This is a genomic window from Desulfobulbus oligotrophicus (assembly GCF_016446285.1).
Lineage (GTDB): Bacteria > Desulfobacterota > Desulfobulbia > Desulfobulbales > Desulfobulbaceae > Desulfobulbus > Desulfobulbus oligotrophicus.
In genome coordinates, this window is sequence record NZ_CP054140.1 from 2700535 (window position 1) to 2758205 (window position 57671).

Annotated in this window: 43 protein-coding genes and 1 tRNA gene (2 of these 44 only partly in view); 15 read left to right on the forward strand and 29 right to left on the reverse strand. The window is 52.2% G+C overall.

Going from position 1 to position 57671, the window contains the following annotated elements; genetic code table 11:
* Together HP555_RS12400 and HP555_RS12405 are read right to left on the reverse strand one after the other, a co-directional pair.
* Positions 1–384, reverse strand: the 5' end (the start) of a protein-coding gene (locus HP555_RS12400) for a cation-translocating P-type ATPase (protein WP_199262893.1). The gene continues 2376 nt to the left of window position 1, outside the view; only the first 384 of its 2760 coding nucleotides appear in the window; it begins with the start codon at positions 382–384; its stop codon lies beyond the left edge, outside the window.
* A 164-nt stretch (positions 385–548) separates the two neighbouring features.
* Positions 549–1373 carry a nitroreductase family protein gene (locus HP555_RS12405; protein WP_199262894.1) on the reverse strand — a complete coding sequence of 275 codons (825 nt, stop codon included), beginning with the start codon at positions 1371–1373 and terminating at the stop codon, positions 549–551.
* A 339-nt stretch (positions 1374–1712) separates the two neighbouring features.
* Between HP555_RS12405 and HP555_RS12410 the strand changes: the two genes are divergently transcribed.
* On the forward strand, positions 1713–2888 hold the full coding sequence (locus HP555_RS12410; RefSeq protein WP_199262895.1) for an MFS transporter: 1176 nt from the start codon (positions 1713–1715) through the stop codon (positions 2886–2888).
* A gap of 181 nt (positions 2889–3069) precedes the next feature.
* Here the strand turns inward: HP555_RS12410 and sugE are convergent, their stop codons facing one another.
* From sugE to HP555_RS12425, 3 genes are all read right to left on the reverse strand, one after another.
* Positions 3070–3390 carry a quaternary ammonium compound efflux SMR transporter SugE gene (sugE, locus tag HP555_RS12415; RefSeq protein WP_199262896.1) on the reverse strand — a complete coding sequence of 107 codons (321 nt, stop codon included), beginning with the start codon at positions 3388–3390 and terminating at the stop codon, positions 3070–3072.
* Between the two features lie 185 nt (positions 3391–3575).
* A complete protein-coding gene (locus tag HP555_RS12420) occupies positions 3576–4283 on the reverse strand; it encodes a GDSL-type esterase/lipase family protein (RefSeq protein ID WP_199262897.1) in 708 nt (235 codons plus the stop codon).
* Between the two features lie 180 nt (positions 4284–4463).
* Positions 4464–5909 (reverse strand): saccharopine dehydrogenase NADP-binding domain-containing protein, encoded by a 1446-nt coding sequence (locus tag HP555_RS12425; protein WP_199262898.1) that lies wholly within the window; start codon positions 5907–5909, stop codon positions 4464–4466.
* 570 nt (positions 5910–6479) lie between these two features.
* Between HP555_RS12425 and fdnG the strand changes: the two genes are divergently transcribed.
* From fdnG to fdhE, 4 genes are all read left to right on the forward strand, one after another.
* On the forward strand, positions 6480–9551 hold the full coding sequence (gene fdnG, locus HP555_RS12435) for a formate dehydrogenase-N subunit alpha (protein ID WP_269846847.1): 3072 nt from the start codon (positions 6480–6482) through the stop codon (positions 9549–9551).
* 11 nt (positions 9552–9562) lie between these two features.
* Entirely contained in the window at positions 9563–10435 is an 873-nt protein-coding gene (gene fdxH, locus HP555_RS12440) for a formate dehydrogenase subunit beta (protein ID WP_199262901.1), read from the forward strand.
* Positions 10432–11079, forward strand: a complete 648-nt coding sequence (locus tag HP555_RS12445; RefSeq protein WP_199262902.1) for a formate dehydrogenase subunit gamma — start codon at positions 10432–10434, stop codon at positions 11077–11079. The genes fdxH and HP555_RS12445 overlap by 4 nt, the downstream gene beginning before the upstream one ends.
* Before the next feature lie 88 nt (positions 11080–11167).
* The gene (gene fdhE, locus HP555_RS12450; RefSeq protein WP_199262903.1) at positions 11168–12079 is read left to right on the forward strand and encodes a formate dehydrogenase accessory protein FdhE; all 912 of its coding nucleotides are present in this window, start codon (positions 11168–11170) and stop codon (positions 12077–12079) included.
* Positions 12080–12152: 73 nt separating this feature from the next.
* On the opposite strand, the gene HP555_RS12455 is transcribed toward fdhE, so the two are convergent.
* The 4 genes from HP555_RS12455 to HP555_RS12470 form a co-directional block, all read right to left on the reverse strand.
* Positions 12153–12485 (reverse strand): hypothetical protein, encoded by a 333-nt coding sequence (locus HP555_RS12455; protein WP_199262904.1) that lies wholly within the window; start codon positions 12483–12485, stop codon positions 12153–12155.
* Positions 12486–12746: 261 nt separating this feature from the next.
* Positions 12747–14180 (reverse strand): META domain-containing protein, encoded by a 1434-nt coding sequence (locus tag HP555_RS12460; protein WP_199262905.1) that lies wholly within the window; start codon positions 14178–14180, stop codon positions 12747–12749.
* A 140-nt stretch (positions 14181–14320) separates the two neighbouring features.
* On the reverse strand, positions 14321–15010 hold the full coding sequence (gene aqpZ, locus HP555_RS12465; RefSeq protein WP_199262906.1) for an aquaporin Z: 690 nt from the start codon (positions 15008–15010) through the stop codon (positions 14321–14323).
* Between the two features lie 73 nt (positions 15011–15083).
* The gene (locus HP555_RS12470) at positions 15084–15482 is read right to left on the reverse strand and encodes an MliC family protein (protein WP_199262907.1); all 399 of its coding nucleotides are present in this window, start codon (positions 15480–15482) and stop codon (positions 15084–15086) included.
* 372 nt (positions 15483–15854) lie between these two features.
* Here HP555_RS12470 and HP555_RS12475 point away from each other — a divergent pair, with 372 nt between their 5' ends.
* Positions 15855–17069: an MFS transporter gene (locus tag HP555_RS12475; RefSeq protein WP_199262908.1), complete on the forward strand. Its 1215-nt coding sequence runs from the start codon at positions 15855–15857 to the stop codon at positions 17067–17069.
* Positions 17070–17103: 34 nt separating this feature from the next.
* On the opposite strand, the gene HP555_RS12480 is transcribed toward HP555_RS12475, so the two are convergent.
* The 9 genes from HP555_RS12480 to HP555_RS12520 all read right to left on the reverse strand — a co-directional run bounded on the left by HP555_RS12480 (position 17104) and on the right by HP555_RS12520 (position 28411).
* Entirely contained in the window at positions 17104–17616 is a 513-nt protein-coding gene (locus HP555_RS12480; protein ID WP_199262909.1) for a GNAT family N-acetyltransferase, read from the reverse strand.
* A 197-nt stretch (positions 17617–17813) separates the two neighbouring features.
* A complete protein-coding gene (locus HP555_RS12485; RefSeq protein WP_199262910.1) occupies positions 17814–18800 on the reverse strand; it encodes an alpha-ketoacid dehydrogenase subunit beta in 987 nt (328 codons plus the stop codon).
* A 3-nt stretch (positions 18801–18803) separates the two neighbouring features.
* Positions 18804–19787 (reverse strand): thiamine pyrophosphate-dependent dehydrogenase E1 component subunit alpha, encoded by a 984-nt coding sequence (locus HP555_RS12490; RefSeq protein ID WP_199262911.1) that lies wholly within the window; start codon positions 19785–19787, stop codon positions 18804–18806.
* 335 nt (positions 19788–20122) lie between these two features.
* Positions 20123–22528 carry a Lon protease family protein gene (locus HP555_RS12495; RefSeq protein WP_199262912.1) on the reverse strand — a complete coding sequence of 802 codons (2406 nt, stop codon included), beginning with the start codon at positions 22526–22528 and terminating at the stop codon, positions 20123–20125.
* 112 nt (positions 22529–22640) lie between these two features.
* Positions 22641–24473 (reverse strand): SLC13 family permease, encoded by a 1833-nt coding sequence (locus HP555_RS12500; protein ID WP_199262913.1) that lies wholly within the window; start codon positions 24471–24473, stop codon positions 22641–22643.
* A gap of 108 nt (positions 24474–24581) precedes the next feature.
* A tRNA-Gln gene (locus HP555_RS12505) sits at positions 24582–24655 on the reverse strand.
* A 100-nt stretch (positions 24656–24755) separates the two neighbouring features.
* A complete protein-coding gene (amrB, locus tag HP555_RS12510) occupies positions 24756–25562 on the reverse strand; it encodes an AmmeMemoRadiSam system protein B (protein WP_199262914.1) in 807 nt (268 codons plus the stop codon).
* A gap of 46 nt (positions 25563–25608) precedes the next feature.
* Positions 25609–27072 (reverse strand): cysteine--tRNA ligase, encoded by a 1464-nt coding sequence (cysS, locus tag HP555_RS12515; RefSeq protein WP_199262915.1) that lies wholly within the window; start codon positions 27070–27072, stop codon positions 25609–25611.
* Between the two features lie 109 nt (positions 27073–27181).
* Positions 27182–28411: an AmpG family muropeptide MFS transporter gene (locus HP555_RS12520; protein WP_199262916.1), complete on the reverse strand. Its 1230-nt coding sequence runs from the start codon at positions 28409–28411 to the stop codon at positions 27182–27184.
* A gap of 345 nt (positions 28412–28756) precedes the next feature.
* On the opposite strand from HP555_RS12520, the gene mutY reads away from it, so the two are divergent.
* The 4 genes from mutY (at position 28757) to HP555_RS12540 (ending at position 34967) form a co-directional block, all read left to right on the forward strand.
* Positions 28757–29851 carry an A/G-specific adenine glycosylase gene (gene mutY, locus HP555_RS12525; RefSeq protein ID WP_233249181.1) on the forward strand — a complete coding sequence of 365 codons (1095 nt, stop codon included), beginning with the start codon at positions 28757–28759 and terminating at the stop codon, positions 29849–29851.
* A gap of 162 nt (positions 29852–30013) precedes the next feature.
* The gene (locus HP555_RS12530; RefSeq protein ID WP_199262917.1) at positions 30014–31531 is read left to right on the forward strand and encodes a sigma-54 interaction domain-containing protein; all 1518 of its coding nucleotides are present in this window, start codon (positions 30014–30016) and stop codon (positions 31529–31531) included.
* Positions 31532–31810: 279 nt separating this feature from the next.
* On the forward strand, positions 31811–33139 hold the full coding sequence (locus tag HP555_RS12535) for a M18 family aminopeptidase (protein WP_199262918.1): 1329 nt from the start codon (positions 31811–31813) through the stop codon (positions 33137–33139).
* Between the two features lie 187 nt (positions 33140–33326).
* Positions 33327–34967, forward strand: a complete 1641-nt coding sequence (locus HP555_RS12540) for a fatty acid--CoA ligase (RefSeq protein ID WP_199262919.1) — start codon at positions 33327–33329, stop codon at positions 34965–34967.
* Between the two features lie 104 nt (positions 34968–35071).
* On the opposite strand, the gene HP555_RS12545 is transcribed toward HP555_RS12540, so the two are convergent.
* The 6 genes from HP555_RS12545 to HP555_RS12570 form a co-directional block, all read right to left on the reverse strand.
* A complete protein-coding gene (locus HP555_RS12545) occupies positions 35072–37183 on the reverse strand; it encodes a SulP family inorganic anion transporter (protein WP_199262920.1) in 2112 nt (703 codons plus the stop codon).
* Positions 37184–37228: 45 nt separating this feature from the next.
* The gene (locus HP555_RS12550) at positions 37229–38080 is read right to left on the reverse strand and encodes a universal stress protein (RefSeq protein ID WP_199262921.1); all 852 of its coding nucleotides are present in this window, start codon (positions 38078–38080) and stop codon (positions 37229–37231) included.
* A gap of 944 nt (positions 38081–39024) precedes the next feature.
* Positions 39025–39210: a hypothetical protein gene (locus HP555_RS12555; protein ID WP_199262922.1), complete on the reverse strand. Its 186-nt coding sequence runs from the start codon at positions 39208–39210 to the stop codon at positions 39025–39027.
* 2 nt (positions 39211–39212) lie between these two features.
* Positions 39213–40910 carry a 2-isopropylmalate synthase gene (gene leuA / locus HP555_RS12560; RefSeq protein WP_199262923.1) on the reverse strand — a complete coding sequence of 566 codons (1698 nt, stop codon included), beginning with the start codon at positions 40908–40910 and terminating at the stop codon, positions 39213–39215.
* Positions 40911–41159: 249 nt separating this feature from the next.
* On the reverse strand, positions 41160–42176 hold the full coding sequence (fbp, locus tag HP555_RS12565; protein WP_199262924.1) for a class 1 fructose-bisphosphatase: 1017 nt from the start codon (positions 42174–42176) through the stop codon (positions 41160–41162).
* A gap of 50 nt (positions 42177–42226) precedes the next feature.
* A complete protein-coding gene (locus HP555_RS12570; protein ID WP_199262925.1) occupies positions 42227–43789 on the reverse strand; it encodes a leucyl aminopeptidase in 1563 nt (520 codons plus the stop codon).
* Positions 43790–43946: 157 nt separating this feature from the next.
* Between HP555_RS12570 and HP555_RS12575 the strand changes: the two genes are divergently transcribed.
* On the forward strand, positions 43947–44981 hold the full coding sequence (locus HP555_RS12575) for a CNNM domain-containing protein (protein ID WP_199262926.1): 1035 nt from the start codon (positions 43947–43949) through the stop codon (positions 44979–44981).
* Between the two features lie 224 nt (positions 44982–45205).
* Positions 45206–45880: an SH3 domain-containing protein gene (locus HP555_RS12580; RefSeq protein WP_199262927.1), complete on the forward strand. Its 675-nt coding sequence runs from the start codon at positions 45206–45208 to the stop codon at positions 45878–45880.
* A gap of 14 nt (positions 45881–45894) precedes the next feature.
* Here HP555_RS12580 and HP555_RS12585 read toward each other — a convergent pair whose 3' ends face one another.
* Positions 45895–46980 (reverse strand): S1C family serine protease, encoded by a 1086-nt coding sequence (locus tag HP555_RS12585; RefSeq protein WP_199262928.1) that lies wholly within the window; start codon positions 46978–46980, stop codon positions 45895–45897.
* Between the two features lie 106 nt (positions 46981–47086).
* Entirely contained in the window at positions 47087–47287 is a 201-nt protein-coding gene (locus tag HP555_RS12590; protein ID WP_199262929.1) for a DUF2065 domain-containing protein, read from the reverse strand.
* 175 nt (positions 47288–47462) lie between these two features.
* Here HP555_RS12590 and purM point away from each other — a divergent pair, with 175 nt between their 5' ends.
* Together purM and HP555_RS12600 are read left to right on the forward strand one after the other, a co-directional pair.
* Positions 47463–48521: a phosphoribosylformylglycinamidine cyclo-ligase gene (purM, locus tag HP555_RS12595; protein ID WP_199262930.1), complete on the forward strand. Its 1059-nt coding sequence runs from the start codon at positions 47463–47465 to the stop codon at positions 48519–48521.
* Between the two features lie 198 nt (positions 48522–48719).
* Positions 48720–50075, forward strand: a complete 1356-nt coding sequence (locus tag HP555_RS12600; RefSeq protein ID WP_199262931.1) for an IS5 family transposase — start codon at positions 48720–48722, stop codon at positions 50073–50075.
* A gap of 62 nt (positions 50076–50137) precedes the next feature.
* Here HP555_RS12600 and HP555_RS12605 read toward each other — a convergent pair whose 3' ends face one another.
* Positions 50138–51250 (reverse strand): hypothetical protein, encoded by a 1113-nt coding sequence (locus HP555_RS12605; protein ID WP_199262932.1) that lies wholly within the window; start codon positions 51248–51250, stop codon positions 50138–50140.
* 237 nt (positions 51251–51487) lie between these two features.
* Entirely contained in the window at positions 51488–53377 is a 1890-nt protein-coding gene (locus tag HP555_RS12610; protein ID WP_199262933.1) for a response regulator, read from the reverse strand.
* 1424 nt (positions 53378–54801) lie between these two features.
* On the opposite strand from HP555_RS12610, the gene HP555_RS12615 reads away from it, so the two are divergent.
* Positions 54802–57126: a PAS domain S-box protein gene (locus tag HP555_RS12615; RefSeq protein ID WP_199262934.1), complete on the forward strand. Its 2325-nt coding sequence runs from the start codon at positions 54802–54804 to the stop codon at positions 57124–57126.
* Positions 57127–57341: 215 nt separating this feature from the next.
* Here the strand turns inward: HP555_RS12615 and HP555_RS12620 are convergent, their stop codons facing one another.
* A protein-coding gene (locus HP555_RS12620; protein WP_199261908.1) for an IS5 family transposase crosses the window boundary here: on the reverse strand, positions 57342–57671 show its end. Its footprint extends 753 nt past the window's final position; 330 of the gene's 1083 nt are visible here — the last part of the coding sequence; its start codon lies off the right edge, out of view; it ends in the stop codon at positions 57342–57344.

Sequence of the window (57671 nt, forward strand, 5' to 3'; positions counted from 1 at the left end):
TACTGTCGCGTTTTGAGGGACCATGCCCGACAGTGCTTCAATCGCCCGGCCTGCCTTGAACTCCTGAATAAATCCGATGACGGCATTGATCAGAACCACGGCAAGGACCACCATCCCATCGGTTGCCTTGCCAAGCAGCATGGCGACAACCGCTGCCCACAACAACACCCAGATTAAAGGATTGTTGATCTGTCGCCAGAGCAGCTGCCACACGCTGTCTTTCGATTTTCTGAGAATCCGGTTAGGGCCGTGCATCCGTCCACGTTCACGGGCCTGCTCCGTACTTAACCCGGCCTGACAGCTGTCAAGCTGCTGAAAAACAGCCGCAGCATCCATGGAGTGCCAGGCCGCCTGACCGGAAGTCACCGTTGATTTAGTCGTCATTTTCTTCTCACGAACCAGTCCAGGGGAATACAATCAGGAACGGTGTCTGTATAAGCATCGCCCCGGACTGTGCGCAAGCGGTAAAATAAACCACATGACGATTCCTGATAACAGCGAAGAACAACTCCCCGGATAACTATGCAGGCAGTACCGGACAAACCGCTTTACAGTCGCCATTCAACAGCCGGTGTTTTTCGTGTCGGTAAACGTTTGTACATAAATCTGGGGTAACCGATCATCATTGCACCGTAACACTGAAAACCTTCCGGCAGCTGCAGGGCAGTGACCAGCGGTGGAAAGGCCGCCGCCGCAGCGTTCAAATATCCGGCCCAGCAGCAGCCGAGCCCGAGAGTGCCGGCAGCCAGCTCCAGATAGCTCAACGCCAGGGTGCAGGTCGCAGGAGCACTCCGGCTGCCTTCCTTTGCATAGGTGACGATCAGGGCCGGTGCTCCACGTAAAATAACATCCTGCCCGGCCTGCCATCTTTGTATAAGCCCGACAGCATTATATCTCTGTGCAGTTTCCGGCTGATTGGCCTGCAACCACTGCATCCAGTCAATGACCGTGGCACTGAGCCGTCGCAGTTCCGTGCGATCGCCAATGACCAGCCAGCGCGCTTCCTGTGCGTTAAGACCGGAAGGGGCATAACGGGCGATATCGATCAGCTGGGCCAGTTTCTCCTTTTCAACGGCTGTATCACGGTACACCCGGATGGAGCGCCGGGCCCGGAGGAAGTATTCACACTGGACCACATCCATGGGCAGATCCGGCCGTGCCGGCGAACAGGCCGTCATGGGCATGTTCCGGTGGTCAAAACTGCCGGTGGGACAGACGGCTACACAGTGCCCGCAACGAATACACAGTCTGGATGCATCCTCAGTCGGCACCGGCATCGTCCCTTCACTCCAGGCAATGATGCCGAGCGGACAGACCTTGGCACAGATACCGTCACGATTACAGGTTGCCGGATTAATGGTAAAAAGTTGCATAGATTCTCTCCATTGAGCACAAAAAAACGATGACGGACTGTGCAGACAGCTGCCCGACAGATAAAAAGTACTTGCCGCACGTACCTCAACAAAACTATACCGGGCGAACAGGTATCTATGGTAAAAAAAAACAGGTGCGTTTCTGCAGTTTGCCGCACGCATTGACTCGCTGTTTCTCAAACAGACACGCTCTGTCTCACCGGCGAAAATACCGCCAAAAGACAGACAACGGTTGTACACCGTCCAGACAAAATCCGCTGTGCAGTCTCGTTTCGATGATTCCGGTTTCTGTGCAAAACGGTTTTTACTGATCAGCCTCCTCTTTAACCCGATCCGACCATGACCCGCAACATCCTCAAGCTGAACATCTTTGCCGCACTTAAGATGATGCTCTTTCCCATGGCGATCATCACCCTGTTCTGGAAGGATCAGATCGGTCTGTCGCTGACGGAAATCCTGCTGATCAACGTCTTTTTTTCAGGCGCCAGCCTGATCATGGAGTACCCCTCCGGCTATATCAGCGACCACCTCGGCTATCGCCGCTCGCTTCTCATTGCCTGTGGTTTTGGTCTGATCGGCTGGGGTGCCTACCTCTTTGCCCAAAACTTCTGGCATGTGGTCGGCGCTGAACTGCTGCTCGGCGTCAGTCACGCCTTTATAAGCGGTTCCGACAATGCTCTGCTGTATGAGACCCTGCGAGCAGACGGGCAAACCGAACTGTACACCCGCTGCGACGGCCGAATGGCAGGATGGGCGCAGATTGGCGAGGCAGGCGGGGCCCTCTGTGCCGGGCTTCTGTATGTAGCCAACCCTCTTTTGCCCTTTATGATCCAGATCGGCGTATGGGTGGTTGCCCTGGCCGTGGTCCTGACTCTTCAGGAACCTGAGGGGGAAAAAAGACCGCACATCAGTTCACATGTTAAAGAGGCGTTTCGTATCAGCCGTTACTGCTTTGTTGAACAAAAACGGGTTCGGGCAACCATGGTTTTCGGCGTACTGCTCAGCCTGGCCTCTTTCTATCCGGTCTGGCTGGTGCAACCGTTCATGCAGCAGTGCGCCGTACCACTGGCCTGGTTTGGACCGATCTGGGCCGGTGCCAACCTCACCGTTGCCTTCTGTGCCTATCACAGCCACTGGGTGCTTGCCAGGGTCGGGATCAAACGAATCTACCTGCTGTTCATCGGCCTGATTGTGCTGGCCTTTCTGGGTCTGGGGCTGACGACGATGCTCGGCAGTTTTCTGTTCTACTATCTCCTGACAGCGATGCGCGGCCTGCAGGGACCGATTATCCGCAGTTTTCTCCAGCAGGAGGCCTCCCGGTACATGCGAGCCAGTCTTCTCAGCCTGCACAGCCTGCTGTTTCGGGTAGGCTATGTGGCCACTGGCCCGGCCATCGGCTGGATCAGTGACACCAGCGGCCTGCAGACAGCCTTTGTCGTCCTGGCCGGCGGCTTTGCCCTGACCCTGCCCCTGGCCTTCCGCAGTTTTCTTCATCACCACAGGGAGATCAGCTGACGGTCATACCTGTCTATTGACACGACAAGAAGCAACAAGAGCGCACGCTCTCCTGTCCACTGCCCAGGATCCTATTCCGACCACCGGTCATACGACTCAGGATTCATCTCTCTCTTTCTGCAGCACATCGCCACGGTGAAGGCGAAGAACCCGACCATCCCGGACCCGATCGACTGTCTACTTACGACGGTGTGGCAAACTTCAAACCAATGATTCCGGCAACAATAAGGCCGACACTGAAGAGGCGCGCAAAGTTGGTCGGCTCTTCAAAAAGGACAATACCCAACACCACAGTGCCTACAGCGCCGATACCCACCCAGACCGCGTAGGCGGTTCCCAATGGCAAGGACTTCATGGCAATGCCCAGCAGCCACAGACTGATAAGCATGGACACCATGGTCCAGACAGTGGGCCATAACCGGGAAAAACCCTCTGTGTACTTCAATCCGACTGCCCAGCCGGTTTCAAAGAACCCTGCAACAGTAAGAATAAGCCAAGACATATCTTTTCCTTTCACAGATGTCGAGGTCGTCCCCGATAGAGATTGGAGCGGTGAGGTCGTCCCCACTTCCGTTATCTGACCTGGTCGGTTTTCTGTCGCTCAGAACCGTCCCCCCAGGAGGCGATCAGCTCTTTGTCCGGTACCGCCTGCATGCTCTGACAAAATGAACACCTTTTTCTTTGCTCTTAAAGAAACAGAACTGTTTGCTGCAAAAGATGCGGAAGCAGTACTTTTGTTATCCGCATATATCCCATCCTGCTCAGGTGCAACCCGTCGGTTGTGTACTCTTCTTTCAAGAGTCCGTCTGCATCAACAAGATGGGAGTACAGATCAACATACCCGGCATTGTACTTCTGCGAGAGCACCTGCAACTGATCGTTGACTTGCTGTATCCGTTCCAGAGGACGGCTGTCCAGGTAGCCGTCCCGAACCGGCAGCACACTGCATACAAGAACCGGGATATTTTGTTCCGATGCTCTGCCCAGCATGTCATCCATACTCGCTGTGATCCTCTCAACCGACCGGCCGTTACCGATATCATTTGTACCGATGAGCATGACCAGTAACTTCGGCTGTAGACTGAGCACATCCTGATCAAACCGATGCACAGCCCTTTCAGCCCAATCCCCCCCCACACCCCGGTTGAGAATGGGCAGTGCTCCAAAGGACGGGGCCATCCACCAGAGAGTAATCTGCGAGTCGCCGAAAAACACGATCACATTATCGTCATATACCTCATTCCTGGTCAGGGTCTGCTCATGGCGGATATTGTTGATAATCCCGTGATGCCGATCCCGAAATTCAAACATCTTCCAGGTGGTCAGTGAAAACCCAACCGAGAGAAGAACAAAAGCAACAACAACCAGAAGGTGAACAACCTTTATTCGTTTCATGAGATCTCTCTCCTGATGTCCCTTAGAGATACCCCCTCTTGTTTCGATTATGGATGCCGGCGGTGATACTACCTTACATGCTCTATACAGCAGTGCTCATTTTTTACAGAACTGTGCACACAACCAGTCTGGACGCTTACTCCGGTCGGGGATGGTTCAACAGGGCACACTCCTGAACCGTCACTCGCCATACCACTGCCTGCTGCGGATATTCTGCAGCTGCCAGGGGTTCTGAACATCAAGTTTTTCCGGAAAATACTTGCCCCGACCATCAAGCGGTGTCCATTCGGTGTACTCCCCGACCATGGGACCCAAGTAGGGTATTGCCATGGCCAGACAGTCTTCAAAATCCAGATCTTCCGGTTCAACCACGCCTCGGCAGGGATGACGGACAGCCCAGACAATGGCGGCAATCGCACCGGCCACCACCTGCATGGTGGTGGCATTGGCATAGGCTACATGTTGTCGTGCCTGGGTGATGGTCAGTTGCGAGCCGTACCAGTAGGCGTTTCGTTCATGTCCGGCCAGCAAAACACCCAGCTCATCCATGCCCTCAACAATATCCACCCCAAGGAGCCGGGAAAAGGGCTGCCGTACCCAGCCGCTGCCCTCCAGCTCCAGGGCGGAAAGCATACCATCATCACAGGGATGGTAAACAAACATCACACTCGGCCGATATAAAAACGTCTCCCCAGCACGAATTGACAGATAATCGGCAATAGCCAGCACTTCGTCATGGGTGACAATCATTCCCTGAAAGCCACCGATCGAGGGAACCCAGCTGCGGGCAAAGGTACTGGCACCCGGGCGTTGCAGATAAAAGGTGCCGGAACCCGGGCGGTGTTCACGTGCGCCTCGGGGCCGCCGTTTCTCAAAAGTGCCGATGGACAGCTCAGCCGGTTGCATCAGCTCGTCCACAAATCCGTCTATAGACCAGGTATTGATAAATTCACCCTGCCGCTTTGGCCGTTGACTGGCCTGCGTGTCACGTTCTGAAATCTGAATCGTGCATACCCCGAGAGCCTGAGCAAGACGGGCCCACTCTTCACGTGTAGAGGGTGTTGGTGTGTTGTTGCCGACCATTGCCCTGACATCTAAGAGTGCACGCTTGACAAAATGGGAGACCAGCCCGGGATTGGCACCGTGATCAACCACTGCGGTCGGGGAATCAGGACCTAACTCCTTGGCAAGCTCTAAAACCTGGGTACGGATAACGTAGTTGGTTCGTTCCTCCAGTTCCAGCATGGGATTGTCAAACACATCCGGCCATGGTTCTATGGAGGTGTCAACGTACAGTGCCCCGACCTCAGCACAGTACCGAATCAGATCAATACTGGAGACACCCACTGAAACGTTCAACAGAAGATCACCCCGGCGGATATGATTTTTCAGTATCTTCCGATAATTGCCTGGAGTCAGATTGCAGTGAATAAACTGTACACCGCTTTGCCGGGCAAGGCGCCGGCCGGCTTCATCAGCGGCAAGAACAGTCATCCGACTGTAAATATCCTCAAGATGTCGACCAAGAACCGGCAGCACAGCCTGACCGATACTCCCGCAACCGATCATTACAAGACGGCCTGCAAAAACTGAAGATGATAGTAGTTCAGGTGGTGGTGTCGTCATCTTTTCTTCACGCTCTCCTATGTTGTCCCTGAAATCGTCAAACCTTTGCTATAGGATACCCTTTGCAGCCGGTTCCGGCGGGTGGTGGGCAGACAGCCGCAGAGCAGACCGTAACCCTGGACTTTTAGCAGAAGATAGGACCATAAATGTCCATCAAAGGCAAGGACAGCCTCAAAAGAGACCGACCCGGTCAGGCCCCTCACCCAGGGCCGGCGTGCAGCCGTATTAACGGGTGTCTGGTGCATTGGGAGAGTGAGGGTTGTCTGACGGGCATGATATCCATGAACCTGGCTGAGCATCTAAACCGGAGCACCTGGTTTGCATCACCCCTTTATACTTTCTTTTGCACAGTCCTGGAAAAACAACCCTCAATCGGCATTCTGTGGTAGGTAGGGAGTGTACACTTCTTTGATCTGACATGTTATTTTTTCTTGACAAAGAGGAGCCATATCGATCAGTTTAAAAAACATCACCTTTTATTTATCACTATCTTATCCGGAGGATCCCGACCCAAAGCATTCCCAGTCATAAACAAAAAACTCTATATGCCACAAACAAAAGGAGGACGTGATGCGCACCAATAGACGGCAATTTCTAAAAATCTGTGCAGCGGCGGCCGGTGGCTCCAGTATGGCGACCCTGGGTTTTACCCCTGACCACGCCAAAGCCGAAGTCCGTGCATTCAAACTCACCCGCGCCACCGAAACCCGTAACACCTGTCCGTACTGCTCTGTAGGATGTGGCCTGCTTGTCTACAGCTTGGGCGACACCTCACACAACGCTCCTCCAGAAATCATCCACATTGAAGGTGATCCGGATCATCCGGTCAACCGCGGGACCCTGTGTCCGAAAGGTGCAGGTCTCCTCGACTTCATTCACAGCCCCAACCGCCTGAAGTATCCGGAGTACCGTGCTCCCGGCAGCAAACAGTGGCAGCGCATCAGCTGGGAGGAAGCCTTCAGTCGCATCGCAGCTCTGATGAAACAGGACCGGGATGCCAACTTTCTTGCCACCAACGAACAGGGACAAACAGTCAACCGCTGGACCTCGACCGGTTTTCTTGCCGCCTCTGCCTCCAGTAATGAAACCGGTTACCTGACCCATAAAATTGCCCGGAGCTTAGGCCTGCTGGCCTTTGACAATCAAGCCCGGGTCTGACACGGTCCAACGGTGGCAAGTCTTGCCCCCACGTTCGGCCGCGGCGCCATGACCAACCACTGGGTCGACATCAAGAACGCCGACCTTGTTCTCATAATGGGCGGTAATGCCGCCGAAGCACACCCCTGCGGCTTTAAATGGGTTACTGAAGCCAAGGCCCATCGCAAGGCCAAACTGATTGTTGTTGATCCACGGTTCACCCGCTCTGCTGCTGTGGCGGATATGTATGCACCACTTCGGGCGGGTACCGATATTGCTTTTCTCGGCGGCGTCATCAACTATCTGCTCAGCACCAACACCATTCAGCACGAGTACGTCAGAAATTACACAGACTTCTCCTTCCTGGTAAAAGAAGACTTCACCTTTAAAGACGGACTGTTCAGTGGCTATAACCCGGAAAAGCGTTCCTACACCAGGACAAGCTGGGGATACCAGCTCGGTGACGACGGCTATGTCCGGACAGACCCGACCCTGCAGCACCCGCGCTGTGTCTATCAGTTGCTGAAAAAACACTACAGCCGCTACACGCCGGAGATGGTGTCCACTATCTGCGGCACACCAAAAGAGGATTTTCTCACCGTATGCGAGGCTATTGCCAAAACCGCTGCCCCTGACAAGACCATGACCATCATGTATGCCCTGGGCTGGACCCAGCACTCCCAGGGATCACAGATGATCCGCACCGGAGCCATGGTCCAGCTGCTGCTCGGCAACATCGGTGTTCCCGGTGGCGGTATGAATGCACTTCGCGGCCACTCCAATATTCAGGGACTTACCGATCTTGGGTTGCTGTCAAATCTGCTGCCCGGTTACCTGACGCTGGCACGTGATAACGAACAGAGTTATCAAACCTATCTGCAGGCAAGGGCCTTCAAACCGCTCCGGCCGGGACAGATGAGCTACTGGCAGAATTACGGTAAATTCTTTGTCAGCCTCATGAAATCCTGGTATGGCTCGGCCGCAACCACAGAGAACAACTGGTGTTTTGACTGGCTGCCGAAACTCGACAAAGAGTACGATATCCTGCAGGTCTTCGAGAACATGCACAACGGCACGGTCAACGGATATATCTGCCAGGGGTTCAACCCGCTGGCCTCAGCTCCCTGCAAGGTCAAAGTGGCCGGTGCCATGGCCAAGCTTAAATTCATGGTGGTGATCGATCCGCTGGCAACCGAGACCTCGGAATTCTGGCAGAACCATGGTGAGTACAATGATGTTGATCCCGCCACCATCCAGACCGAGGTGTTCCGCCTGCCCTCCACCTGTTTTGCCGAAGAAGACGGTTCTCTGGTCAACTCAGGACGCTGGCTGCAGTGGCACTGGAAGGCCGCGGCACCACCGGGTGAGGCCAAAAGTGATCAGGCCATCATGGCCGGTATCTTCCTCAGACTGCGCGCACTCTACCAGCAAAACGGCGGCGTTTTTCCCGAACCGATCCTCAATCTGACCTGGAATTATCGACAACCGGAAAGTCCATCTCCAGAGGAGCTGGCCCGGGAGTTCTCCGGAACGGCAGTGACGGATATGGCCGATCCCAAGGAACCGGATAAGCACCTGTTTAAAGCCGGCCAACAGCTCAACGGCTTCGCCGAACTGCGGGATGACGGCTCCACTGCCTGCGGCTGCTGGCTTTTTTCAGGCAGCTGGTCGGAAAAGGGTAATCTGATGGCCCGTCGTGACAATGCCGATCCATACGGCATCGGCCAGACTCTGAACTGGGCCTTTTCGTGGCCCGCCAACCGACGGATCCTGTACAACCGTGCCTCCTGCGATCTCACCGGTAAACCCTTTGATCCAAAACGGACGTTGATCGCCTGGGATCCGGTCAGGGCAGCATGGTCTGGTGCTGATATCCCGGATTTCAATGCCCTGTCAGCCCCGGAAAACGGTATGGGCCCATTCATCATGAACCCGGAAGGCGTTGCCCGCTTCTTTGCGGTTGACAAGATGGCCGAAGGCCCGTTTCCGGAACACTACGAACCCTTTGAATCACCTCTGGATGTCAATCCACTGCATCCGCACAACAGTACCGCCAGGGCCAATCCGGCGGCACGCGTGTTCACCGGCGACTGGGAGAGCTTCGGCACAGCCGACCAGTTCCCCCATGTCTGCACCACCTACCGGCTGACCGAGCACTTTCATTTCTGGACAAAGCATGCCGCACTCGATGCCATCCTGCAGCCGGAACAGTTTGTCGAGATCGGTGAAGATCTGGCCAAAGAACTGGGAGTCAAGGCCGGTGACAGTGTACGGGTCCGATCCAAGCGAGGATTTATAGTGGCTGCAGCTGTGGTGACCAAACGCATCCGTTCCCTGCAGATCAACGGCAAAACAGTCCATACTGTGGGTGTTCCGATCCATTGGGGATTCCTGGGTCTGACTAAAAACGGCTACATCACCAATACGCTGACCCCGTTTGTCGGCGATGCCAATACCCAGACACCGGAATTCAAATCATTCCTCGTGGCCATTGAAAAGGTGTAAGGAGGTGAATCATGGCACTGCAATCCCTTGATATCAGAAGACGCTCCGCCACCACCACGCCATCACCCCAGGCGCGGACCACCCTGGAAATAGCCAAACTGATCGACATCTCTAAATGTATCGGCTGTAAGGCCTGTCAGGTCGCCTGTATGGAGTGGAACGACCTGCGGGATACTGTCGGCACCAATCGGGGTGTATATGACAACCCGGCTGATCTCTCGGCCCAGTCGTGGACCGTGATGCGCTTTGCCGAGGTTGAACCCGACCCCGGCCGTCTTGAATGGCTGATCCGCAAGGACGGCTGTATGCACTGCTCAGATCCGGGTTGCCTTAAATCCTGCCCTGCTCCAGGGGCGATTATTCAGTACAGCAACGGGATTGTCGACTTTCATCAGGAGGCCTGCGTGGGCTGCGGCTACTGTATTATCGGCTGTCCATTCAATATCCCCCGGCTCTCGGCAACCGACAACAAGGCGTACAAGTGTACGCTGTGCTCGGATCGGGTGGCTGTGGGCCGTGAACCGGCCTGTGCCAAGACCTGCCCCACCGGTGCAATCCTGTTCGGCGCAAAAGAGGACCTGCTCGAACACAGCGCCGGTCGCATTGCCGATCTGAAAGAACGTGGCTACCGGAATGCCGGCCTGTACAATCCCCCGGGCGTGGACGGCACCCATGTGATGTATGTGCTGCAACACGCCGACCGGCCCGAACTGTACAGCGGGCTGCCCAGTGATCCGGGCATCAGCCCGCTGGTTGTTCTCTGGAAGGATATTGCGAAAACCGTGATGGGCATCGGTTTAGGCGCAGCCATTGTCGGCGGTGTCGTCCATTTTCTGACCCAGGGACCAAACGAGATCAACGAGGAAGAGGAGGAAACGCTATGAGCAGACAACAAATGATCCTGCGGCACTCCACCGGCGAACGGCTTAACCACTGGCTGGTGGCCATCCTGTTCATCCTGACCGGTCTCTCCGGGCTCGGTTTTTTTCACCCCGCCTTCTACTGGCTGACCAGCCTGTTCGGCGGCGGGACCTGGGCGCGTATTCTGCACCCTTTCTTTGGTGTGATCTTAGCACTCTGCTTTCTTGTCTTAGTGGCACGGGTATGGAAAGACAACCGCATCACCTCTGCTGACTGGCAATGGTTCAAACATCTGGGTGAGTTTCTGCGCAACAGACCAGCAGGTATTCCGGCCATCGGCAAGTACAACTTAGGTCAAAAACTCCTCACCAGAGTGCTGCTGTTGTGCATCCTCGTGCTGCTGGCTTCCGGATTTCTTCTCTGGCAGCCGTGGTTTGCGCCCGAATTTTCCATTGAGATGCGACGCATAGCAGCTGTGGTACATGCCTTTACCGCCTTTGTCATCCTGCTCTGCTTCATCGTGCACGTGTACGCCGCCTACTGGACCCGTGGGGCCATCCGTTCCATGACCAGGGGCTGGGTGACCGCTGCCTGGGCCAGGCACCACAGCACAACCTGGTACCAGGAGATGGCTGAGACCGGGAAAAAATCGCAGGGTACGGCATGAACAGGAACAGTTCAGTATACAACAAAGAGGTGACAACCATCCCTGCTTGCAGCAATCTGCAGTTCCGCCAATGGGCAGGTGACAACCTGTGACAGGGGGCTCTGTTCTACAGCCTGGTCAGCTTGAAACAGCTGCGGGTTCCATTGTTGAACTCTGTCTGCCGGCGGAGGATCTTTTCCTCCGCCGCTCCCGGCGACTCCAACACCTGGCAAAAAACCATGCGTTAGAGAACTATCTTCTGTTTCTGACGGAACTGACCAGGTGGCAACACGACGAGCTGCTCAGTTCAACGCAACTGCCCCCTGTTGATAACCATCTGCTTCTGCAGTGTAAAACCCATCGCCTGCCACCACTGGCACCGGCCGGATGGCCTCGGCATGCATCCTGGCGTACAGCTGTTCAACGGGCGATAGCAGCAACTGATTCGTCGCTGCCACAGGAAGGAAAAACTGCTTTGGCACCGCTTAGAAGAGGCGATACAGCCTGGATGGAGAGACAGGCTGATCTGCTGTTGCACAACCCCGGAGAAAAGAGTCTTGATGTGGCGGCCGCCCTGTTTATCGGTGCTGCCTTACAGGTGCATTGGGCCTTTTGGGCACGAAGTCTGATCGGCCTGGACCTTGGTTTCTCAGGCCACTCACCACATTGCCCTGTGTGCGGCAGTGCGCCGGTCAGCGCCATTGTTCACGCTGGTGGTGCCTCCAGCGGGCTCCGTTACCTGCAGTGTTCCCTGTGCAGTTCACAGTGGCACGTTGTCCGTGCCAAATGTTCCCAGTGTGAAAATACGAAAGACATCGAATACTACGGCCTTGAAAAGATGTATGAGGCGGTGCGTATTGAGATGTGCCCTGCCTGTCGATCTTCGTTAAAGGTGGTGTTCCAGGAAAAAGATGCAGCGGTTGATGCGGTTGCCGACGATATAGCCTCGCTGGCTGTGGATGAGGAGATGACAAAGGCTACCGAACATACACCCATTAGCATCAACTTCTTCATGTTGTAAGGCGTGTTCAACCGACAACTGCGCAGCCTCTCCGTGCAACATCTCTTTACACCTGCGTAACGCACAGTACCGGTCAGTATACCTTCCACTCACGATCAAGCTCTTCCGGGTGAGCAAACCTGACCACCCGCACTTTTCTGCTGCGTGGAAACTCCCGCTTTATAAGTGTTTTAAGTTCTCTGGCCAGACGAGCTCCGGAAAGATCAAACACCTGCTGTTCATAGCCGTCCTCACGGATCTCAAAAAGTATGGCATCTTTTTTAATGATGGCAATACTCCGATTACGTTTATACGAAAGCAGTAACACCCCTCCCGGCGGCTCAGCATTTTTCAACAACCGCAACGTATCAGTGAGCACAGTATCAATATTGACAAGAGCCATTCCCTGCAGCTCCACAGTCGGCAAAACAATCTCTGCCGCAACGACGCTGCCTCACAGCATCTTCAGCGTCTTCATCATGAAAAAAACGAGCGGCAACAGGGTTGATCCCAGATGCCGTCCCCCGGTGTACAGTGCGAGCGTCACTGATCCAGAACAAACCATGGAAGCAGGCTTTCCCTGTCAGATGCTCTCTTCAAAATAATCGTTGTCCACCTTTTTGACCGGATACAGGGAGACCGTTGATACACCGATAATCGGGCACAGGGTTGGGCTGTTTTTTTCCCGTCATTCACTCGCCTCCAGTTGAGCACGCACCGTCCCCTCTGCATCAAGGAGTTCCAGATGGCTGCCACGGATGCGATAACGCTGCACCTTGGCCAGTGTTTCCACAAAAGACCTCTCCTGCTCCATACCATCGGCACAGGCCTTCATGGTTATTGCCATCTGGTCAAAACGTAACCGGTCCCCCTGCAGCTCGAAGTTACCCGCCAAACCGTTACACCCCCCGCTTCCGGAAACATGTAACGCATCAACGGCAAAGAACAGGTACGGAGCAGCCTGGTGTTCGGCAACAGCCACCGGACTGTCCCCCAGACGGACAAGCTTCCAGTGGATGCCGCGCAGGGCACTGTCCACTGCTGTACTGCCGCAACTCTCCTGCGGCCGGACACTGATAAAACGCTGCACAACAAGCGTTGGTTGCGGTGGTAAACTCTCCTCCATTGACGGTCGCAGGGTGATCAACCCCTCCAGGCTCACCAGTAAAGGTTCCCCTGCCTGCGGACCTGTCTTGAGATAGGCAACTTCAAGTGATCTGTAATCGCCTTCCATGGCCACAGGGAGTCTTCGACCGTCAGCACAAAGGGTGATGACGGCGGCATCAGCCATGTAGATAAACATGCCGGTGAGCTCCAACCGGGGATCGATCGGTCTGTAGAACAGCAAACGGGTCAACCGATCATCTGTTGAAGGATCCACAACCTTTCCTGGAGCCTCAAGTCGCTGTACTGTTGAACCGTCTTCAACAACACTGAAAAACAGTGGTAAGTCGTTGCTGCCACGTAAGACAAGATGGTTGTTCCTGTCGAATGTCCAGCGGCCGATATTGTCTGTACCACCTGGTACGGTCCTGCCGGAATCAATGCTGCGCAACTGATACCGGCCGTCAGGCAACAGGTCCAGATGCATGGTCGTGCGCTTACCGGCAACAGTAAACTCCCCCTCATACGAGGCAGGTAAAAGACCGATACCCTCCACCTTTGATTCGGCATGCGGCTTGTCCTGTACAGACACCAGCAGCATATCCAGCGGCTCATTGTGGCTGTTCAATGGCCTGTATATCGCTTCTGCGGCAAACAGTACCTGCCCCTGATGTGTAACAGCAGCACGCACCGTGCAGGTGCGTTCCGGCTGCACAGCAGTGTCATCATAGGCAATGGTAAATCGAAACGGCGGCTGGCCGGCGGGCTCCAGCTTGCTGCGGCCAAGCACTGCTGCCGGAGCATCTGCCCTGGATGCCTCCTGCAGCAGCTCAACGGTAAACACCGCGTCTACGGGCAGGGCAATACGCTCCCGATAGGTTGCCGTCCCCTGCAAGGTGCCTGCGCATGCGACGCTGGAGAACAACAGTCCCGCCACAACGAGCATCCAGGCAACGACCTTGCCGCACACTGAACAGATCATCTGTTGCTTCCAGCCGCTACACGCCTGATCACCCATGCTCCCCTCCTTTTGTTCCCGGACAACGATACACCACGCAGAGTTCAAAGCAGGCTGCTTGTTCCATGGTGTATCGCACCGCATGCCAAGCCGGTACCAGCTGACCGGCAAACGATCATTGCTTCTCAGGCACGGTTATCTTAATTTTCAGAGTTGTCGATAAGGCGGTAGATAAAGGCGCCTAAAACACCACCAACAAGCGGGGCCAGCCAGAAAAGCCACAGTTGTGCAGTTGCCCAGTCACCCACATACAGGGCAACGCCGGTGCTTCGGGCCGGGTTAACCGAGGTGTTGGTCACGGGAATACTGATCAGGTGAATCAGGGTCAGACACAGACCAATGGCGATCGGGGCAAAACCGGCCGGAGCACGCTTGTCCGTGGCCCCCATGATGACAACGATAAAGATCATGGTCATCACAACTTCAGAGATCAACGCCGCCTGCATCGTATATCCACCCGGTGAGTGCTTACCATAACCGTTCGAGGCAAAACCGGCAGCCACATCAAACCCTGCTTTCCCGGTGGCAATAAGATACAGGACACCACCGGCAAGAATACCGCCGATCACCTGGGCGATGATATAGGGAACAAGATCCTTTGCCGGAAAACGCCCGCCTGCCCAGAGCCCCACAGAGACGGCCGGATTCAGATGGCATCCGGAAATATGCCCGATGGCGTACGCCATGGTCAGCACGGTTAACCCGAATGCCAGGGAAACACCCAGGTGGCCGATACCGAGCTCCGGAAAGGCGGCTCCGATCACTGCACTACCACACCCGCCAAGGACCAGCCAAAACGTACCAACAAGCTCTGCTGCATACTTTTTCATGTCTTTTTCTTCTCCTGTATTTTTTTATTCTTTACTGTTTCCAGGCAGCGGTGCCGACCTGGCAATTGCTGCATTATCTTTCCGCTCTGGTATCCTGAGCAGTGCACAGCTCAAGAAGATCTCCACTGCTGCCATCGCTATTGTGTCGGAACAGTGAACCTGTGGACCCTTTTCCCGAGCCCTTGGTCCACCATTCAACCTGTTCATGCACGTAACGCGCCCCACTGGCTGAAATAGCGATCCGCAGAGGATAGACCTTCCCCCTATACGTGATAACAGCAGAGTCAGTGTCAGGGTACGAGGCAACAACAACTACGCCGCTCTCACAGAGATACGTCTCTTTCTCAGAGGTCGAATCGACCGCCCGGCCATCAGGGTGGGGAGCTGTACAGGCTGTGATAAAAAAGAGTGCCGCCCAGACGGCCAGTCTCAGACTGATTTTTCTCATGGGTGCGTGTTCGTTGATGTCCATGTCATGCATCCTCCTTATCGGGTGTATACACAATCAGATAGTCTCTTCTTCAGTCATCAGATGCTGCCGGCCCTGCTGTCCAGCTGGTGAGTGCCCGGGTTCTTGGTTTTCCATACACCATCATGACAAACAGTTCAACAAGCTGGAGGACAGGCGTTCCTGTCGGCCCGGTTCTCCACAATAACCGACAGCAGCGTATACGCTGCAACTCTGTTCTATCCTGTGCCGGGAAGTCCAAAAACATACCACCTTCCCCTTCCCTTGGCAGCCGGTAAGGTGTATCCTGATGGCCTTTTCTCTGTACGATCTGCTGTCTTTTACTGTAATCCGGTCCCACACTGTTACCGACAATACCCTTGAGGAAGAGATGCAATGAACAAGAAGGTGCTTGCCCTCCTTGGTTTCGGCCATGCCATCACCGACATTATTCAGGGAGGGCTGACCATGATGCTGGCCTTTCTGCAGCCTGTGCTCACGCTCAGTCAGCTGCAGGTGGGTATGGTTATGCTGGCCTTTAACCTGAGTTCTTCAGTCATTCAACCGGCTTTTGGAATCTTCAGCGATCGGTTTCGTGCTGCCTGGCTCATCCCCACCGGTTGTCTGCTGGCCGGGGTAGGGATGTCGCTGACCGGGTTTATGCCCAACTACACTCTCCTGCTGGTGGCATCCTTGATAGCCGGCCTGGGCGTTGCCGCCTATCATCCGGAAGGATCCAAATATGCCCGCTGTGCCAGTGGTTCGCGTAAGGCTTCCGGAATGGCCATCTTTTCTGTGGGAGGCAACTTCGGATTTGCCATGGGTCCGATTCTGGCCACGCTCCTGCTTGCCTGGGCGGGCCGTGAGGGTACCCTGGGATTTCTTGTCATCAACGGCGTGATGAGTCTGCTGCTCTGGTTTTATCTGCCAACCATTACCAAGACAGAAACCACCAGACCTCTTCCTCCACCGAAAATCGTCAGGGAGAGCCCAACCTCTGAAGGGCGGGGACTAAGCCAGGGGCAGATCATCGGTGCTGCGATCATGCTGGTGCTGGTCATTATTATGCGCACCTGGATGCACTTTGGTATTGTCACTTTTTTACCGCAGTACTCCATGCACCACCTGCAACACAGTCAAGCTTATGCAGCAGGTATGACCTCTATCTTTCTTCTTTTTGGTGCTTTTGGTACTGTTTTTGGTGGGCCGGCCGCCGACCGATGGGGCTTAAAGACCGTTATTGTCGCATCCATGGCAGTGACGATACCGCTGCTGCACCTCTTTCCGTACACAAGCGGCCCTGCCTCCATGGTCGTGATTGCCCTGTCCGGATTCGCCCTGATCTCAACCTTTGCCATCACGGTTGTTTTAGGTCAGGAGCTCCTGCCGAACAATGTGGGATTAGCCTCAGGGCTGACTCTTGGATTCGGCATAGGGGCCGGCGGCATAGGCGCAACTCTTCTTGGTTGGTTTGCCGATCGCTGGGGGCTGCCCTCTATCTTTCATATTATGATTATCTTTGCGGTGACAGGTCTGGTACTTTCGTTCTTTCTACCGGGCAGAGAAAAACTGCTGGCCACCAGGACAGATAGCAGTCAGAGCCGGTGCTAGCACGGTCTCCGGTACGGTGCAGGCAAGGTGTCGACTATGGCTGTTGTGGCGGGTCGGCCAGCCACTTGTGCATCACATAGGCGGCCACCAGACCATGTTGCGGATGTTGAAATGCCCGAGGTACGGTGCCGACAATCTGAAAGCCGAGGTGCTGCCACAGCGCCACAGCGCGGGTGTTGGTGGCAACGACAAAGTTGAACTGCATGGCAAGAAATCCTAACCGTCTTGCCTCCTGTTGCGAGTGTTTGCACAGACGAGTTGCAATGCCCTGTCCGGCAAAGGCGGCAGGTACCACATAACCGCAGTTGGCGGTATGGGCGCCGTTGCCCATCTGATTTGCCTTGATGTAGTAGGTGCCGACCAGCTGATTGTCTTCCGAGACAGCAACAAAGGTTGCCAACGGCACTACAATCCAGGCCTTTTGTGTTTCTTCGGCAGTCCAGTCCGTTGGAAAGGCATAGGTATCGCCCTGTGCAAAGGTTGTTTCAAGAACAGGCCACAAGATCGGCCAATCTGCCGGGGTATACGGACGAATGAGAACTTCCACAGTGCACTCTTCCAATCTGGTTTTTGAACTGCTTATCATGGGGTGTCGTTGATACCGGCTGGCTGCAGTACTGAGGACAAGGCATGAATACCAACAGCAACAGACACGTTTCAAGTGAGATGTAAATCGATAGTATTACTCGAAAACCGTCTGCTCAGGCCTGAGCGACCTGAACAGACGGCAAAGATCAGACAGGCTCAGGATGTACGAACCAGCTCACGCACAGTGGCCGCAACCGTCTCAGCAGAAGGCCGGTAGAAGTCTTCCTGCGGCGGGGTAAAGGGAACCGGAATATCCGGTGCCGCAACACGGCGCGGGGGCGCCTTCAGCTCACCGTGACAGGCCTCAGCCACAGTAGCCACCAGCTCGGCACCAAAACCGCAAAACCGGGTGGCATCGTGCAGGGTGACAAAGCGGCCGGTCTTGCGTACTGAGGCAAGTACAGTGGCTGTATCCAGCGGCAGCAGACTGCGCAGATCGATAACCTCCAGGGCGATTCCCTCTTCAGCCAGGACATCAGCCGCCTGCAGAGCCACATGCACGGCCCCGCCATAAGTGACCAGGGTGACATCCCGGCCCTGGCGGGCAAGACGTGCCTGCCCCAGCGGAACACGCACATCGCCCTCAGGCACCTCATCATGGATGCTCCAGTACAGAGGCATCTCCTCGATGATCACCACCGGGTCCGGATCAAAGACAGCCGACAGGAGCAAACCCTTGGCATCTGCCGGATTGGAGGGATACACCACCTTGAGCCCGGGCACATGGGTCAGCCATGACTCCAGATAGTGTGAGTGCTGGCAACCGGCTGAAAACAGACCGGACTTGATGCGGACGGTCAGCGGGAAGCTGGACAGCCCGCCGCTCAGATACCGCAGCTTGGCCGCATGGTTGATTATCATGTCTGAGGCCAGGGTGAAAAAAGGAAAGTACATGATCTCCACCACCGGCTTAAGCCCCATACAACTGGCGCCGACGGCCAGACCGGCAATGGCGGCCTCGCTCACCGGTGTATCACGCACTCGGCGCGCACCGAAACGCTCAAGCAGCTGATGTGTGGGGAGATGCGGATTAATATTGATAGAGGTACCGATCCCTTCACCCGCCAAAAATACGCCTTCATCCATTTCCAAAGCCAGGGACAGAGCCTCTGCTATTGCCTGACCAACGCTTTTTACAGTCATGTCTTATCCCTCCTGTCCGATGGGCTGAACGTAGATGTGCTCCAGGGCCTCCTCCGGTGGAGGATAGGGACTGGCATCGGCAAAGGCCACCGCCGCATCCACGGTCTGTACGGCCTGCTGTTCTACCGCATCCCGTGAATCCAGAAGGCCCTCTGTCTGCAGGACCTCGATGTACAGCTCAATGGGATCGCGCTTGTCCCAGGCGGCCAGCTCATCCTTGTCCACATAGTGTTGCACATCCATCTCGCCGTGACCATGCATACGATAGGTCAGACATTCCAGAAAAGCAGGTCCCTTACCGGCCCGACACGCCTCCAGCAGCCGGTGAGCAGCGATATACACAGCCTCCACATCGTTGCCGTCCACCACAACACCGGGCATGGCATAGCCTGGAGCACGGTCGGCGACCCGTTCAATGGGACAGTGTTCGTCATGGCCCTGGGCACCGGCCCAGCGATTGGATTCGCAGACAAAGAGCACCGGCAGTTTCCAGACAGCAGCCATGTTCATGGCCTCGTGTACACTCCCCTCAGCCGCAGCGCCATCGCCGAAAAATACACAGGTGGCAGCCTGTTCCTGTCGATAGTTCTGAGCAAAGGCAGCTCCCATTCCAAGCAGCGGTGCAGCTCCGACCACAGTAGAGGTCATCAGGACGTTACGGCCGGGATCGGCCAGGTGCAGAGTGCCGGACTTGCCCCGATTCAAACCATCACGTTTACCCATAATCTCGGCCATGAGTGTCTTGGGATCCACACCGCGGGCCAGCATGTGCCCATGGCTGCGGTGGTTGGTCACAATAACATCCTGTTCAATCATGGCCCGTACCACTCCGGCGGCGATGGCCTCCTGACCGTGGCAGGTGATCTGCATGCCGGGCAGACGGCCCCTTTCCCGGGAGAGTTCTGAAATACGATCTTCAAAAGCCCTGATAAGAACCATGTCGGAAAGCAGGGTGAAACGCAAATGGCGATCAAGTTGCGGTTGCATGAGACGACCTCCTTCAAAGATAAAAACCTGCTGCTTCAAGATGAGAAAGCAGACTCACTATGATCGTTCCCGGCCTGATTGTCCAGAAAAAGCTGGCCTGGCAGCTGCGGACCCGTCTGCCGGGTGATCCTGATCAGGTGCGAGTGCGTTTGGAATGGCGGCGACCCGTTTTCAACGGGTACCCGGAACAGCAGACAAAAAAAGAAAACGTGCAGCCGGATAGAGATCGCACACGTTTGGCAGCCTTGGGAAAATGCTGCAAGTCGACACGTATAAGGAAAACGCGGTTCTTTTTATATGCACAGGCAACAGGTAGACCTGTGATCCGGGTGTGCTCACCGCAGGCGAGGGGCCGGCTTAACATCAACAGCCTGACAGGCCCGGCGAAAGTTCTGCAGGGTCGTCTGAGCAAGACCGAGAATGCTTCCCGGCGGGTAAAGGCCATTTTTGTCAGCCTGGCCGGCAGGCACACCGGTGAGCAACTCCAGACCTTCTGTTACCTCCAAAATGGTGTAGATGTGAAAACGCCCCTGGGCGACCGCCTCAACCACCTGCCGATCAAGCATCAGATGGAGACGGTTACGGTGCGGGATCACGACCCCCTGGTCACCGGTTAAACCGCTGGCCGCACAGATGTTGAAAAATCCTTCAATCTTTTCATTGATCCCTCCCACCGGCAGCACCTCACCGTACTGATTCAGTGCGCCGGTCACGGCAACTCCCTGCTTAAGCGGCAGTCCGGACAGAGAGGAGAGCACTGTATACAGCTCGGCACAGGAGGCGGAATCACCTTCAACACCATGATACTCCTGTTCAAAAACAATGGAGGCACTGAGTGCCAGAGGTGTGTTGCGGACAAAGAGGCTGGACAGGTAATTGTGGAGAATCAGCATGCCCTTGTCATGGATCGGCCCTGACATCTCCACTTCACGCTCAATACTGACCAGGCCGTCCTCTCCGGCATAGGTCCGTGCCGTCACCCTGACCGGATAGCCGAAACTGTGGTCACCAAGATCAACTACCGTCAATCCGTTGAGCTGGCCGACCTGTGAACCTTCAACCGTGATGAGCACCTCTCCGTCAACTATGGCTTCGTGCAAACGCTGTTGCGGATAGTTATGCCGCTCACGACGGGCAGCCAGAGCACCCTCCACATCCGTCACTCCGACCAGTCGCCCGGAGCGTGCCCGGCAACAGGCCGCGCTCTCCATGACCAGCGCCCCGGTCTCTGCGAACACTGCACTCTGCCGGGAGCGATCCTCAGCCGCACGGTGCCCCTGTTCCAGCAACAGAGCCACAGCAGCGGCAGAAAAGTGCGGCAGGCCATGGTCCCGGCACATCTGCGCAACAAAGACTGCCGAGGCCCTGTAAGTGCCGAGGTCAGCACTGAAACGGTCGGCAAAGTCCACCTTTACCCGGAACCGACGGCTGAACTCAGGGTCGATCTCCTGCAGTTCATAGTACTGCCGGCGGGAACCGATCAGCACAACCTTCACCGTCACCTTAACAGCTTCGGGTGTAAGGGAGACTGCGGCAATGGGCGCAAAAGCAACTCCCGGTTCTTCTATCTGCAACAAACCGTTGCGCAAAAACCGGCGGAGCTTTTCCCAGACCAGCTCATCAGTCAGCAGATCCCGCAGATGCAGCAGCAAAAAACCACCATGGGCGCTATGCAGGCTGCCGGCCCGGATACGGGAGAAATCGGTCACCAGCACATCGTTTTCAGACTGATACTCAATGCTGCCAAACAGCGGACGGAACTGGGGATTGTTTTCAACTATCACCGGTGCACCCTGCATGCCGTCGTTATCAACCACCAGATTCACCCGGTACCGTGACACGACAGACAGGAGGGTTTCGTTGGACGATTCCTCTGTTTCAGAAGATCTGAACACCTCAAGATGGGCAAGGATATCTTCCATAACCCGGGAGAGATACGCCTCGAGCTTTTCCTGGTCGTTGCCCATCTGCTGGAAGCAGGAGCGTGTCTGCTGCAACTCACGGTCAAGCAGCGGTTTGATCACCCGACGAGCCAGCGTGGCCAGCGCATCGTCCAGTACACGTTCCATGCCGCGGATCTTCTCAAAATACTGGTTGATCCCTGTCAGCAGCTCCTGTTCAGCCCGGGCGATCTCCAGTCGACGCTCCTTTGGCAGGGCGAGCATCTCTTCGTCCGTCAAAGCACGTCCGTTCTCATCGCGTAAAGTGAACATGATCCGGCCGGATTCCCGGTGCATGGTAAATCGGCGGGCTTCACCAAAGGCCTCCAGTTCGACAAAGGCAAGCGTTTCCTGCTCCTTGTGCGCTTTGACAAGTTGTTCTCTTTCAATTGTAAAGTCCGGACCATCCAACTGCCGCGGGATCTCGGTCAGCAGGGTTTTCACCAGGCGTGCCATGCCCAGACGGAACTTTCGCCCCCACCCTGCCGGCAGGTAGAGGGCCAGGGGGCGCTCCGGTACCTCAAAATTGTGCAGATAGCAAAGATCCGGCGGCGTCGGTTGCCCGGCGGCAACGGATCGCATGGCCTCCTCAAGTAACGAAGACCGCCCGCTGCCGACCTCACCCAGGACAAACAGGTTGTAATCGGCCTGCGCCATGCCCAGACCGAAATAAGCAGCGGTTTGCGCCCGCTCCTGACCGATCCATGGGACCATCTGGTTCAGGAGTTCAGAGGTATCGGAAAAGCCAAGTATGGCAGGATCGATGACAAGACAAAGTTCGGAAGCAGTCAGGGTATTCATCAGCTCACATCTTTCCATAGTGGTTGTCCCGGTTTACCTTGAAAAATCTGTGGCCATCGTGCAGCCTGAGCGCCACGCATGATCATCGCGTTTTACCAGAGCCGGTCGGCAACTAACGAAGATACAAAAGCCAGGACAGGAGCACCGTTGTCACCAGGGATAACAGTAACAGTGGGATTCCCACCTTGGCATAATCGGCAAACTGATACCCGCCCGGCTCACGGACAATCATATTGACCGGTGAACCCAAAGGAGAAACAAATGCCGCAGAGCAGGCAATGGCCACGGTCATGGCACAGGCCTGGGGAGAGATGTTAAGAGCGAGCCCGATATCTATCGCCATGGGGGCCATCAGTACCGCAGTGGGGGTGTTGGAAAGAAAGAGACCGATCACGGCAGAGATCAGAAAAAGTACACCCAGGACCAGCAGCGGTGAACTGGTGCCGAACAGGGTGAGCAGGTACTGGCTGATCTGGGCGATAATGCCGGTTTTCTGCAGAGCCAGGGCCAGGGGCAGAATACCGGCAATAAGGATAACCGTCTGCCAGTCAATCACCTTACAGCAGGTATCAATCTTGACACAACGGGTCAGGACAAGAGCTGCCGTTGCACCAAGCACAGCCGTCACCGTGGGCAGCACATTAAACACCATCAGGCCGATCATGGTGATGAGGATACCGATGACCAGCGGAGCCCGGTTACGATCGGCAATCACCTCCTGATAATCCTGCGGCAGGGTGAGCAGCAGGTACTGATCCCGGTACTCACGCAAACGTAGAATATCTTCCCATGCACCGCAGATAAGCAGCACATCACCAAACTTGAGGGGGAGATCACTAAAGTCTGTGGTCTGTGTCGTGCCCTCGCGGCGAATGGCCAGGACAAGACATTGAAACTGATTGTGAAAACGAATTTCACGAATGGATTTACCGATCAGGTTGGAATCCGGTGTCAGCATAACCTCCCCGACACCGATCACCTGGGTAAACTCCCGGCGCACCTCCGGATCAATCGCCACTTCCACAACTTCCAGGGCATAGTCTGCGACAAAATCAGCGATCTTTTCGCGGGAACCGATAACCACGAGAAAATCATCAGCGTAAAAAACACTCTCCGGCCGGGCGGGCAGCACCTCGCCGCCACGCTCAGACGCTGTACGAAGGGCAATGAGATTGATCTGATAACGGGCTCCGAGCTGTATACGGGCAACAGATCGGTCGATCAGATCAGAGGTGTGCGTCACCCGCAGCACGGAAATGGACTTGCGCACATCATAGCGTTCCATCAGGTCCTCAATGGAGCGCTCTTGTTTTTGTTTGATAGCATTTCTCCGTTTGGACAAAAGATCCCGTCCCCAGAAAAGCATAAAGCTTACGGCCAGAATAAAGACCACCAGTCCGTACGGCGTAAAACTGAAAAAAGACAGGGGTGTCAGCTCTCGTTCACGCAAAGCATTGTTGACCACGATATTCGGGGTGGTGGCAACCAGGGTCATCATACCGCTGATCAATGATGCCACCGCCAGAGGGATAAGCAATCGCTTATGATTGATATCGGCTTTCCGGGCAACGGCCATAGTGATGGGGATAAAGATAGCGGCAGTGGCGGTGGAACTCATAAACGACCCCAGAAAACTTGCGGCCGCCATAATCAGGACCAGAAGCCTACCCTCACTTGAACCGCCGTGTTTCAGCACAGCCTCGCCTATCCGCTGGGCAATACCGGTATGCACAATAGCCTCGGAAATAATGAACATACAGGCAATAATGATCACCACCGGGCTGGAAAAACCGGAAAAAGATTCGTTCACATCAAGCACTCCGGTGACCAGCATGGTGAACACCACCAGCATGGCGACCAGATCTCCCCTGACGCGGTTACTCACTAAAAGGACAGCGGCCCCCATGAGAGTGGCCAGCGTGATGGACATATCAATATTGGGCATAGTATCGGCAGTGGTTGTACAGATTATTCAACAGCTGTGTTGATTGCTGTCTTTCGAGGACAATAAAAAAGCGTTTAACCCCTGTTCGAGTTAAACGCTGCATAAACGTGGCTGGGGGACAGGGATTCGAACCCCGATAAGCGGAGTCAGAGTCCGCTGTCTTGCCGTTAGACCATCCCCCAGCTGGCTTGAAGTGCAGTGAAAATAGATGGATTTGTACCTGTTGTCAAGTAAAAATCTGTGCCCCGGACGGGAAGTACGGCACCGAAAAAGACAGGGGGCTCAGGATACAATCAATCCGGCATACCCCACAACCTGACTGACATCACCGCTGGCCTCGCCGGAATCAGTATAATGCACCATCCTGGCCTGTTTGGCCCCCAGCTGCAGAGCAACCAGCAGGGCGATGGTTGTGGGGATCACACCGCACATGGAGATCCTGTTCCTGTGTACCGTGGCGTACAGCCCTTCAGGATCGAGCGCCAGAATCCGTTCAATGGCGAGCTGGTCCTTCTGTGCCGCCTGTTTCCGGGTTTCGTAATGACTCATGTCTGTTGAGGCCACAATCAGCACCGGGTTCCGGTACGCCTGCAGAACTGCGGCCAGATCAGCCGCCACCTTCTGACAGAGGGTGTAGGACACGTGCGAGACCATCAGCGGCACAATCTGTAACTGCGGCTGCACCTGCTGTAAAAACGGCACCTGCACCTCGAGCGAGTGCTCATGGCGATGGGCCTCGGAATCTTCACGTATATCCTCTGATTGTCTGAGAATAGCCCGGGCCAGCTGCTGATTGATCGGCACCATGCCCATGGGCATGCGCCAATCCTCAGTACCTAAAGCCAGGGCAGCGCCCTGCCCCCGGTGGTTGGGCCCCATGATCAACACCGTCTCCGGAACCACGACACGACTGATGGTGGCTCCGGCAGTAGCTCCGGAGTAAACATACCCGGCATGGGGCATGATCACCACCATGGCCTGTTCTTTCTCCTCTGCAGTCGTCACCGGTACAAAGATGTCCATCGCTGAGCGCAGATGCTCAGCATCTCCGGGATAAAACCGATCAGCAACAGCAGGATTGCGTATCATGGCATACTCCTTTTTGATTGCGGCGCTGCCGGGCAAAGCCGGTCGATTATTTTTTCACTTCCCAGCTGGTGCCTTCCGGGCTGTCTTTCAGGACGATACGGTGCGTCAGCAGGTAATCGCGGATCTCATCGGATGTTTTCCAATCCCTGGAACTTCGTGCCTGATCACGTTTATCGATCAACTGCTGGATCTCCGCCTCGTCAAGTGTGAGTGCAGCCACCTCCCTGGCCCTGTTCTCGGCAACGACCACGGCAGGATCACGCTGCACCAGACCAAGCACCCCGGCCAAATCACGGAAAACAGTCACAACACCGTGCAGGAACTCCACATCCGCTGCTGCCGGTGTTTCGGGCAGCAGCCGCAGCACCTTGTTGAGCGTCTTGACTGCATCAAAAAGGTGCCCCAGAGCCTGAGCAGTATTAAAATCGTTGTCCATGGCCCGGTGAAATCTGGTCTGCAGTTCCTCAAGACTCTGTCGATCCTTTGCCGGTATGCTGCCTGCAGCATCGGCATCCCCGGCCGGCAGGGCAGTGACCTGTGCCAGGCACTCGTACATGCGCTCAAGCCCTGATCTGGCATCCTGAAGGGCTGTCTCATTAAAATCCAACGGGTTGCGATAGTGGGTGAAAAAGATAAAAAGTCGAAGGACCTCTGCATCATACTGCTTCAGCACATCACGGATTGTTAAAAAATTACCCAATGACTTCGACATCTTTTCGTCTTTTATCGTAACAAAACCATGATGCATCCATACATTGGCAAACGGTTTACCGGTTGCCCCACAGCTCTGGGCAATCTCGTTTTCGTGGTGAGGAAACACCAGATCTTTCCCACCGCCATGGATATCAAAGGTTTCCCCTAAATACTTGTGGCTCATGGCCGAGCACTCGATATGCCAGCCTGGCCGGCCTTCTCCCCATGGGCTTGGCCACTTCGGTTCACCGGGCTTGGCCCCTTTCCAGAGCACAAAATCCATGGGGTGTTCTTTCTTCTCATCCACCGCAACCCGTGCACCGGCCTGCATGTCCTCAAGTCCCCGTCCGGAAAGCCTGCCATAGTCGGCAAACCGTTCTACGCGAAAGTACACATCACCGTTGGCAGGGTACGCCAGCCCCCTGTCAACCAGCTGTTTGATCAGGGCGATCATCTCCGGGACGTGCTCAGTGGCTTTGGGTTCCACATCCGGTCGAACAGTCCCCAGAGCATCCATATCTCTATGAAATTCATTGATAAAGCGTAATGCCAGGCTGGCACTGTCAATGTCCAGTTCCCGAGCGCGGTTAATGATTTTATCGTCAATGTCTGTAAAGTTACGGACAAAGGTCACTCTGTAGCCTCGATGACGAAGATAGCGAACCACCATATCAAAGACCAAGGCTGAACGGGCATGCCCGATATGGCAGTAGTCGTACGAGGTGATACCGCACACATAGAGTTTGACATGCCCCTCTTCGATGGGACGAAGCGGTTCTTTGGTTCGGGTCAACGTGTTGTAAAGACGAATCGACATTTTCGGTTCCGAAGCAGGGTTCTGGTGTAAGAAACAGGAATGATAGACGTATATACTACAAATAGGAATGATTTACCAATGTACTACAGCTGGACAAGAACTCAAACAGCTAATCCATATCCTGGCGGTATTGCCTGGCAACCAGCGGCAAAAGTAGCAGGCCGGGTATCGCCGCCAGGGTGCATCCCAGGAAAAACAACGGCCAGTTCACCATCTCTGCTATCCATCCGGCCGGAGCGGCAATGATGACCCGGGGAACGCCCATGCAGCTTGACAGGAGCGCGTATTGGGCGGCAGTGAACCGTTTATTGGTCAACGATGCCATGTAGGCCACATAGGCACAGGTCCCCATGCCGCTGGTCAGCTGTTCAAGCACAATAGCAATGATCAACCCGGAAACTGAATACCCTACCAGGGCCAAAATCGAAAAGCTCAAAATGCCCAGCGTCTGTAAAATACCGAAAACCCACAGGCTGCGTATTATGCCGATGCGCAGCATGACAATCCCACCCAACAGCCCGCCGATAACAGTGGACCAGAATCCAAAGAGTTTCGCCACCACACCGATCTGCGTCTTGCTGAACCCGAGGGCCAGATAAAACGGGGTGGTTAAGGTTGAGGCCATCTGGTCACCGATCTTGTACAGCAGGATAAACAAAAGTAATGTTATAGCCCGGTCACGGCTGAAGTATTCGACAAATGGCTCCACCACTGCCTCGCGAAGCGTGCGTGGTGTCGCTACTGTCAACGGCGGCTCTTTGCAGAGGAGCGTGGTAACCACACCCACCAGGAGTGAGGCGGCCATGAGCAGATACACCTGATCAAATGTGAAATGATCGGCAAGAATCAGGCCCCCGCTGCCGGACAAAAGCATTCCGATCCGGTACCCGTTCACATAGAGTGAACTGCCGAGTCCCAACTGATTGTCCTTAAGATCTTCACGTCGGTACGCATCAACCACAATATCCTGGGATGCGGAGAAAAAGGTGACAAAACAGGCGGCCAGCGCCACAAGCCAGGGCGTCTGGCCCGGATCGGTCAGACCAAGGGAGGCAACAGTCAAAATCAGGATCAGCTGGACGATCAGCAGCCACCCCCGACGACGTCCCAGAAACGGAGGAATGTATCGATCAAAAATCGGGGCCCAGACAAACTTGAGGGTGTACGGTAAACCGACCAGAGAAAAGACTCCGATGACTGAAAGGTTAACCCCCTGTTCCGTCATCCATGCCTGGAGAACCGTGGAGGTCAGCAGCAGCGGCATGCCGCAGCTGAACCCCATAAGAAAGGCGACCAGCATGCTGGGTGTGAAAAACTGACGAAAAAAAGATGCTGCCATAACAGATCCGATGAGAGGAACAAAACAAAAACAGGCCAGCAGCTTCTACCATAACCGTGCTGTTTGCACAGTAAATTGTTAGCTGTTGATAATTGGTGTGCAGTAAATATAGACCGTGCTCCATGTACAGACAGGGCGACCGGTCATACACGACAGCCCCATCCGGAGCACCTGCCGGCAACCGGATGTTCACCCTGCAGACATGCGCCCACCCGGGGCATCGCCGATAGCCGCTGTGATCCATACGGCAGGAACAGCCATCTCGTGTTACCGTCGGCAGAAGTGAACAGCACATGTCCTTGCCGGTACCGGCTAAAGAGCAACTGAGCAGAAAGAGTATACGCAGTGATTGATATTGAGTTCATCCACCCGCACACCGTCAACGAGATCAGAAACCGGCTTCTTGCCTGGTTTGCACAGTATCAGCGCCCACTCCCATGGCGCACGACCTACAGACCGTATCATGTCTGGATTGCCGAGATCATGGGGCAGCAGACACAGATGGAACGGGTTGCCATGTACTTCCTGCGCTGGATTGAACAGTTTCCGGATCTTGCAGCAGTGGCCGCAGCGCCGGAACAGAAGATCCTCAAGGCCTGGGAAGGGTTGGGCTATTATACCCGGGCACGCAACATTCACCGGACTGCGCTGCATCTGGTTGATAACGGTGCTATGGATATCCCTGCTGATTATCAGCAACTGCTTGCTCTTCCGGGTATCGGTCCGTATACGGCTGCCGCCATCCTGTCGATCGCCTTCAATCAGCCCTACCCCCTGCTTGACGCCAATGTTGAACGGGTCTTTTCCCGTTTGGCTGATATTGACAGTCCTCTTAAAAAAGCCTCGACAAAGAAACAGCTCACAGCCATGGCCGATACGCTGCTGGACCGGGATCAGCCGCGGCAGTTCAATCAGGCCCTGATGGAACTTGGGGCACTGATTTGCACGCCTAAAAGACCTGCTTGCATCTCCTGCCCGTTGCAGGTATATTGCCGGGCCTATCAGGCCGACACCGTTGCATACAGACCACTCCCAATTGCCAGAGATAAAAAAACAGACATTCTCATGGCCTGCGGCGTTCTGTACAAAGAGGATCGCATTTTTATTCAGCAACGTCTGCCCGATGACATCTGGGGAGGACTGTGGGAATTTCCCGGCGGACAGCTCAAGGAGAGTGAAACACCTCTGCACGGTGCTCTCCGGGAAATTCATGAAGAAACCGGCTGGCTGCTTGAACGATTGGACGTTCTGGCAACCGTCACCCATTACTACACCCGATATCGGGTAACCCTCCACGGCTTTTATGGCACACTGCATCCTTCCTGCCCGGAACCGATACTCACTGCCGCCAGTCAGTATGCCTGGGTGCCTCTCAACCAGCTCCACCAGTACCCTTTCCCTGCAGGACACCGGCAGTTAGTACATATTCTCTGCTCTTAATGACCCGGGGATCTTTGTCAACGTCTCTGTTCTCTCCGATGCAACATGCGCTTTTCCAGGATATTGAAAAATCCGAATTATCGGAATACGTTTGTCGGTCTGTCCGGATAATGCTAAGATAAAGAAGGCCGTTTAAACAACACTCACATCATTTCATGCCGCATGTCTGACCAACCAGCCCCCATCGTCAACGCTACAGCCGAAATCCAGCGTCTCAGCACCAACTGGCAGACACTCCTTGACGTCATGCCGGAAATGGTCTTCCTGCTTCAAGAAGACTATCGCATTGAATATATGAACAGAAGTGCCAAAGCATGTTTCGGTGCCCCCTGTTCAAGGCCGGTGGCCGAAAGTTTACGGATTATCGGTGCTAGCTGTCATGAGAGACTGTTACGCTCCCCTGATTTTTTCGTTGATGATAAAGTAATAGAAGCCATGGTCGACAACACGCCCGTGGAATACTCGTCAATGTCTTTTATCGGCTACACCGGGGAAAAGCTGCTGATGTTGATCATGCGGAACATCACGCAGCGCAAAAACTTCGAGCAGGAACTCCTGCAGTTCAACACCAGCATTGAAACCATTCTTGAACAGAAGATTGGTGAACTGCAGGCAAGTGAAGAGATGCGCCACCGCCTCTCCCGACAGGTCAACAGCTTAAAAAACCAGTTAGGCCACTATCATAAGGCAGACAAGATGGTGGGGCGCAGCCGCAAAATGCGAGAACTGCGAGAGATGATTCACCAGGTTTCCGAATCAGATGCCACCATTCTCATCACCGGTGAATCCGGAACCGGCAAAGAACTGGTGGCCAACCTCGTTAAAGCCACCAGTTCACGAGATGACAAACCCTTCTTAAAGATCAACTGCAATGCCATCAACGACTCCCTTCTTGAAGCTGATCTGTTCGGTTATGAAAAGGGGGCGTTTACCGGTGCGGTACAGCGCAAAATCGGTAAATTCGAGGTTGTGAACGGCGGCACTATTTTTCTCGATGAAATCGGTGACATCAGTCCGCGAATGCAGGTGGCCCTGTTGCGAGTGCTGCAAAACGGTGAAATTATCCGCGTGGGCGGCACTGAACCGGTAAAAGTTGATGTCCGGGTCATTGCCGCCACCAACGTTGATCTGGCCCAGGCAGTGAAAGAAAAAAAATTCCGACTCGACCTGTACTACAGACTCAACATCATCAACATTGCCATTCCATCACTGCGTGAGCGAAAAGAAGATATCGTCGAACTGGTTTCACACTTTGTGAACCATTACCGGGAGGCATTTAAAAAAGAGATCGATTTTGTCCCCAAATCAGCCATTAACCGTCTCCTTACCCACTCCTGGCCAGGTAATGTACGAGAACTGGAAAATCTTATCCAGCGAGCGGTTCTCGTGGCAAAGGACAAGGTGATCACAGAAGCCGATTTAATTTTTGACGACGACCCCACGGCTGAGCAGGCTGAAGGAGCTGTTTTAAATATCGACCAGAAACTGGGTGCACAGCCGCTCAAGGATATACTGGCGGAATTTGAAGCACTCATCATTGAACAGGCGTTGTCCAAGTACACCGGCAACGTTGCCACTGTTGCCGATCAACTGCAGATCGGCAAGACCTCCCTGTACGACAAGATGAAGCAGTATGGTCTTTCTGCCAAAAGCATCAAAAAAAGCCGGAAAGCCAGATAATCCCTCCCTGATTTTTTCAGTCCATGCACATCTTCTTCAAACGTTGACCGGACAAGGATGGCATTGCTCGTTGCATCTGCCGGAACAACACCTGCTAAAAAAACTGCTGCACTGCTCCTTTCAGCTTAACCACCAACAGTGAATAGGTTGCAGGCAGACGTGCAAAAGAGTACATCACCTCTGATCAGACATACCCGGATGACGAGATCCTGCTGCCGACCGGCGACACGATCCGTCCTGAACACTTCCGCCTCCCAAAAAAAAAACCGCGTAGCTGCAATGGAACACCTAACAGAGTATCTTGACGACCTTTTTGCCTTTATCCGACACAGCCCCACTGCCTATCATGCAACCGCCGGTGTTCTTGATCACCTGACGCAACAAGGTTTTAAGCGCCTTGATGAAGCTGTTTCCTGGAGCAATCTTCCCCCCGGCTCCTACTCTGTTGTCCGCAATGGGGCCAGCCTGATTGCTTTTACCCTGAGTCAGGATCCACAAGCCGGCATGCCGATGCGCATGGCCGGAGCGCATACCGACAGTCCGAGCCTGAAAATCAAACCAAATCCCGTGCAGGTTCGCCATGGATGCGTGCAGTTAGGTGTGGAGATGTATGGGGGGCTTCTGCTTGCCCCCTGGTTTGACCGTAATCTTTCCATTGCCGGCAGAGTAACCTGGAGCTGCGACACCGGACCCATGCGGTGCAGCCTGATCGATTTTACCAGAGCAGCAGCCATTATCCCGAGCCTTGCCATTCATCTGGATCGGGAGGCCAATGAGAAACGACAGATTGACAGGCAGACTGATCTTGTTCCGATCATCATGCTCACCGAGACAGCCGACCCGCCTGACTTTAATGAACTAGTACGAAAAGAGCTGGTGCGTCTGCATCCGGAAGCGGCCATGGCAACGATACTGGCCTTTGACCTTTTTCTCTACGACCTTCAGCCCCCCTGCCGGGCAGGTCTGAACGGCGAATTCATAACCGGGCCGCGGCTTGACAATTTGCTTTCCTGCCATGCCCTGGCCAGGGCGATGACAGCAGCCCCGGACAACAACTGTAACCGGCTGATCGTTTTCAATGACCATGAGGAGATCGGCAGTCTGTCCAGGTCCGGTGCCCAGGGCCCTTTTCTTAAAAGTGTTCTGCAAAGACTCTATCCGGATCCGGATCTGTTGCAGCGTGTTGTTGCCCGTTCACTGTTCATCTCTGTTGACAACGCCCATGCCGTGCACCCGAACTTCGCAACCAGGCACGACCCAAACCATTTAGTGATGCTCAATCAGGGGCCGGTTATTAAAGTCAATGCTGCTCAGCGCTATGCAACCGATGCGATCACCGCCGGTCTGTTCCGTCAGCTCTGCACCAAAGCAGACATCCCGTACCAGGAGTTTGTCATGCGCAACGACCTGGCCTGCGGTTCAACCATCGGTCCCTTAACCGCCGCAGAAATCGGTATTCCCACCGTGGATGTCGGCGTACCTCAGCTCGCCATGCATTCAATCCGTGAAACCATCGGTCATCTTGACGGTTGGTACCTGTTGCAGGCGATGACAGCCTTTTTTGCTGCAGAAGACACCCAGATCCATTGTCCTGATCCGGGCTTCTGAACACACGACACCGTCCACTGTCTGATAATAAGAATAAAGGCCTTCTATCTGCTAGAGCACTACGAAATGGTACATTTATTTTTCGATCCGGTGAACAAACGTATTTGACAAGTATCAGGGTGTTCAGTATTGGTGATCATCCGTTAGTCTCCGTCATTTTCCCTGTCTTTTAGAAAAGGAACTTCCCATGCCAAGCCCGCTCATCCAACGGACAGCTTCAGCCTATGCATACCCTCTTCTGATCAAAAACCTGTTTCTTGCCCCGGTTGTCGACAACCCTGATCAGGAGATCGTTTATCGCGACCAGATGCGCTACACATATCGGGAAATGCGTCTGCGTATTCATCGACTGGCCAACGCCCTCTCTGCCTTGGGGGTCAAGCCGGGAGACACCGTGGCGGTGATGGATTGGGATAGCCACCGCTACCTTGAATGTTTTTTTGCAGTACCGATGCTGGGAGCTGTGCTGCACACCATTAATGTCCGATTGTCACCGGAGCAGATTCTCTATACCATTGATCATGCTGAAGACGATTTTCTGCTGGTCAACGACGAATTCCTCCCGATCATCGAACAGATCAAGGGCCGTATCGATACAATCCAGAGCTACGTTTTACTGACCGATCTCGATACTCCACCGCAAACGAACATACCGCTGGCCGGTGATTATGAAAGTCTCCTGGCCATGGCAGGTGCTGAATTTGACTTCGAAGATTTTGATGAAAACACCCGTGCCACGACCTTTTACACCACAGGAACCACCGGCATGCCCAAGGGTGTCTATTTCAGTCACCGTCAACTTGTACTACATACACTTGGTAACTTAGCAGCCCTCGGCACCCCGTTTCAACAGGGACGCCTTCATCAGCGGGATGTCTATTTACCGCTGACCCCCATGTTTCATGTTCATGCCTGGGGGATACCCTATGTGGCCACCTCACTTGGTGTCAAACAGGTCTATCCGGGGAAATATGCACCCGGGCCGATTCTTCAGCTTATTGCCCGGGAAGGCGCCACCTTTTCCCACTGTGTGCCAACGGTCATGCACATGCTGATGAGCCATCCGGACTTCGAAGAGTTTGATCTGTCGAACTGGAAAGTAATGATCGGCGGCTCAGCTCTGACCAAATCCATGTGCCAGAAGGCCTTGAGTCGCGGCATCGATATCTTTACCGCCTACGGCATGTCCGAGACCTGTCCGATTCTCACCATTGCCCATGTTGACCGGGATGACCTCAGTGAGGAAGAGGAGATCTCGATCCGCTGCAGAACCGGTCGCCCCATCCCGATGGTGCAGCTGCGACTGATGGATGACACAATGAATGAAGTGATCCATGACGGCGAGCATGTGGGTGAGATAGTCGTCCGTGCCCCCTGGCTGACTCAGGGATACCTCAAAGATAAACGCAACTCGGAAAACCTGTGGAAAGGCGGGTACCTGCACACCGGTGATGTTGCCAACATCAATCGACAGCGCTATGTGACCATTACCGATCGGATCAAAGATGTTATTAAAACCGGTGGTGAGTGGCTCAGTTCACTGGAGCTGGAAGATGTTCTTGGCCTTTATTCCGGGATAGCGGAAGTTGCCGTGATCGGTATGCCTGATAAGAAGTGGGGTGAACGTCCCCTGGCTCTCGTCGTGCCGAAAGATGAGGCATCCCCCCCTACTCCCCGGCAGCTGATCCGTCATATCAACCAGTTTATTGAGAAGGGACTGCTTTCTAAGCAGGCCATGTTGCTCAAAGTGAAGATCGTTGCAACCATTGATAAAACCAGTGTCGGCAAGACCGATAAAAAGACACTTCGTCTCAAGTATCTGGAATAATCCTCCACGCACACCGTCAACCCGGAAGGCCGGCACAGCGTGTCATCCTGAGATCAGCGGCACCGTTGTGAACCGGCCCGGATCTTTTCCCTGCCGCCTTATGGTTACGACCTGAACAGTGCACAGGCATCATCTTCCTCACCCAAGCGGCAGGATATGGCCAGAAGTGCCTGATTTTCTGTAGAGAAGATATTCTGCTCTCCGATGACTCGGTACAGACCCGTTGCCCGCATCACATCAAGAACCTGCTTTTTCAACCCGGAGAAAACCATCTCTATTCCTGACTGCTGTAACTGTGCCACCAGGTTGTGAAGCATCTCTTCACCTGAAGAGTCGATGAAGTTGATTGAATCGCCAACCACAAGAAGAAACTGAGCCTCATGGTTGTCAGCCACCGCACCCAGCACCGCATCTTCAAAATGGGCAATGTTGGCAAAGTAGAGCGAGCCGTCAAAACGAATGGCCACCACTTTGGTTGAGGTTGCCAGATCAGGATGGTACTTCACATCGCGAAGAGTACCATCTTTGTAACGCCCCAGGATCGCTACCCGGGGAGCCATGGTACGATACAGATAATGTCCGATGGCAAGCAAAGCTCCAACCATGATCCCCTTGTCAAGGTGAGGTGCGGCAAGCAGAGTGACTGCAAATGTGACCAGTGCCAGCAGGCCATCGGCACGACTCGCCTTCCAGATATGACGAAACGCCCGGGGGGTGATCAGCCCGGTTACTGCCAGAACAATGATAACCGCGAGTACGGCTTTGGGTAAATGGTAGATGAGTGGCGTGAGAAACAGAAGAGTGACAGCCACAAAAAACCCGTTAAAGACCATGGCCAGACCGGTTTGTGCTCCGGCTTGCAGATTGATGGCAGATCCGGTAAACGAACCGCTGGCCGGATACGACTGGAAAAAAGAACCACCAATATTTGCCATACCCTGGCCAATCAACTCCTGGTTGGGATCAATACGCTGTTTTGTTTTACCGGCCATGGCTTTCGCCATGGAGATTGATTCCATAAAGGCAACCAGAGCGATGACCAGAGCGGCACTCATCAACTGTAAAACACCGTCTACAGTTATCGCAGGAATGCGTAAACCGGGCAAACCAGCAGGTACAGTACCGACCACCTCACCGCCGCCGCTCAACCTCAGCACATCCTGCTCAATTTTCCTGATATGCCACCGGCGACCGTCGGTCCTGTCCTCCGCCGGAGCCATCCCCATCTGATACAGTTGGGAAGACTGTCCTTCCATGGGAACGGTCCGCACGAAGTACAACTTATGAATCCCGCGCATCCGATGGCGATTTTCCTGTTCAGCCGTCTTGATGTCAAGGCCCATCAGCTCGATTCTATAGCGTAAGTTTGCGGACTTACGGTGATCACCCTCTTTTTCCGCCTGCCTTAACTGAACGGAGAGTTCAGCAATCCGGCTGCTCATGCTCTCGATACGCTGAGCAGTGGCACCGTACTCTTCAACAAGCTCCCGGGTCTCCGGCGTCACAACATCACCTATCCGGCCGGTCTCTTTGTGTTCAAACCCGATGAGAGCACTGATCAGAGTCGTCAGGGCGACCACCACCAGCACGCCGGATTTGGCGAGAAAAGCCACCCGTTTAACCGCCAGCATGAGGACCAGACTGAATATCGACATCGCAAGGGTCGGCAGATGTGTCAGAGGTATGTACCCAAGCATCTCCCACACATCCACAAGGAAAAAATCACTGCGTCCTTTGGGAATACCAAGGAGCATATCCAGCTGGGAAAGGCCGATGATAAGAGCGGCCGCATTCATGAACCCTAAAATAACCGGATGGGAGACAAAATTAACCGCACTGCCGAGTTTAACCACACCAAGAAAGAGCTGAATACAGCCGACCAAAAGGGTCAGCAACAGCACCAGACCGATGTACTCCTCAGATCCGGGTACAGCCATCGGAGTAACAGCAGCTGCGGTCATGAGAGAAAGAATAGCCACCGGGCCAGTGGCAAGTTGACGGGAAGAACCCCACAGAGCGCCGATAATAGCCGGTACCAGCGCAGTATACAGCCCAAATTGCAGTGGCAGACCCGAGAGTTGGGCATAGGCCATGGCTTTGGGTACCAAAATCAGAGCGCCGGTGATACCGGCCACCAAATCACCACGGAAAATGAGCCAGGACAATGGGAACCAGGAAAGAAAAGGAAAAATCCGCAGCACCTGTTGACGAATCATGGAAAACTCCGAGAATGAAAAAGAACGACCGGCTGCAACACTACCTCAAGCCGTCACTACCAAAACAGAGCACCGGGACCGGCCGATGATATTATCAGCAATGTGCCCTTTAAACACCTTGGGCATGCCGCCTTTACTCCGGTTACCGATCAGAATCATATCAACGTCGCGGGTATCGGCTGTTTTCAGGATCTGTTCCACCGGGTCACCAACTTCGAGAAGAAATTCGCAGGGGACCGGTGGCGCCGCCTGCTCTGTCAACAGAGAAACTTCCTCAAGCAGCGCTCGGGCACTCTCGCCCTCTTCCTCTGAAGGTGCCACTGCCAGCATAATAATCTGCTGCAAGGTGGTACAGGTGTGCCCCAGGCTGATCGCCTCCTCTATCGCCCTTCGGCTGTTGGCCGAATTGTTGATCCCCACCAGGATCCGGTTGCCGCTTATTATAAAATCCTTGGGCGCGACCAGTACCCGGGGAAACCCCTGTTCCATCACCTTGGCCGTCATCTTCCCGACAAGCAATGACAGCCGGCCGGCCTTGCCATGCCTGCCGATGAGAATAACATCGGCTCCACGCAACCTTGCCTGTTCAACAATGGTTTTCTCCGGACTGCTGGATCCAACCACCACAACTTCGAGGGTGACGCCGATATCTCTGGCCATGGCCCGGATATAATCAAAATGCGGTGTGAGTTTTTCGCGACCTTTCCGCACTTCAAAGTTAGCAGCTGTGATCGATTCAACCTGGGTATGAACGACATGAAGAACAATCACTGTCGCCTGACAGGCCTGACCAAAAAACATAGCCTCTTGGATGGCTCCATCACTGAACGGGGAACCATCGGTGGCGAGCAGCAGGGTTTTAGCCTCGCCAAGTAAACTGGTGGAGAAACGATCCATAACAACTCCTCGAACAGTCGATGAGTGAGGGGTGACTATACGATGACAACAATGATGTACTGCTCTCTTTCCGAAACAGCACCAACTGCTGTATTGCAGTGATGCTTGCCCTTTTGAAGCGATCCGGTTGTTTCATTGAAACAAAGGTGATGCTCTACCTTCCAGAGTATCTCTGGCAAACCAGCCGATAAAAGTAAAGCTCCCATTTTCTAGCAAGATCAGGACGTTATTCGATAATTTCCTCAACTGTTTCTTGATAGTGTACAAACAGTGTCATCGTCAAGCTCTTTTCATAACCGTACACAGCGGGTTGCTTCAGACAGCATGCCTGAGGTGTCGAGGTAAACAGTCAATATCCCTGCACATTCCCTTGTTGCCCGGGCAGATATGACCTATCCACAGGGACATGGCACAACCAGCCGCACGAACCATGCAGCCTCCTTTGCCCCGAGCTGTTCCCATCAACAGGATCATGGTGAGACAACATTGTCCAGCCGCTCTGTACAAAGCGTTGACAGAATTTGATGTTAATTTCAGAAAACAGAATGGTTTTCCCAAAGGCAAGACGGTCTGTACGGATCAGGATGGAGTATCGTGAATAAAACCAGGTCAACCTGTACAGCCGCACCGGGAAGTGAGTTCTTTTTTCCGGACCTTCATCCACCAGACGATGGCAGTGGATATGCTGTGCAGAGTCTGGGATGCGGCTATGACGGAAATAAAATTTTTGGTGATACCTCAAACAAAACCCGATCGCTCAAGATCAGACCGATAAAAACAGCACGTTTTTATCAAAAATCCTTATCATCGGGATTTTTCTGAACACCCCTTTTTACCGTTAGCCCTGTCCCCCGACACCGGCTCCATCAAAAAGACAGAGCCGGTTCGGTGCCGGAAGAGCGGGAGGTCTGCAATCGCCGTGCATACCAGCCATTCTCTTGAAATCACTGTATTTTCGCAGCCAGGACAGATGGTACCGCGTCAGGATCATCAAAGGATTCGCCAACAGCCTTGCCGGCTCCATCCATACACTGATAGGGAGGGATGACTCTGTGAACCTCTTCTGTTCCAGACAACAGCGAAGTACCGATGACCAGAGTCTCCCATTCAAAGACAGCGCTTTCCGTCACCGTCAATGCTGTCCCTTTGCTTTTGCCGCTGAACGGTTCAAGGCACTGAGCAGAGATTTAATGGAGGCAACGATAATATCCGTATCCACACCCGCACCCCACCAGCCTTCATTATCCTGGTCGAGAATTTCAATATAACTCACAGCCTTGGCAGAACTTCCCCGGGTAAGGGCATGTTCATGGTACGAGTGGAGCACAAAACGCAAACCAAGCCCATCGCGCAAGGCGGTGCAAAAGGCATCCAAAGGACCATTGCCACTGGCCCGGATGCTCTGTTCCCCTCCTTTGGTCACCACCACGGCCTCAATTTCGGCTATGGACTGTTCCTCATCACGATCAAAATGACGTTTTATCACGTTAAAGGATTTCAGGGCATACCCGTTAACGTTGAACAGGTACTCCTTTTCAAAGGTCTGGAAGATCATCTCCGGTGACAGCTCATCACTGCAGGCATCGGACACCTCCTGTATCACCCTGCCAAAGCCCGGCCGCATGTCATTGGGTAACTTAAACCCGAACTCATGCTCCATAATGTAGGCTATCCCGCCCTTACCGGACTGACTGTTGATCCGGATGATTGACTCGTAGGTCCGGCCGACATCCTGTGGATCGATCGGCAGATAGGGCACTTCCCAAAGCCCGCTTTGCGTCAGTTCCAAAGCGGTCATCCCCTTGTTGATCGCATCCTGATGCGACCCGGAAAAAGCAGTATAGACCAACTCCCCGGCATACGGATGGCGGGGATGAACCTTCATTTTAGTACACCGTTCATAGACATTGATCACCTTGTTAATCCGGGAAAAATCCAGTTCCGGATCAACACCCTGGCTGAACATGTTGAGGGCCAGTGTAACAATATCGACATTACCGGTCCGCTCACCGTTACCAAACAGGGTCCCCTCAACCCGATCAGCACCGGCCATCAGCGCCAGTTCAGTGGCAGCCACAGCCTCGCCCCGATCATTATGGGCATGCACACTGATCAGGACGCAGTCACGATTTTTCACGTGCCGACAAAACCATTCAATCTGATCTGCATAGATATTCGGAGTTGACATCTCAACCGTGGCCGGCAGATTGATTATCATCGGTTTTTCAGGAGACGGTTCCCAGACGTCCATGACAGCCTCACAGATCTCCAGGGAAAAATCCAACTCCGTGCCGGTAAAACTCTCAGGTGAATACTCGTAACGGATGATGGTCTCTGCTCGTTCTGCCTGTTCCCGAATGAGCTTTGCTCCGGTGACTCCAAGTTCTATGATCTCCTTCTTATCTTTTTTAAACACCACATCCCGTTGCAGGATTGATGTGGAATTGTACAGATGCATGATAGCTTCACGAGCTCCCTGGATCGAAGCGAACGATCTCTTGATCAGATGTTCACGGGCCTGGGTCAACACCTGCGGGACAACCCCTGTCGGAATATGGTTGCCTTCGATTAACAAACGGAGGAAATCGTATTCAATCTGTGAGGCAGAGGGAAAACCGACCTCGATCTCTTTGAAGCCGATCTGTACAAGTAACTGAAACATCTCCAGTTTCTCCTCTACATTCATCGGCTGAATGAGTGCCTGGTTCCCATCACGCAAATCCACACTGCACCAGATCGGGGCACGTGTGATCATCTGATCGGGCCATCTGCGGTCCTGCAATGGTACCTGTGGGTACGGTCGATACTTACGCAATTTTTCCTGATTCATCTCTTTCCTCCATCATCAGGCAAAAAAAAAAGCCACGGTTCGAAAACCGTGGCTTATAAGGGGCGAATGTCGTGAGCTTGTCAGAACACACCTTTCTCCTCTGCCACGGTTGATCCGTGTAGTCGGCTAAGAAGAAGATGTGCTAGTGTACAAGTCATAATTCGTTGCATGATTAATTTGCTCACATACTAAGAGTCTCCTGCTCTGTTTGTCAAGCACGAAAACAAGAATAAACAGTAGAGCTCAATATTACATTTCACCACGTAAAAATTTTTCAGCAAGATCAACATCCCGCCTGGAGCCAATGATCAGCGGCACTCGCTGATGGAGGTTTTTCGGCTCAATGTCCAGAATACGACGGCCATCATCGGTAATAGCACGCCCTCCCGCCTGTTCGACAATCAGGGCCAAAGGCGCTGCTTCATAGAGAAGCCGCAACTTGCCTTCGGATTTTTCTCCGCTCTTCTTGTCGCGGGTATAAAGGAAGATGCCGCCCTTAATCAGGTTCCGATGAAAATCAGCCACCAGTGACCCGATATAGCGCAAGCTGTACGGTCCATTGCCACCATCGGCTCTTTTTAAGTAATTGATGAAGTTCCGGGTGCTATCAAACCAATGGTCGGCATAGGCCTCATTCACGCTGTAATAAAGCGATGTTTCCGGGATTTTGATATCAGGATGACTGAGGAAGAATTCGCCGACACTTGGATCAAGAGTAAACCCATGCACCCCGGAACCGGTGGTGTACACCATGACTGTTGACGAGCCGTAAATAATGTATCCGGCGGCAACCTGTTGAGTGCCCTTTTGAAGCAGATCTTGAGCGTTGCCCTGGCCGGAAGGGCTGATGCGCCGATGAATGGAAAAAATAGTGCCGATGCTCACATTGACGTCGATATTGGTCGATCCGTCAAGAGGGTCAAAGGCAATGGTATAGTTCCCCTCGTAACCGTCAAGCACAGGAATAATATCGTCCTCTTCCTCTGAGGCCATGACACAGACATGGCCGCACTGCTCCATGCGCCGCTTGATGGTCTGGTTGGCAAAGACATCGAGTTTTTGTACGTTCTCACCCTGAATATTGGTCCGCCCGGACTGCCCGAGGATATCGGCCAGGCCGGCCATGTTCACCTCGGCACTGATTATCTTACCGGCCACAACCAGATCATTCAGCAGACTGGTCAACTCACCGGTGGCCTCCGGATGCAGGCGCTGATCGTCCATAATCTGGCGACTGACGGTGATTCCTTTTCTCTTGACGAGCATATCGTTCTCCTTGAGCTGTTATGGGACAAAGGCGGGTGCCGGATTACGGTTTAATGCCCGCTGTCAGCAGACTCCAGAGGTTGCCGGAGTTCCAGCCAGGCAACCAGCGTCCGGACACCCGTCCCTGACGGACCTTTAGGGACATAGGATTTTTCAGTAAAATCCCAGGCCGTACCGGCAATGTCAAGGTGAGCCCACGGGATTTCACCAACAAATTCCTGTAAATAACTAGCGGCAGTGATGGTGCCGGCACTGCGATCACTACCGGCATTTTTAATATCCGCCACCTTTGAATCGATCTGCTTTCGGTACTCCGGTCCCAACGGCAACCGCCAGAGAGGTTCGTTGACCCGAGCCCCGGCCTCTGTCAGTTGAGCAGCCAGTTGATCGTTGTTTGTCAGCAAACCGGTATAATGATGACCAAGACCAATAACCACAGCACCGGTTAGGGTGGCCAGATCCACCACCGCCTGCGGCTTGTACCTCTCAATACCGTACGCCAGTGCATCGGCCAGGATCAACCTTCCCTCAGCATCGGTATTGATGATTTCCGAAGTTTTCCCGCCATAATGACGGATAACATCACCAGGTTTAAGGGCGGCCGAACCGGACAGATTTTCCGTTGCCGGAATCAAACCAACAACATTGACCCCGGTAATACCGATCTCGGCAATGGCCTGCATGGCGGTAAGAACTGCCGCTCCACCGCACATATCATATTTCATGTCTTCCATGCCGGCGGAGGGTTTGGTGCAGATACCGCCTGAATCAAAGGTCAGGCCTTTACCGACCAGGAGGATGGTTGGATCTGCTTTGCTGGTCTGGTACTCCAACACAATCAGATACGGAGGCAGGGCAGACCCCTGGTTGACCCCTAAAATTCCGCCCATCTTCAATTCTTCTAAATCAACGCTGTCTAAAATCTCGCACTGAAGCGGAAGTTTTTCTGCCAGCTTTTGGGCGTAATCGGCAAAATCAGATGGAGTCCAGCCATTGCCGGGCTGATTGGCCATGTCACGAGCCGCATTGACAGCCTCAGCAAGGATACGTCCTCGTTCCAGCCCTCTGTGTGCCTCCCGGGACTCCGAATGATCGGCACCCAGTAAAAACTGCTCTACCCTCATAACAGCAGCAGCATCTTCTTTCGGGCTTTTATACACATCAAACTTATAACTTCCCAGTAACAGTCCCTCGCTCACACATTCGGCGATATCAGACGTATCAAGCTGATAATCTTTTGGTAAAACCACCAGCACGTCTTTCGCCTTCAGTACGCCTGCCTGTTTGGCGGCTGTACCGGCCGACAGCCGCAACTGTTCCCGACGGGTATTGGAGGCCTCACTCTTCTTGCCGAGTCCAACGAATAAAAGGCGTTTAGCATGAGACAACCCCTCTCCACCGCCACTGATCAGACCGGGATACATAAGAAAAACCTCCTCCCTAGCCCCCTTGAAATCACCGAGGTCACGAATCTGTAACAGAAATCTGCAGAGATCCTCATTGCATTCCGTAGTAACGGGGGCATCTTCCTCAACAAAATAAATGAGTAAATCGCCGGAGAAGGTCTCTACCGGAGCATCGAACAGTTGTATGGGTATTTGACGGGTATGCACAAATAATATCCTTGACGTAAAGAAAGCTCCATATTGCTTTAAAAGCACTGAGAACTGTTTATTATCGGTATTTACACTAAACTTAACTGAACCTCAATCGTCAAAACCATCAGCTTGATGGCTCTTCTGTAAAACACTGCTCTCAACGGAGATAACCGTGCTGCTTGTGTTCATTTTAGCTGTAACGACCGCGCTTCTGGTCTCTGCAACCTGTTCCCTTTTTGAAGCAATTCTTCTTTCTCTGACTCCGGCTCAGATCGAGATGATGATCGAAACCCATCCCCGTCGTGCCAATGGTCTTAAATATCTGAAGGAGCACATTGAACAACCTATTACCGCCATTCTCACCCTGAACACCATCGCCCATACCATTGGTGCATCTGTTGCCGGTGCCTCTGCAGCCGCACTGTTTGGTCCAAACGGCCTGATCTGGTTTTCGTTGATATTCACCCTCACCATTCTGCTGTTAACAGAAATCCTCCCTAAAACCATTGGGGTCAACTTTGCCAAACAGCTGGGCCCTCACATAGTTCTGCCGCTACGGCTCACGATAACTGTACTCCTTCCTCTGATCTGGCTGGCCCAATGGATGACCCGTCTGGTACCCAACAGCCAGGGAGCCCATCATATTTCAGCAGAAGAGCTGAAAACCATTGCCAGCATGAGCAGAAAATCCGGGGAAATAGAGGCGGATCAGGAAACGGTTATTGCCAATGTGCTGCAATTGGGCAAAAAAACTGTCCGCCAGGTCATGACACCGCGAACCGTCACCTTTTCAGTCGAACAGAGTCTCGCCATAAAAGAAGCGGCTCGCATGGAAGAAAAGTGGCGTATGCACAGTCGAGTACCGATTTACGATGGTGAGCCGGATAATGTTGTCGGCGTTGTTCTCAGTCAGGATGTACTGATGGCAGCAGCAGTTGGACAAAATTCACTCAAGCTGTCTCAAATTATGCGCCCCGTCCATTTTGTGCCGGAAACCGCACCTCTTGACGCCATTTTTGTCGAATTCTTTGAACGACACCAGCATCTTTTTGTGGTTGTCGACGAATACGGCAGTGTAACCGGAGTTGTGAGCATGGAGGATATTCTCGAGGAAATCATTGGCCGGGAGATCGTTGATGAATCGGACAAAGCCCGCAACATGCGAGAGCTGGCAATGATTCGCAAGAAAAGGTTGCATACTGTGTAATGCAGCGTAAAAAAATGATTGCAGCGATAAACCATACTTGGCAATCACGGACATTTTGTGCTAGCGTGCCCTCGACTGACTGTACTCCGAACGACCAAGGCCTTCTCAATACATATCGACAACCCCGTGCCCGGATATTACTCACCAACTGTCTCCACTTTTTCCATGACATTACCTATATGATCCGTCTCTAGCAGGTTGCTTTTTCCTTTCGGGATAGCTGTATGAAATGTTTTCCATGTATTTTCTCCAAAGTATGGATCGTCTTTTTTGTTGTGCTTGTGCACCAGACAATCACGCCGGTCTACGCTGAAATCCTCTACATCAAGCCAAGCCTCGAAGTATTCATGCGGAAGAATCAGGGTGACAATGCCAGAATCGTTGCCACCGTTCCCATGGGTACGGCTGTGGATCTGCTCCAGGGTGGGAAAGAATGGTCACGCATTCGGCTACAGGATGGGAGAACAGGATGGGTACGAAGCCGATTTCTAGGGACGTCGCCGTTGATTCCCGTGGTCAACATCAAACCCGGAGTGGGACCGGACGGCTCAGTCATTGACCCGCAGGCACGATTTCGCGATATTGTGAATGAGAACGATCGATTGCGCAAGGAGTTGACTTCCTGTACCACGGACCGCAGCACCTTGGCTGATAAATATCAGGCCCTGGCTGCCGATCCCAACAGTACGCTCTACACACAGACACATCTGGGAGAGGCCCGGAAGGAGATCGAAGAGTTACGGAACAAACTGACGGCAGCTGAAATTGAAGTCACCGTGCTTCGCAAAAATCAGTCGATCAAATGGTTTTTTACCGGTAGTTTAGTTATTCTACTAGGATGGCTGCTGGGCAAAATGACCGGTAACGGCAAGAAGAAATACTCCTCTCTCCTTACCTGAAAGCCTGCTCAGCACTACTGCATTGCCTCCAACGTGACGTGTACCTCAACCGTTGTCTCATCACGCAGCAGCGTCAACAGCACACTCTGGCCGACCTCGTACCTCTCGATCTCGTCACGAAATGCATTGTAATCTGCAATCTTCTTGCCATTAACGGTCAGAATAATATCACCAAGCACCAGACCATCCCGGACTTGAGTGGTGCCGCGCAGTCCTGCTTTGGCTGCGGATGAACCGGGCTGCACTTTCAGAATCAGGATCCCATCCAGGCCCAGACCTTCTGTCAGACGCCGATTTGCCAGAGTTATACCCAGACCGGGGCGTATCACCTTTCCCTGACTGATGATCTGCGGCACAACTCTGTTGACCTCACCAACCGGCACAGCAAATCCAATGCCGGAACTGGCCCCGGACGGACTGTAGATAGCAGTATTCACTCCGATCAGGCGACCGGCGCTATCCAAAAGGGGACCACCGGAATTACCTGGATTTATGGCCGCATCTGTTTGAATAACATCATGGATGGTGCGCCCCGTGACCGCTGTAATCTCCCGCCCGAGGGCACTTACAACTCCAGTGGTCAAGGTCTGATCCAATCCAAAAGGATTACCAATAGCAAACACCTTCTGCCCAACCAACAGGTCTGTGGAGTCTCCGACTGTGATAGGCTGCAGTTTTGCCGCCGGAGCACTTATCTGCACCACTGCCAAATCACGATCCGGCGCTGCCCCAACCAGTACCGCTTTCCAGGTGGTATGATCCGCCAAAGTGACCTCTAACCGGGAAGCATCGGAAATTACATGAAAGTTAGTGACAATTCTCCCCTGGTTGTCCCAGATGAAACCGGATCCTGTTCCCTGAGGAATCTCATACACATTGAGATTAAACAGATTTCGACGCAGCGCGATACTGGTGATGTACACAACCGATGGAGCAGCATTTCGAAAAATCTCGATGGTATTCTGTTCGTCCGCTGCCAGATCACCACGAGCCGCCACCGGCCGTGACATTGCTTTCGGATCCAGTAACGGTGGCTGGACAGTTTGATAAAACAGCCAACCGATGACCAGAGCAATAACAACAAGTACCCATGATCTCATAACATATCCTGCACAGTACGTATGATTGCAGACCTGTTCATCCCGACAACACCCAACCGACCAGTCAGGTTATTTTGCTGAAGAGACTGTTTTTCTGAACCACGCCTCAGCTGAACAGACCGGTCTTTTGCGCAAGGTAGCAGAGCAGAAATCCGACTGCCATGGCCACTCCCCCAAGCCGGCGGAGTTGGCGAGGCGACAAGACCAGAATCTGACGAAGCCAGCGTTGCATGGATTCAGGTGCGGCCACATACGGCAACCCTTCAAGAATCATGACCAGCCCTATAAGGGTGACAAGAAGTTTCATATTGGTCGCTTTACCAAAAAGCAATCAACTGCGCAAGAAACCACAAAGGTATTGACAAGATCTGATGAGAAAAAGTACCGTGCATCTTCTTATGAAACGTTGACTCCTTACGATAAGAACTATTTATCGACACTCCTGCTCACCACCTGGTCGTTTAAACCGGACACAGATATCCATGACTCAATCTTCCTCAAAATACAGCGAAGCCGGCGTCGATATTGACAAAGGCAATCTTTTTGTCTCCAGGATCAAAAACATTGTTGCCGAAACCCATGGCCCGGGTGTCCTTTCGCATATCGGCGGGTTTTCCGGATTATTTTCCCTCAGCAATGAAAAACTTAAAGATCCGGTGCTCGTTGCCTCAACTGATGGTGTCGGCACCAAACTGGCAGTGGCCAAGCTCTGTAACAAGCACGATACCATCGGCATTGATCTGGTGGCCATGTGCGTTAACGATGTGGTTGTGAGCGGTGCCAAGCCATTGTTTTTTCTTGATTACTTTGCCTGTAACGCCTTAGATCTCAAAGTGGCTGCCGATGTGGTGCGCGGGATTGCCACAGGCTGTAAACAGGCAAACTGCTCGCTCATCGGTGGCGAAACAGCCGAAATGCCAGGCTTATACCAACCCGGAGATTACGATCTGGCCGGTTTTGTGGTCGGTATTTGCGACGCCGACGCCATCATTGACGGCAGTAACATCCGTGCAGGTGACAAGATAATCGGTCTGGCATCTTCCGGTTTTCATTCCAACGGTTATTCACTGGTGCGCAAGGTCTTCTTTGAAGAGCTTGGTAAAAATGTTGACGATTATATCACCCCCCTGGGTTGCACTGTCGGTGAAGAACTCCTGCGTCCGACCAGAATATATGCTGACAGCATGATGAGTATTGTGCAGCATTTTGCAGTCAAAGGAGTCATCCATATCACCGGCGGCGGATTTATCGATAATATCCCCCGTATCCTGCCGAAAGGCTGTACTGCCCGCATCAATGCGGGCAGTTGGCCGATCCTCCCCTGCTTCACGTATCTGCAGGAAATGGGAGGCATAACTCCTGGCGAGATGTATCGGACCTATAATATGGGCATCGGTATGATGGTTATCGTTTCTGCCAGTGATGTTGAGAACATACAGCGCCAATTTCGTGACCATGGTGAGCAGCCTTACCTGATTGGTGAAATCCAATCAGCCGAAACCGGCAGCGACCAACAGATATTTATCGATGGTGTATACTGATCCTTCCTGATTCTTGAAAAAGATGCAACAGCGCCTTCTGCCTTCGGCTGACAGGGTAACCGCTTGCAGACTGATCAGTTACCTAGTCGGCCATGAAAAACTCTCAACGAGTTGGAATATATGGATAAAAATTGAAAAATATAGCACTGTAAATTGCAGGATATTGCACTTTTCCCCTTCAATTTCTGGTGATTTTCGATGCAGCCGAAGAAGCAGATTTCCAGCCCCCAGTTGGACATGTTCCGTAACCGTCGGGAGAGTATTCTCAACCATCGTCATGAGTTGTACCAGCTAAGCAGACTGATTGACTGGGGAGTGTTTGAAAGCGAGTTTGGCAAGCTGTACTCTGAGGAAGGCCGGCCGGGGCTCCCGATTCGTTTGCTCGTAGGCCTGACCTACCTGAGTCATGCGTTCAACACGTCGGACGAAGAGACAGTACGGCGGTGGGTGGAGAACCCGTACCATCAATATTTCTGCGGGGAAGAGTACTTTTGTCATGCGTTACCGATCGATCCGTCTTCGTTGAGTCGCTGGCGGAAGAGGATAGGTGAGCAGGGATCGGAATTGATCCTGAAGCTGACTGTGCAGGCGGGCTTGGCGAGTGGAGCGGTTGCACCGACGAGTTTGGCGCGGGTCATTGTTGATACGACTGTTCAGGAAAAGGCCATTGCGTTTCCGACCGATTCACGATTGTACAACCGCAGTCGGGAACGACTGATCAAGTTGGCTGCGGTTTGGGGCATTCGTCTTCGGCAGAGTTACTCCCGTCTTGGACGTCAGGCCTTGTTGAAGGCCGGCCGGTATTTTCACGCCCGCCAAACCCGAAGAGCCCGTCGGGAGGTAAAACGGCTGAAGACCTATCTGGGCAGGGTGTATCGGGACATTGTGCGCAAGATCGAAGGGCAGCAGGCGCTTGGCCCTGTTTTTCATCCGGAGCTTATGCTGGCGGGGCGGTTGTTGACGCAGCAGAAACAGGACAAGAACAAGCTCTACAGCCTGCATGCACCGGAAGTCGAATGCATTGCCAAGGGCAAGGCACACAAGAAGTACGAGTTCGGGGTCAAGGTGAGCGTGGCCACCGCCAATCGAGACAACTTCGTGGTGGGCATGTTGGCTGAACCTGGCAATCCCTATGATGGCCACACCCTGGGCAGGGCCATTGAGCAGGTGCAGCGGATCACGGGTTGTTTGGTTGAGCGCAGCTTTGTTGACCGGGGTTACCGTGGTCACAACCTCAAAGACCCGCAGGTCTTGATCTCCGGTCGCAGACAGGGGATGACGCCGCAAATGAAAAAAGAACTGAAGAGGCGCAGCGCTGTTGAGCCGGTGATCGGTCACATGAAGACGGACGGCAAGCTTGGACGCAATTACCTGCTGGGTACGTTGGGTGACACCATCAATGCCCTGCTTTGCGGCGCAGGGCACAATATCCGCCTGATCCTCAAGAAGTTGAGGGAAAGGTTGTTTCTTCTTTTTACCGGATTGCTTTTGGCCCTCTGGTGCCGCTTCGATGGGCAAAAAAAGGGTGCCGGAGCGATCGTCCCGGCAATATGAAAAAAGGCTTTTTCAAGGACGACTACCTATGCCAGCCTATCAGGTGTTCACACGGCAAAGGATCAAAGGTGCGGCAGAACATCACAAGAAATCCGTGCATTATGGATGGTGGTATTCCGCACATCCAGAGAGCCGAGCCATCGACTGCCTGATGGCCGACGCAATTGCGTTTTCTGATCAGCAAGACCTGTGCAAAACACCAGCTCTTCTGCAACCTCCAAGAACTGTTTTCGACTTGCTATTATCGCGCCACTGAGGGCTGCAACAAGTGAAGGCATCGAACAGGCCGGCAGTTCGCAGCCTTTCCACCCTCCCGGCAGCTTCATGAAAAAGCGAATGCCCTGACACTGCACTCTGTTACCCATCACCACCTTTTGTTGAATATCTTGCGGGCGAATGGGTGGACGTGAAAAATCAATGATGACCGCTGATCCAGGAATCCGTTCATGTAGCTGACATTCCATGAAATCTTTACCCCGCGGGAGAAGATTAATGACAATATTCACATCGCTGAGCTGTCTGTTTGCTGCCTGCTCATCACTCAGTTTGACATCACCGTTTCTCGCATACCTTACATCAACCATTGTCAACTGATACCCTCCGCAACTGAGATAGTGCTGGAGTTCCTCTCCAAGCTCGCCCCCCCCCACTATTGCAACGGATACCTGCCATGGTCTTTTCTTATCTGCAGACAGGATGTGATCCATTGCCGCCTTAATGCTGAACAAGTTGCCATTCATGCTGCTGTAAAAGGGGTGCACCATGGGAATGCCGTGTCTTTTTTCAAATATAGGTCCGAGCTGGCCGGCCAATCCTATGGTTTTTGCCCCGGAAAGCTTCTGGACCCAGTGCATCCGACGCATAATCCGTTCTACGATGTAGCGGTTTTTTTTACGCATCAACTCCAAGGCCTGATCCGGAATAACAAGATACACTCCCATGGGAAGCCACCCATTCATGATAAGTCCGGCCGGCGTTGGTCGTCCTGAGAGAAAATTTCGTAACATCTTAATATCAGGACAGAAATCTAAACATTCACTTTTGTCGGTCGGATAGATTAAAAACAATGTCTTCAGCAGACCGCTGCGGCCCACCAACCAGATCAACAACCAGATAGGCCACCGTAAAACAACTGCAAACATCATGAAAATGAACTGACGAAAAAATCGAATCATACCATCCTCCTCGTGAATTTGTTGTAAGCTCCGGTCTGCTGCTGAAAAACATCCTGTGCAAACCCTATCTTCCTTATCGGTACTTTAACGAAAACACCTTATCCCGGATTCTGATCAGCACTTTCTTCAATTCGGAAAATCAGTGACACCTTGGAACAATGACCTTGAAATGCAAAAAAAAAGCCGCAGTGTCTTCATGACGCTGCGGCTCGGCCTTACCAAAATACCAAAAATCTTCTAACTCTGTATAGTTCCATAAATTATGGTACTCAAATTCTCAAGTGTATAGGGTTTTTGTATGTAACCGTTCGCCCCCAGATCCATTGCGATTCGTGTTCGTTCAGTTTCGGCGTAACCGCTGACAATAACGACTTTTTGTTCAGGTCGAGTTTCAAGAATACGCCGATAGGTATCTAAACCGTCTAATCCTGTTCCCATGATCATGTCAAGAAGGACAAGGTCCACAGCGTGGTCTTTCAAAAATTCAAGCGCTTCTTCTCCACTGGAGACCGTCTCCATTGTATACCCAAGAATACTCAGTAACTTCTGTCCGAGTATGCGCTGCTCCGGTTCGTCATCAACCAAAAGCAAGGTCTCTCCATTGCCTCGCATGATCGCAGGCAACTGTTTTGTGTCTGGTTCGTTCTCAACACCTTCATGAACAGGCAGGTAGAGTGTAATGGTGGTTCCCCTGTCGGCCTGACTCACCACATCCAGGTATCCGTCCAGGTCTTTTACCGTCCCCCACACCACGGTCATCCCCAACCCGGTTCCACTGTGCCCGATCTCCTTGCTGGAATAAAAGGGTTCAAAAATCAGATTCAAGCTTTCAGCGGGAATGCCGATGCCGTTATCCGTGATGATAAGCAACACATATTGACCGGGTTGAACAGTCTCAAACCCGTAAACAGGGTGATCAACATACCGGTTTTCAGTTTTCAACAGTATTTTTCCTTCGTTCGTCACCGCCTCAAAGCTGTTGACAAGAAGATTCATAATTACTTTCTCAAGGTGGACAGCAGAGCCGAAAATGTTGTGTAGATCCGGATCCAGATCAACGGTGAGAACAACATCAGGGTACTGATTCTGAAGCGAAATATACTCAAGGCTCTGCAGGTGAGTGGTGATGATATCATTTAAATAAACATTCTCTTTAATGGTTATTGCCCGTCGCGCTAATGCCAGGAGATCCTGAACGATTGCCGCGGCCTTCAGGCCGGCTCGACGGATGCTTTGCAACGGCCCTCGCATTTCATCATCCGGGGGCAACTTCAGCAGAAGTAATTCGGGATAATTAACAATTCCTGATAACACATTGTTCAGATCATGAGCCACACCACCGGCCAGCCGACCTAAAGTCTCCATTTTCTGGGCCCTGAGCAGATCAGCTTCCAGCCGGGCCTGCTCCTGTTGTGCTTCCTCACGCTCTTTAATCTCAATGCGAAGCTGTTCATTGGCCTGCTCCAACTCTTCTGTTCTCTGACTGACCCGCAGCTCTAAATTGTTTCGACTTTCCTGCAGTTCTGCTTCCTTTATCTGAAGTTCCTGTACAGTTTGAGACAGCAGCTGCTGTTTATCAAACATTGCTTTCCACGATTCATAGCGACTTTTTTCCACAAGAAATGCCAAAACACAGACGACCAGATAACTGGGAATAAAACGAATGGCAAAATCCCGTGTGTACACATTCAGAAGATCAGAGGACAGATCAACGGCAAGAAAACCCGCGCAGAAGGCACAAAGAACCAGAGCAGCAGCTATTCCCTGCAACATACCAAGCAGGTATAAAGAAAGCAGAGGGAAGGTATAAAGCCACATGAACGCAGTTGCACTCACACCTCCGATAAAAAACAGGACACAGAAGAATACGCCGATAGCAAACACTCCGACCCTGGATGCGGTTGGCTCATCACCGGTTTTATACAGATAAACAAGGAGAAGAAAAACAAGGGATGCGGTAACAAAATCAGCAAAGGCGAGCCACACTGCATTCTGAACAAATGCAACCACGCCCATGGCAACGAGAAGAAAAATACCGAGACCGAGAAAAACAGACAGAAGCAGAACCCTTCGTATGGTTTCACTATCACTGTCTTTATGCATTTTATTGAAAGGGAAAACATGCATCACTGTTATCTCATACCTCTTGAAGAAAAAGGGATGTAAACGCTCCGGGTCAGGAAACTCATCTCTTACACTGTCTCATGTGATACAACGTTTTGAAAACAAATGTTTTTTATTTGTACATGCTACTTTCAGCCTGTGACGAAACAGCGCTGATAAGATCGTTTAACATCTCCATGTGCAGTGTTTTACGGATTGAGAAGCCCATTGACCGCTTCAATCCCTGGAGTGTGTGGTCGGCATCCTGACAAGCAATCTGCCCGGTTCGATAGACAGTATCGTATTGGAACATCATCAATAACAGGATATTTTTTTTGATTCAGCTTTTGCTTGTGTCTCTCTGTCGTTTTTTATCGGAAAAATTCAACAAACAGGTGCCGATAAAACAGTTTACTGTGAAAAATCATCTCTTTACCTGTACTCTTTTTTAGATAATTCTGAAATATCGAAAGACTGGCGGAAATTATAAGACAAGGGCTTATTGTCTGCCCTTCGACAACTCGTCAACAGCGGCCAACTGGATCTTTTTGTCATGATGCGTTGCTTTTTTCATCTTCCGAGGCGCATCAAACTGTTCTGATAAGGTTCTCCTGTTTATCTGGAGCAGGGACTTCCAACCCAGGCTGTCTATCCAAACTATGTTCTATGGTATAGGCAGCGACCGATCCGGTCAATCTTCTCCTCCCTCCTGTATTCGGTTTTCTGTGGCCTGATAATGAGCCTCATCCAGCCGGATATCTGTTCTACTCGTTTGCGTTTCTACTGGTTTTCAACAGAACGCTTCAGCCGTGGACAGGTGGAAAATCGGCAGAAAAAGTATTGGGATTAAGCTATTGCGTCAGTATCTGATGATCGCACTGAATCGTATAGAGGATTTGCAACAGCAGGGAACAAAGCACTTCTCCGGATGGAATCGAAGGCATTTTATTTGTGAGCTGAGCCCTGGAGAGGACGAGAAGAGTTTGACCAACCACCTCGCCCCAAACCTTACCTGCAGAGAAAGCACGAAAAGGATCTATGCTTACAGGTAACGCTTTCAGTGCATATTTTTTTCTTTGCCTCAGATCAGGTTATCACTGTAACAGGTCGTTTTGCTGTATCACCTTTTGGACAGTTCTTGTATGGCCTCCCTTAAACCGTGACGCATTTGTGCTGCCGGCACTGAGAAGGATCATGCATACTGTGTCCAATCAAAAGCACTCCTGAAAAACTCTTTATCCATCTGGCAAAGAAAGGCTGGCCGGAAACATGGTCTCGAATAGACGGTGTCTGTTCTTTTAAATACAGGCCGGACTTTGTCTCTATGGTATATTGAAGAAACAGTATAAAAATCCATGGCAAACAAGTAAACACCAGCTCCATGAAACGGCCGGGAAACTTAAAGCTACTCATATTGAAAAATTTCACAATACCGATGCCAAGAGTATATGCATAAGAGCGAATTAACATTGTTTATTGAGATATATGAAAATGCAAGCATTCCAATTGCTTTAGCTCAAATGAGCAAAGAAATACCTGGAATAAATGAAGGTGTCTATATCAACAAACATGATATTGATCACAAGGAGACAGATAATATTCTTATCTGGATCAATAAATCATTTAATAAGTTATTTAATAACGAAGATCATATATCAAAAGAACATAATAAAAACGAAAAAATTATTATATTCAGTCGCTACTTATCTGATTATATTAAATATAACAAAAATTATGTATCAGAAAACATTTCGTTTGAATACGTCTTAAATGATGAGAATCATATCCGTAAGCTTATGGTAACGGCAGATATACTCGATGCAAAAAAATATATATATCAAATATATATCTTCGATATAACAAACTATTTCAACACAGAAGTAATATTTAATGAATTTATCAATAAACACTATCTATTATTAAAATATATCAGTGATTCTATAGTATTATTCGATACAAATGATTTCAATATAATAGAGGTGTCAGAAAAACTCTATTCATTGATTGATGAACAAAGATCATTTGCTGGTGTTCACATATCTTACCTTTTTGACACAGATAACTATAATCTGTTCACAGACTTTTTATATAAAAAAAAGAAAAATATATACAAAGACGATGAAAAGATAAAACTGTTTATATCCTCTAAAAACGGAACACAAGTTCCTGTTGAGCTGAATATATTTCACTCAACATTTGATAACAACAATGTAGCGCAACTGGTAATCAGTGACCTTCGAGACATATTTAAACTCGAAGAGGGGAAAAAATTACTGGCAACAGCTATTGATCAATCTGCAGAATCGATAGTAATAACAGATGTTAATGGAAATATACAGTATGTCAATCCATGCTTTGAAAAGATAAGTGGTTATTCAGAATATGAGGTGTTAGGAAAAAATCCGAAATTTCTGCAATCCGGGCAGACGCCTCATGAGACCTATAAATTGATGTGGCATGAAATAAGTCATGGACGGGTGTGGCGCGGGATATTGGAGAACCGGGCAAAAAAAGGAACGATCTACAAGGAAGATGTCACTGTAACTCCAGTTAAGGATCATAACGGAATTATAACAAACTTCGTTGCAGTGAAAAGAGATATCACACAAAATCTCATGCTTGAAGAACAAGTCCGTCAATCGCAAAAAATACAGGCCATTGGAACTCTGGCAGGCGGGATAGCTCATGACTTCAACAACATCCTCACTGCTATTGTCGGCTACACTGAACTCTCCATGGCACTGTGCGAAAAAGACTCGTTAATGCACAATAACTTGAATGAAATAATAAAGGGAACCGACAGAGCAGCGCATCTCATCTCTCAAATAATGACCTTCAGTCGTAAGAGTGAAAAAAACATCTCAACCATTGAACTGGATGCAATCGTTCAAGAAGTTGTCAGTCTGATGAGGGTGCTTGTTCCTGACAATGTACAGATACTGTACAAAAATTATGAGAAATTCCATGTAAAAGCTGATCCGACCCAGATGCATCAGGTGATAATGAATCTCTGTACAAATGCATGCCAATCTTTAGAGGGTACCCCTGGAACCATTTCCATAAAACTTTCCAAAACAGAACTCTCCCATAAGAAGGGTGTTGAAATAGGCAATTTACCGAAAGGATCGTACATCTGTCTGCAGATAGAGGATAATGGGGCCGGCATACCTAAAGAGTATCTGCATAGAATTTACGAACCATTCTTTACAACAAAAAAACTGCATCAGGGCACAGGATTAGGCCTTGCTGTTGTTTATGGCATTGTTAATGATCATCGAGGTGCAATACATGTGGACTCAACTCCCGGCAAAGGAACTGTTTTTACAATTTACCTTCCCGAAACAGCTGCTCCAAATGGAGTATCCAGAACTCTTACACGTCCTGCGGGTAAAACTCACCAGGGCATCATTTTAATAGTTGATGATGAAGAATCCAATGTTAAATTTATCTCCCAGATATTAATACACCTCGGATACAAGGTCATATCTTCTCATTCATGTGCAGATGCGCATCAATTATGCAAAGATAATCAGTATAATTTTGACCTTGTCATAACGCATCAGGGAACAACAGAGTTCAGCGGCTCCGATCTTATCCAGCACATTACCCACTTTAATCCGAAAATTCGCGTTATCTTCTGTCTTGGTTATGGTGAAGACATTTCCACAGATGATTATCCCCACCTGGATATCGTTGGCTTTCTACGCAAACCTTTAAATGCACATCAGTTAGTTCAAGAAGTTACAAAGGTTATGCAGATGGATCGACAGTAATTAAAATTTCTCCAGACAAATACGGCTTTCCTGCTACAGACAGCAAAAAAAAAATCTAACAGGCTGTTGAAAAACAGGAAAACATGAGACAAGAGTTGTTTGTTTGCCCTTCGATAGCTCTTTGACAGTGAGCACTTGACCGTTTTTCGTCATGGTGTGTTGCCATTTTTTGTTTTCTGAGGCGCTTCAAGCCGCTCTGATGAGGATTTCCCCTCCTACCCGGAGGCAACTACCCCCAGATTACGCATTCGGACCATGTTGTAGGCTGCCGCTGAGAGCGTGAAGAGCCAGTCAATCTTTTCCTCACCCTTGTACCTGGCTTTGCGCAACCAGGCGACGGTCTTCATCCAGCCAAATATCTCTTCCACCCGTTTGCGTTTCTTCCGACTCACGGCATAACCTGCATGACGGGTGGTCCGGCCATCGATGGCGGAGCCTTTGACTTTCTGTGCTACATGTGGAGTAACGGTCAGGCTGCGCAGGTCATCGACGAACTCCTTGCAGTCATACCCTTTGTCCGCGCCGATGGTGACTCGATGTGTGCC

What these genes read in the sequence shown, in the direction of transcription:
- aqpZ (WP_199262906.1), bottom strand. Translation starts at nt 15,010, where the DNA reads ATGAAAAAGTATGCAGCAGAGCTTGTTGGTACGTTTTGGCTGGTCCTT.
- sugE (WP_199262896.1), bottom strand. Translation starts at nt 3,390, where the DNA reads ATGTCTTGGCTTATTCTTACTGTTGCAGGGTTCTTTGAAACCGGCTGG.
- HP555_RS12420 (WP_199262897.1), bottom strand. Translation starts at nt 4,283, where the DNA reads ATGAAACGAATAAAGGTTGTTCACCTTCTGGTTGTTGTTGCTTTTGTT.
- HP555_RS12535 (WP_199262918.1), top strand. Translation starts at nt 31,811, where the DNA reads ATGGAACACCTAACAGAGTATCTTGACGACCTTTTTGCCTTTATCCGA.
- amrB (WP_199262914.1), bottom strand. Translation starts at nt 25,562, where the DNA reads ATGATACGCAATCCTGCTGTTGCTGATCGGTTTTATCCCGGAGATGCT.
- HP555_RS12475 (WP_199262908.1), top strand. Translation starts at nt 15,855, where the DNA reads ATGAACAAGAAGGTGCTTGCCCTCCTTGGTTTCGGCCATGCCATCACC.
- HP555_RS12500 (WP_199262913.1), bottom strand. Translation starts at nt 24,473, where the DNA reads ATGCCCAATATTGATATGTCCATCACGCTGGCCACTCTCATGGGGGCC.
- purM (WP_199262930.1), top strand. Translation starts at nt 47,463, where the DNA reads ATGACTCAATCTTCCTCAAAATACAGCGAAGCCGGCGTCGATATTGAC.
- HP555_RS12520 (WP_199262916.1), bottom strand. Translation starts at nt 28,411, where the DNA reads ATGGCAGCATCTTTTTTTCGTCAGTTTTTCACACCCAGCATGCTGGTC.
- fbp (WP_199262924.1), bottom strand. Translation starts at nt 42,176, where the DNA reads ATGCTCGTCAAGAGAAAAGGAATCACCGTCAGTCGCCAGATTATGGAC.
- HP555_RS12580 (WP_199262927.1), top strand. Translation starts at nt 45,206, where the DNA reads ATGAAATGTTTTCCATGTATTTTCTCCAAAGTATGGATCGTCTTTTTT.
- HP555_RS12545 (WP_199262920.1), bottom strand. Translation starts at nt 37,183, where the DNA reads ATGATTCGTCAACAGGTGCTGCGGATTTTTCCTTTTCTTTCCTGGTTC.
- HP555_RS12585 (WP_199262928.1), bottom strand. Translation starts at nt 46,980, where the DNA reads ATGAGATCATGGGTACTTGTTGTTATTGCTCTGGTCATCGGTTGGCTG.
- HP555_RS12490 (WP_199262911.1), bottom strand. Translation starts at nt 19,787, where the DNA reads ATGCAACCGCAACTTGATCGCCATTTGCGTTTCACCCTGCTTTCCGAC.
- HP555_RS12530 (WP_199262917.1), top strand. Translation starts at nt 30,014, where the DNA reads ATGTCTGACCAACCAGCCCCCATCGTCAACGCTACAGCCGAAATCCAG.
- HP555_RS12485 (WP_199262910.1), bottom strand. Translation starts at nt 18,800, where the DNA reads ATGACTGTAAAAAGCGTTGGTCAGGCAATAGCAGAGGCTCTGTCCCTG.
- cysS (WP_199262915.1), bottom strand. Translation starts at nt 27,072, where the DNA reads ATGTCGATTCGTCTTTACAACACGTTGACCCGAACCAAAGAACCGCTT.
- HP555_RS12425 (WP_199262898.1), bottom strand. Translation starts at nt 5,909, where the DNA reads ATGACGACACCACCACCTGAACTACTATCATCTTCAGTTTTTGCAGGC.
- HP555_RS12410 (WP_199262895.1), top strand. Translation starts at nt 1,713, where the DNA reads ATGACCCGCAACATCCTCAAGCTGAACATCTTTGCCGCACTTAAGATG.
- HP555_RS12610 (WP_199262933.1), bottom strand. Translation starts at nt 53,377, where the DNA reads ATGCATGTTTTCCCTTTCAATAAAATGCATAAAGACAGTGATAGTGAA.
- HP555_RS12600 (WP_199262931.1), top strand. Translation starts at nt 48,720, where the DNA reads ATGCAGCCGAAGAAGCAGATTTCCAGCCCCCAGTTGGACATGTTCCGT.
- HP555_RS12605 (WP_199262932.1), bottom strand. Translation starts at nt 51,250, where the DNA reads ATGATTCGATTTTTTCGTCAGTTCATTTTCATGATGTTTGCAGTTGTT.
- fdxH (WP_199262901.1), top strand. Translation starts at nt 9,563, where the DNA reads ATGGCACTGCAATCCCTTGATATCAGAAGACGCTCCGCCACCACCACG.
- HP555_RS12445 (WP_199262902.1), top strand. Translation starts at nt 10,432, where the DNA reads ATGAGCAGACAACAAATGATCCTGCGGCACTCCACCGGCGAACGGCTT.
- HP555_RS12460 (WP_199262905.1), bottom strand. Translation starts at nt 14,180, where the DNA reads ATGGGTGATCAGGCGTGTAGCGGCTGGAAGCAACAGATGATCTGTTCA.
- HP555_RS12550 (WP_199262921.1), bottom strand. Translation starts at nt 38,080, where the DNA reads ATGGATCGTTTCTCCACCAGTTTACTTGGCGAGGCTAAAACCCTGCTG.
- HP555_RS12615 (WP_199262934.1), top strand. Translation starts at nt 54,802, where the DNA reads ATGCATAAGAGCGAATTAACATTGTTTATTGAGATATATGAAAATGCA.
- HP555_RS12540 (WP_199262919.1), top strand. Translation starts at nt 33,327, where the DNA reads ATGCCAAGCCCGCTCATCCAACGGACAGCTTCAGCCTATGCATACCCT.
- leuA (WP_199262923.1), bottom strand. Translation starts at nt 40,910, where the DNA reads ATGAATCAGGAAAAATTGCGTAAGTATCGACCGTACCCACAGGTACCA.
- HP555_RS12495 (WP_199262912.1), bottom strand. Translation starts at nt 22,528, where the DNA reads ATGAATACCCTGACTGCTTCCGAACTTTGTCTTGTCATCGATCCTGCC.
- HP555_RS12405 (WP_199262894.1), bottom strand. Translation starts at nt 1,373, where the DNA reads ATGCAACTTTTTACCATTAATCCGGCAACCTGTAATCGTGACGGTATC.
- HP555_RS12590 (WP_199262929.1), bottom strand. Translation starts at nt 47,287, where the DNA reads ATGAAACTTCTTGTCACCCTTATAGGGCTGGTCATGATTCTTGAAGGG.
- HP555_RS12470 (WP_199262907.1), bottom strand. Translation starts at nt 15,482, where the DNA reads ATGGACATCAACGAACACGCACCCATGAGAAAAATCAGTCTGAGACTG.